The 57671-nt window shown below is 53.7% G+C and carries 46 protein-coding genes and 2 pseudogenes (2 of these 48 cut by a window edge); 25 read left to right on the top strand and 23 right to left on the bottom strand.

Annotated features, from left to right (window positions below):
* Both OGY71_RS18455 and OGY71_RS18450 read left to right on the top strand, forming a co-directional pair.
* On the top strand, positions 1–960 hold the 3' portion of the coding sequence (locus tag OGY71_RS18455) for a phosphoadenosine phosphosulfate reductase (protein WP_063940720.1). It extends 264 nt beyond the left edge of the window; the window shows 960 of its 1224 coding nt (coding positions 265–1224); its start codon lies off the left edge, out of view; it ends in the stop codon at positions 958–960.
* On the top strand, positions 945–1562 hold the full coding sequence (locus OGY71_RS18450; RefSeq protein WP_003831207.1) for an IbrB-like domain-containing protein: 618 nt from the start codon (positions 945–947) through the stop codon (positions 1560–1562). The genes OGY71_RS18455 and OGY71_RS18450 overlap by 16 nt, the downstream gene beginning before the upstream one ends.
* Here the strand turns inward: OGY71_RS18450 and OGY71_RS18445 are convergent, their stop codons facing one another.
* On the bottom strand, positions 1563–2723 hold the full coding sequence (locus OGY71_RS18445) for a pyridoxal phosphate-dependent aminotransferase (protein WP_126955866.1): 1161 nt from the start codon (positions 2721–2723) through the stop codon (positions 1563–1565).
* 132 nt (positions 2724–2855) lie between these two features.
* Here OGY71_RS18445 and OGY71_RS18440 point away from each other — a divergent pair, with 132 nt between their 5' ends.
* Positions 2856–3944: an oxidoreductase gene (locus OGY71_RS18440; RefSeq protein ID WP_003831202.1), complete on the top strand. Its 1089-nt coding sequence runs from the start codon at positions 2856–2858 to the stop codon at positions 3942–3944.
* 110 nt (positions 3945–4054) lie between these two features.
* Here OGY71_RS18440 and OGY71_RS18435 read toward each other — a convergent pair whose 3' ends face one another.
* Entirely contained in the window at positions 4055–4252 is a 198-nt protein-coding gene (locus tag OGY71_RS18435) for a YbdD/YjiX family protein (protein ID WP_003022064.1), read from the bottom strand.
* Positions 4253–4315: 63 nt separating this feature from the next.
* Positions 4316–6421, bottom strand: a complete 2106-nt coding sequence (cstA, locus tag OGY71_RS18430) for a pyruvate/proton symporter CstA (protein WP_008784063.1) — start codon at positions 6419–6421, stop codon at positions 4316–4318.
* A gap of 497 nt (positions 6422–6918) precedes the next feature.
* Here cstA and OGY71_RS18425 point away from each other — a divergent pair, with 497 nt between their 5' ends.
* A complete protein-coding gene (locus OGY71_RS18425; RefSeq protein ID WP_286613532.1) occupies positions 6919–11442 on the top strand; it encodes an autotransporter outer membrane beta-barrel domain-containing protein in 4524 nt (1507 codons plus the stop codon).
* Positions 11443–11480: 38 nt separating this feature from the next.
* Here the strand turns inward: OGY71_RS18425 and entH are convergent, their stop codons facing one another.
* Genes entH through entC form a run of 5 tightly spaced genes read right to left on the bottom strand, consistent with a single transcriptional unit; the run spans position 11481 to position 16340 of the window.
* Complete coding sequence (gene entH, locus OGY71_RS18420; protein WP_003022055.1) at positions 11481–11894, bottom strand: proofreading thioesterase EntH; 414 nt, start codon at positions 11892–11894, stop codon at positions 11481–11483.
* Positions 11895–11896: 2 nt separating this feature from the next.
* Positions 11897–12652 (bottom strand): 2,3-dihydro-2,3-dihydroxybenzoate dehydrogenase EntA, encoded by a 756-nt coding sequence (gene entA / locus OGY71_RS18415; protein WP_063940724.1) that lies wholly within the window; start codon positions 12650–12652, stop codon positions 11897–11899.
* Positions 12652–13509: an isochorismatase gene (locus OGY71_RS18410; protein ID WP_003831197.1), complete on the bottom strand. Its 858-nt coding sequence runs from the start codon at positions 13507–13509 to the stop codon at positions 12652–12654. Before OGY71_RS18410 ends, entA begins: the two co-directional genes overlap by 1 nt.
* Before the next feature lie 13 nt (positions 13510–13522).
* Entirely contained in the window at positions 13523–15133 is a 1611-nt protein-coding gene (gene entE, locus OGY71_RS18405; protein WP_003831196.1) for a (2,3-dihydroxybenzoyl)adenylate synthase EntE, read from the bottom strand.
* Between the two features lie 31 nt (positions 15134–15164).
* Positions 15165–16340: an isochorismate synthase EntC gene (entC, locus tag OGY71_RS18400; protein WP_286613531.1), complete on the bottom strand. Its 1176-nt coding sequence runs from the start codon at positions 16338–16340 to the stop codon at positions 15165–15167.
* A gap of 187 nt (positions 16341–16527) precedes the next feature.
* Between entC and fepB the strand changes: the two genes are divergently transcribed.
* The gene (fepB, locus tag OGY71_RS18395; protein ID WP_003831194.1) at positions 16528–17484 is read left to right on the top strand and encodes a Fe2+-enterobactin ABC transporter substrate-binding protein; all 957 of its coding nucleotides are present in this window, start codon (positions 16528–16530) and stop codon (positions 17482–17484) included.
* 60 nt (positions 17485–17544) lie between these two features.
* Here fepB and entS read toward each other — a convergent pair whose 3' ends face one another.
* Positions 17545–18780, bottom strand: coding sequence for an enterobactin transporter EntS (entS, locus tag OGY71_RS18390; protein ID WP_003831193.1), 1236 nt, complete (start codon positions 18778–18780; stop codon positions 17545–17547).
* A gap of 109 nt (positions 18781–18889) precedes the next feature.
* Here entS and fepD point away from each other — a divergent pair, with 109 nt between their 5' ends.
* Genes fepD through fepC form a run of 3 tightly spaced genes read left to right on the top strand, consistent with a single transcriptional unit; the run spans position 18890 to position 21680 of the window.
* Entirely contained in the window at positions 18890–19897 is a 1008-nt protein-coding gene (gene fepD / locus OGY71_RS18385) for a Fe(3+)-siderophore ABC transporter permease (RefSeq protein ID WP_003831192.1), read from the top strand.
* Positions 19894–20886 carry an iron-enterobactin ABC transporter permease gene (gene fepG, locus OGY71_RS18380; protein ID WP_166465318.1) on the top strand — a complete coding sequence of 331 codons (993 nt, stop codon included), beginning with the start codon at positions 19894–19896 and terminating at the stop codon, positions 20884–20886. The genes fepD and fepG overlap by 4 nt, the downstream gene beginning before the upstream one ends.
* Positions 20883–21680, top strand: coding sequence for an iron-enterobactin ABC transporter ATP-binding protein (gene fepC, locus OGY71_RS18375; protein WP_003831189.1), 798 nt, complete (start codon positions 20883–20885; stop codon positions 21678–21680). Before fepG ends, fepC begins: the two co-directional genes overlap by 4 nt.
* A 46-nt stretch (positions 21681–21726) precedes the next feature.
* On the opposite strand, the gene wzz(fepE) is transcribed toward fepC, so the two are convergent.
* The 4 genes from wzz(fepE) to fes all read right to left on the bottom strand — a co-directional run bounded on the left by wzz(fepE) (position 21727) and on the right by fes (position 28443).
* On the bottom strand, positions 21727–22860 hold the full coding sequence (gene wzz(fepE) / locus OGY71_RS18370) for an LPS O-antigen length regulator Wzz(fepE) (RefSeq protein WP_191221728.1): 1134 nt from the start codon (positions 22858–22860) through the stop codon (positions 21727–21729).
* A 229-nt stretch (positions 22861–23089) separates the two neighbouring features.
* On the bottom strand, positions 23090–26980 hold the full coding sequence (gene entF, locus OGY71_RS18365; protein ID WP_286613530.1) for an enterobactin non-ribosomal peptide synthetase EntF: 3891 nt from the start codon (positions 26978–26980) through the stop codon (positions 23090–23092).
* Positions 26977–27195, bottom strand: coding sequence for an MbtH family protein (locus tag OGY71_RS18360; RefSeq protein WP_267441100.1), 219 nt, complete (start codon positions 27193–27195; stop codon positions 26977–26979). The genes entF and OGY71_RS18360 overlap by 4 nt, the downstream gene beginning before the upstream one ends.
* Before the next feature lie 30 nt (positions 27196–27225).
* Positions 27226–28443, bottom strand: coding sequence for an enterochelin esterase (fes, locus tag OGY71_RS18355; RefSeq protein ID WP_267441099.1), 1218 nt, complete (start codon positions 28441–28443; stop codon positions 27226–27228).
* Positions 28444–28696: 253 nt separating this feature from the next.
* Here fes and OGY71_RS18350 point away from each other — a divergent pair, with 253 nt between their 5' ends.
* The 6 genes from OGY71_RS18350 to OGY71_RS18325 all read left to right on the top strand — a co-directional run bounded on the left by OGY71_RS18350 (position 28697) and on the right by OGY71_RS18325 (position 35999).
* Complete coding sequence (locus OGY71_RS18350; protein WP_057066473.1) at positions 28697–30991, top strand: TonB-dependent siderophore receptor; 2295 nt, start codon at positions 28697–28699, stop codon at positions 30989–30991.
* Positions 30992–31041: 50 nt separating this feature from the next.
* Positions 31042–31704 (top strand): enterobactin synthase subunit EntD, encoded by a 663-nt coding sequence (gene entD, locus OGY71_RS18345; RefSeq protein WP_286613529.1) that lies wholly within the window; start codon positions 31042–31044, stop codon positions 31702–31704.
* Between the two features lie 117 nt (positions 31705–31821).
* The gene (locus tag OGY71_RS18340) at positions 31822–32763 is read left to right on the top strand and encodes a D-ribose ABC transporter substrate-binding protein (protein WP_032942648.1); all 942 of its coding nucleotides are present in this window, start codon (positions 31822–31824) and stop codon (positions 32761–32763) included.
* Between the two features lie 11 nt (positions 32764–32774).
* The gene (locus OGY71_RS18335) at positions 32775–33383 is read left to right on the top strand and encodes a DUF2291 family protein (protein WP_286613528.1); all 609 of its coding nucleotides are present in this window, start codon (positions 32775–32777) and stop codon (positions 33381–33383) included.
* Positions 33383–34909 carry a sugar ABC transporter ATP-binding protein gene (locus OGY71_RS18330; RefSeq protein ID WP_175310246.1) on the top strand — a complete coding sequence of 509 codons (1527 nt, stop codon included), beginning with the start codon at positions 33383–33385 and terminating at the stop codon, positions 34907–34909. The genes OGY71_RS18335 and OGY71_RS18330 overlap by 1 nt, the downstream gene beginning before the upstream one ends.
* A gap of 1 nt (position 34910) precedes the next feature.
* The gene (locus OGY71_RS18325) at positions 34911–35999 is read left to right on the top strand and encodes an ABC transporter permease (RefSeq protein WP_048214725.1); all 1089 of its coding nucleotides are present in this window, start codon (positions 34911–34913) and stop codon (positions 35997–35999) included.
* Between the two features lie 97 nt (positions 36000–36096).
* On the opposite strand, the gene OGY71_RS18320 is transcribed toward OGY71_RS18325, so the two are convergent.
* The gene (locus OGY71_RS18320) at positions 36097–37443 is read right to left on the bottom strand and encodes a glycoside-pentoside-hexuronide (GPH):cation symporter (RefSeq protein ID WP_063940731.1); all 1347 of its coding nucleotides are present in this window, start codon (positions 37441–37443) and stop codon (positions 36097–36099) included.
* A 404-nt stretch (positions 37444–37847) separates the two neighbouring features.
* Here OGY71_RS18320 and OGY71_RS18315 point away from each other — a divergent pair, with 404 nt between their 5' ends.
* Entirely contained in the window at positions 37848–39320 is a 1473-nt protein-coding gene (locus OGY71_RS18315; protein ID WP_286613527.1) for an apiosidase-like domain-containing protein, read from the top strand.
* 49 nt (positions 39321–39369) lie between these two features.
* Here OGY71_RS18315 and OGY71_RS18310 read toward each other — a convergent pair whose 3' ends face one another.
* Positions 39370–40320, bottom strand: coding sequence for a sugar-binding transcriptional regulator (locus OGY71_RS18310; protein WP_048214728.1), 951 nt, complete (start codon positions 40318–40320; stop codon positions 39370–39372).
* Between the two features lie 316 nt (positions 40321–40636).
* Between OGY71_RS18310 and OGY71_RS18305 the strand changes: the two genes are divergently transcribed.
* From OGY71_RS18305 to OGY71_RS18290, 4 genes are read left to right on the top strand one after another with little or no spacing between them, the layout of a single operon-like run.
* Entirely contained in the window at positions 40637–41467 is an 831-nt protein-coding gene (locus tag OGY71_RS18305; protein WP_032942640.1) for a transketolase, read from the top strand.
* The gene (locus tag OGY71_RS18300) at positions 41460–42416 is read left to right on the top strand and encodes a transketolase family protein (RefSeq protein WP_063940733.1); all 957 of its coding nucleotides are present in this window, start codon (positions 41460–41462) and stop codon (positions 42414–42416) included. Before OGY71_RS18305 ends, OGY71_RS18300 begins: the two co-directional genes overlap by 8 nt.
* A 26-nt stretch (positions 42417–42442) precedes the next feature.
* Entirely contained in the window at positions 42443–43861 is a 1419-nt protein-coding gene (locus OGY71_RS18295) for an L-fucose/L-arabinose isomerase family protein (RefSeq protein WP_063940734.1), read from the top strand.
* Positions 43862–43893: 32 nt separating this feature from the next.
* Positions 43894–45402: an FGGY family carbohydrate kinase gene (locus OGY71_RS18290; RefSeq protein ID WP_063940735.1), complete on the top strand. Its 1509-nt coding sequence runs from the start codon at positions 43894–43896 to the stop codon at positions 45400–45402.
* Between the two features lie 51 nt (positions 45403–45453).
* On the opposite strand, the pseudogene OGY71_RS18285 reads toward OGY71_RS18290, so the two are convergent.
* A pseudogene (locus OGY71_RS18285) lies at positions 45454–46167 on the bottom strand (alpha/beta hydrolase); the annotation flags it as partial.
* A gap of 294 nt (positions 46168–46461) precedes the next feature.
* Positions 46462–47151 (bottom strand): annotated as a pseudogene (locus OGY71_RS18280) (GNAT family N-acetyltransferase); the annotation flags it as partial.
* A 142-nt stretch (positions 47152–47293) separates the two neighbouring features.
* Here OGY71_RS18280 and OGY71_RS18275 point away from each other — a divergent pair.
* Together OGY71_RS18275 and OGY71_RS18270 are read left to right on the top strand one after the other, a co-directional pair.
* On the top strand, positions 47294–48412 hold the full coding sequence (locus tag OGY71_RS18275; protein ID WP_286613526.1) for a YbdK family carboxylate-amine ligase: 1119 nt from the start codon (positions 47294–47296) through the stop codon (positions 48410–48412).
* A gap of 67 nt (positions 48413–48479) precedes the next feature.
* Positions 48480–48728, top strand: coding sequence for a DUF1158 domain-containing protein (locus OGY71_RS18270; RefSeq protein WP_008784044.1), 249 nt, complete (start codon positions 48480–48482; stop codon positions 48726–48728).
* Positions 48729–48750: 22 nt separating this feature from the next.
* Here OGY71_RS18270 and OGY71_RS18265 read toward each other — a convergent pair whose 3' ends face one another.
* The gene (locus OGY71_RS18265) at positions 48751–49092 is read right to left on the bottom strand and encodes a RamA family antibiotic efflux transcriptional regulator (protein WP_003021996.1); all 342 of its coding nucleotides are present in this window, start codon (positions 49090–49092) and stop codon (positions 48751–48753) included.
* A gap of 17 nt (positions 49093–49109) precedes the next feature.
* Positions 49110–50222, bottom strand: a complete 1113-nt coding sequence (locus OGY71_RS18260) for an MBL fold metallo-hydrolase (RefSeq protein ID WP_003831165.1) — start codon at positions 50220–50222, stop codon at positions 49110–49112.
* Between the two features lie 189 nt (positions 50223–50411).
* Between OGY71_RS18260 and OGY71_RS18255 the strand changes: the two genes are divergently transcribed.
* From OGY71_RS18255 to OGY71_RS18240, 4 genes are all read left to right on the top strand, one after another.
* Positions 50412–50993, top strand: coding sequence for a TetR/AcrR family transcriptional regulator (locus OGY71_RS18255; RefSeq protein ID WP_003831164.1), 582 nt, complete (start codon positions 50412–50414; stop codon positions 50991–50993).
* Positions 50993–51361: an MmcQ/YjbR family DNA-binding protein gene (locus OGY71_RS18250; protein ID WP_003831163.1), complete on the top strand. Its 369-nt coding sequence runs from the start codon at positions 50993–50995 to the stop codon at positions 51359–51361. Before OGY71_RS18255 ends, OGY71_RS18250 begins: the two co-directional genes overlap by 1 nt.
* Positions 51362–51480: 119 nt before the next feature.
* Complete coding sequence (gene nfsB / locus OGY71_RS18245; protein ID WP_003831162.1) at positions 51481–52134, top strand: oxygen-insensitive NAD(P)H nitroreductase; 654 nt, start codon at positions 51481–51483, stop codon at positions 52132–52134.
* 65 nt (positions 52135–52199) lie between these two features.
* Positions 52200–53444 carry a mechanosensitive ion channel family protein gene (locus OGY71_RS18240; protein ID WP_003831160.1) on the top strand — a complete coding sequence of 415 codons (1245 nt, stop codon included), beginning with the start codon at positions 52200–52202 and terminating at the stop codon, positions 53442–53444.
* A gap of 3 nt (positions 53445–53447) precedes the next feature.
* On the opposite strand, the gene OGY71_RS18235 is transcribed toward OGY71_RS18240, so the two are convergent.
* The 4 genes from OGY71_RS18235 to OGY71_RS18220 all read right to left on the bottom strand — a co-directional run.
* On the bottom strand, positions 53448–54428 hold the full coding sequence (locus OGY71_RS18235; RefSeq protein WP_003831159.1) for a LacI family DNA-binding transcriptional regulator: 981 nt from the start codon (positions 54426–54428) through the stop codon (positions 53448–53450).
* 77 nt (positions 54429–54505) lie between these two features.
* Positions 54506–55657, bottom strand: a complete 1152-nt coding sequence (locus OGY71_RS18230; RefSeq protein ID WP_149335025.1) for a Gfo/Idh/MocA family protein — start codon at positions 55655–55657, stop codon at positions 54506–54508.
* Positions 55654–56682, bottom strand: a complete 1029-nt coding sequence (locus OGY71_RS18225; RefSeq protein ID WP_063940739.1) for a sugar phosphate isomerase/epimerase family protein — start codon at positions 56680–56682, stop codon at positions 55654–55656. The genes OGY71_RS18230 and OGY71_RS18225 overlap by 4 nt, the downstream gene beginning before the upstream one ends.
* A 15-nt stretch (positions 56683–56697) precedes the next feature.
* Positions 56698–57671, bottom strand: the 3' portion of a protein-coding gene (locus tag OGY71_RS18220; protein ID WP_003831156.1) for an MFS transporter. Its footprint extends 268 nt past the window's final position; 974 of the gene's 1242 nt are visible here — the last part of the coding sequence; the start codon falls outside the window, past its right edge; its stop codon occupies positions 56698–56700.

Below are 57671 nucleotides of genomic sequence, written 5' to 3'. Positions count from 1 at the left end.
GAATTTTATTGGGTTGCATTGCCGCTGACGACGCAAAATTCACTGTCACAATTTCAGCCTGAATGGCAATGCTGGGAACCAGGCACTCAATGGGTGCGCCAACCGCCCGCAGATGCCATAACCGATCCCGAATATTTCTCTTTCTACCAACCCGGTATGACTTTCGAGCAATTTGTTCGTGAGTTCGCTGACTGGTTTTCGCAGAAACGACCGGCAGCCATGATGGTCGGGATCCGCGCCGACGAGTCATATAATCGCTTCGTCGCCATTGCGAACTCGAAAAAACAGCGTTTTGCCGATGATAAACCCTGGACCACCAGCGCCCCCGGCGGGCATACCTGGTATATTTATCCCATTTATGACTGGAAAACTGCCGACATCTGGACGTGGTTTGCGAAATCAAGACTCCCTTGTAACCCCCTGTACAACCTGATGTATCAGGCGGGGGTTCCCACTCGATACATGCGTATCTGCGAACCGTTTGGGCCAGAACAACGCCAGGGCCTGTGGCTTTACCATGTTATTGAGCCTGAACGCTGGGCAATGATGTGCTCCCGCGTCAGCGGGGTAAAAAGTGGCGGGATATATGCTGGTCAGGACAACCATTTCTACGGTCACCGCAAAATATTAAAACCCGAACATTTAAGCTGGCAGGAATACGCCATGCTGTTATTGAAGAGTATGCCGGAAACAACCGCTGAACATTACCGCAATAAAATCGCCGTCTATTTACAGTGGTATAAGAAAAAAGGCATGGAGAATATCCCACAAACCCAGGAAAGAGATATTGGTTCAGTGGATATTCCGTCGTGGCGGCGTATCTGCAAGGTCCTGCTGAATAACGACTATTGGTGCCGGGCTCTCTCATTTAGTCCAACGAAACCCAAAAACTATCAACGTTACAATGAGCGCATGAAAACAAAACGCCAGGAATGGGGACTCTTATGCAACAACGATTAACTCAGGAACTCCTCGGCTTTCTTTCTTGTTTATCAGAACCAGAGAGAATTGAAGCCATAAATGAATTCAGAAAGGCAATACACAGCGTCAGTCCCTTCCGCGAGGAGCCCGTAGATTGCGTACTTTGGGTTAAAAATGATCATATTTCACCCAATGACTACAACCCCAATAACGTTGCGCCACCGGAGAAAAAGCTGCTGCTGAAGTCCCTCGAGGCTGACGGGTTTACGCAGCCCATTGTAGTGGTTCACTCAACGGCTGAAGAATACGAAATTGTCGACGGTTTCCACCGCCACGAGTTAGGTAAAGCCAAAGCCTCACTAAGGCCCAGGCTGAAAGGATATCTGCCGGTTGCCTGTTTAGAACGCGAACGCCATGAGCGAATGGCGGCAACCATTCGCCACAACCGCGCTCGCGGGCGTCATCAAATCCACGCCATGTCCGAGATTGTCCGCGAGCTATCGCAACTGGGATGGAGTGAAGAAAGAATTGGCAAGGATCTTGGTATGGACAGCGACGAGGTGTTACGCCTGAAGCAAATCAACGGCCTGCAAGCGTTGTTTGCCGACCGTCGATTCTCCAAAGCCTGGACCGTGAAATAGCTACAGCGAAACCAGACGCTCGGCTGCCGCTAACAGCGTCGATTCTTGCTTGGCAAAACAGAGGCGAATCAGTTTATGCGGGAAAGGATCGGCGCAGAACACCGACAGCGGGATTGCCGCAACGCCCACTTCAGTGGTCAGCCACTGGCAAAACTCCACGTCGTTAAGCGAGGAAACGGCGCTGTAATCGACCAGTAAAAAGTACGTGCCTTCACACGGCAGAATTTCCAGTCGGCTGTCACGCAACGCGTTCACCAACACGTCGCGTTTTTTCTGATAAAACGCGGGCAGTTCGCGATAGTGTGCCGGATCGTCTCGTAGCATATCCGCCAGTGCGAGCTGAGCCGGCGTGTTAACGGAAAACGTCAGATACTGGTGCACTTTTCGTAGCTCAGCGCTAATGGCGGCTGGCGCAACGCAGTATCCGACCTTCCAGCCGGTCATGTGGTAGGTCTTACCAAACGATGAAACAGCAATAGCGCGTTCCCGCAGCTCTGAATGTGCCAGCACGCTGGCATGCCCCTGTTTGGCGAAACAGATATGCTCATAAACTTCGTCGCTGATGACAAAGATCTCGCGTTCTTTAATCGCCTGCCATAGCGCGTCGAAATCGGCGTGATGCCACACAGTGGCAGAAGGGTTATGCGGCGTGTTCAGGATAACCAATCGGGTACGGTCGCTGAGTAAGGCACCAAACGCCTGCCAGTCGACGCGAAAAGACGGTGGTTGCAGGGCGATACGTTTAACCACACCGCCGGATAATTCAACCGCAGGCGCATAGCTGTCGTAGCTCGGGTCAAAACAAATCACCTCATCACCAGGGCGCACCAGCGCAGTGATCGCGGCATACAATGCTTCTGTGGCTCCCGCCGTGATGGTCACTTCACTATTCGCGTCAGGTTTATAGCCGTACAGGTCTGCCGTTTTATCCGCGATAGCTTCGCGCAGCGGCTGCACGCCCGTCATCGGCGCATACTGGTTTGCGCCATGCGCGACGTGATACGCCAGACGCTCTTGCAAAAAGAGTGGACCGTCAAAATCAGGAAACCCCTGCGAGAGGTTAATGGCCTGATGCTGCTGCGCCAGCGCACTCATTTGCGTGAAGATAGTAGTGCCCAGATTAGGCAGTTTGCTTTGCGGAATCAGCGGGTTATTACTCATTATTGTTATCCCAGCGTGTGATGTTGTGGTTGAAGCCACTATAGCACGATGCTAGTATTTGGCAATCAAGACGTTCAGACGTCTATATAAAAATAACCTGCCTGGACAGGACAGCCAAAAGGACAACACAACATGAGTAATACCGAAATTCGCGTCGTCACCGGCCCGGCCAACTATTTTTCCCATCCCGGCAGCCTGTTAAGACTCAACGATTTTTTCTCTGCCGACCAACTTTCACGCGCCGTGTGGGTTTATGGTGAACGCGCCATCGATGCAGCCCGCCCTTACCTGCCAGAGGCTTTTCATCTTGCCGAGGCTAAACGCCTGCTGTTTACGGGACATTGCAGCGAAACCGATGTTGCTCAACTGGCAAAAGAGTCGGGAGAGGATCGCAGTGTGGTGATTGGCGTGGGAGGCGGTACATTGCTCGACACCGCTAAAGCGTTGGCCCGTCGTCTGGATCTGCCGTTTGTCGGTATTCCTACTATCGCGGCGACCTGCGCTGCCTGGACGCCACTCTCCGTCTGGTATAACGATGCGGGCCAGGCTCTACATTTCGAAATTTTCGCTGACGCGAATTTCCTCGTGCTGGTCGAACCCGAGATTGTTCTCAATGCGCCAGAAGAATACTTACTGGCGGGGATCGGCGACACGCTGGCAAAGTGGTATGAAGCCGTCGTGCTCGCACCTCAGCCGGAAACACTGCCATTGACAGTACGTCTGGGTATTCAAGCCGCGCAAACCATCCGCGATGTCCTGCTGGAAAGCAGCGAGCAGGCGCTGGCAGACAAACAACAAGGCACGCTAAGCCGCACGTTTTGCGATGTGGTGGATGCGATTATTGCCGGAGGCGGCATGGTTGGTGGTCTGGGCGAGCGCTACACCCGCGTGGCGGCGGCGCATTCTGTTCACAATGGCCTGACCGTCCTTCCACAAACTGAGAAGTTTTTACACGGCACCAAAGTGGCGTACGGCATCCTGGTGCAGAGCGCGCTGCTGGGACAAGATGATGTGCTGGCGCAGTTAATTACCGCTTATCAGCGATTCAACCTGCCAACCCGATTAGCTCAACTGGAAGTGGACATCAATAACCGCGCCGAAATCGACAAAGTGATTGCGCACACTCTGCGCCCGGTGGAGTCCATTCACGCCCTGCCGGTAACGTTAACGCCGGAGACACTGCGCGCAGCATTCGAAAAGGTAGAGTCGTTTACGGTGTGATTATGGTGCGGGTTGCCTGATGACGGCTTCGCCTTACCAGGCCTACGACGACAAATTACGCCAATACGATGTTGTAGGCCGGATAAGCGTCAGCGCCATCCGGCAAAAAATCAACAGCACTTCGCGCCACCTTTCCCGCCATATCGTGCATCCTGGCGCTCACGGAAAAATTCTTCGTAGGTCATTGGCGTCTGGTCCGGATGCGTGACGCGCATATGTTCAACATAGTTGTCGTAATCCGGCACACCTATCATTAATCGGGCGGTTTGACCTAAATACTTCCCGGCTTTGGCGAGTGTTTCAAACATAGTTTTTCCCTGTCGTACAAACGCCCTCCCCGTTCAGGAGAGGGCTGGTTGGTTAAGAGAATATTAGTGCGCACCTTTCGCCTGCGCCACGATCTCTTCGACATTCTCAGGCATCGGCTCGTACGGTGTCTCTTTCGAAGTTGGTTTGTCCTCTTTCAATGCTGCCAGCGCAGTTTTGATGGAGAACAGACCCAACACCACAACGACGACCATGAAGAAGATGGTGAGACCCGCATCCAGGCGGTTGTTAAACACCAGTTGCGTCAACTGCGACTGGGTGTACTGCGCCGGAATGTTACCGCTGTCGATCATCGCCTGGAACTTGTTGGCGATAGCCAGGAAGCCGATTTTCGCATCCGGGCTAAACGCTTTCTGCCAGCCAGCGGTCAGGGTACAAATCAGCAGCCAGGCCGTTGGCACTAGCGCCACCCATGCGTAGCGCTGGCGTTTCATCTTGAACAGCACCACAGCACAGAGCATCAACGCCATACCGGCCAGCATCTGGTTAGCGATACCAAACAGCGGCCACAGGGTATTGATACCGCCCAGAGGATCCACCACGCCCTGGTGTAAGAAGTAACCCCAGGCCAGCACACACAGCGCTGTAGCCAGCAGGTTTGCAGGCAGCGAATCGGTACGTTTCAGGCTCGGTGATACCACGCCCAGCAAGTCCTGCAGCATAAAGCGCGCGGCGCGTGTACCGGCATCTACCGCCGTCAGAATAAACAACGCTTCAAACAGAATGGCGAAGTGATACCAGAACGCCACATCCATCATGCCGCCCAGCGCGCCGTGCAGAATGTACGCCATCCCGACGGCCAGCGTAGGCGCACCACCTGCGCGAGAGATGATGGATTGCTCACCCACTTCATTGGCGATTTGATGCAGGGTGTCTGGCGTAATGGCAAAGCCCCAACTGCTGACTACCTGTGCCGCAGAAGCCACTACGTCCACCGTCCCCGCAGGAGCCAGCACCGCCATCGGGCTGTTCATCGCAAAGTACACGCCCGGATCGATGATGCACGCGGAAACCAGCGCCATAATGGCGACAAAGGATTCCATCAGCATTCCGCCGTAGCCGATAAAGCAGGCCTGCCCTTCATTCGCCAGCATCTTCGGCGTGGTACCGGAGGAGATCAGCGCATGGAAGCCAGATACCGCACCACAGGCAATGGTAATAAACAGGAACGGGAACAAGTTACCGGTCCAGACCGGGCCAGTACCGTCAACAAACTTGGTCAGCGCAGGCATGGTCAGCGTCGGACGCATGATCAAAATCCCTACCGCCAGACCAACAATGGTGCCGATTTTCAGAAAGGTAGAGAGGTAATCACGCGGGGCCAGCAGCAGCCACACCGGCAGGACGGCGGCAACAAAACCGTAGCCCACCAGCATCCACGTCAGCTGTACGCCGGTAAAGTCAAAGTACGGTGCCCAGGTCGGGCTTTCAGCCACCCAGCCGCCGGAAATAATGGCAAACACCAGGAACACCAGACCGATGACCGACACTTCGCCAATGCGGCCCGGGCGCAGATAGCGCAGATAAATCCCCATGAAGATCGCCAGCGGGATGGTGAACGCCACGGTGTAGGTTCCCCACGGACTGTGGGTCAGCGCTTTCACGACGATCATCGCCAGTACCGCGAGAATAATCACCATGATCATAAAACAGGCCACCAGCGCAATAACGCCCGCCGTTGGGCCCATCTCTTCTTTCACCAGTTCGCCAAGGGAACGACCATCGCGACGGGTAGAAACAAACAGCACCATGAAGTCCTGCACCGCACCCGCCAGTACCACCCCGGCGAGCAGCCAGATCATCCCCGGCAGATAGCCCATTTGCGCCGCCAGCACCGGTCCAACTAACGGACCCGCTCCGGCAATTGCCGCAAAATGGTGACCAAACAGCACTTTTTTATCGGTGGGAACATAATCCAGACCGTCGTTATGGCGCACGGCTGGCGTCATACGCGTCGGGTCAAGCGCCAGTACATTTTTCGCGATGTACAGGCCGTAGAAACGATAAGCGATAAGGTAGACACAGACCGACGCCACGACTATCCACAACGCGTTGATCTGTTCACCACGATTTAATGCGATATAGCCGAGGGCAAATGCTCCCATAACGGAGAGCACTGTCCAGACGAGGTACTTCCCTGATTTGTTCATAGTTGTTATCCGTTGTCCGATCCAGAGAGATGTTACATTTTGTTTCTATAACATCTTTTCTGAATTTAACAACCTGACAACCATGCAAACCCGAACTTTCACTGAGTATTTACATTGTATTGTTAACTTGATCACTTTCAACGCAGCGACAACTGAAACAATTGCGCGCTACGTGCCAACCTCTCTATGTTTTGTTCAGATCCCCCCCGGCATGATGCCGATCTTGTCGCTTAATATTCTTTATTATTAATAATGGAATTTACTAAAAATATACCTCTGACTTTCTCAGCTAATACGGTTATTAAACTTAGGACTTCAGATTATCCTGACTTTTTATGCAGTTAGTGCTTTATTTTATTTTAATCACAAAGTTCAAAGTAAAGAATATATCCACACCTCCAGTTTTAATGACAAAATCCCCACATAAAAACGAAATTAATTCAGCAAAAATTTATCAGCGCCAGATTGTTCAGGATGGCCATATACGGAAATAAATTATGAATAAATGCTATCGCATCGTCTGGAATGTCGCCAAAAATATGTTTGTAGTGACTTCCGAACTCTCACAGGGCGATCATCGGGTTCGCGCAACCGTTGCGGGCCTGGTGTTATCGGCTATTGGACTAACAGCAAACTGCGTACATGCCAGTGATTACGGCCCGCTTAGCGGTGAAACCATCAACTTAAATGATGGCGATACAGTGACGTCTGTCGATGGCACCACCGGTATCGAAAGCCTGTCCTCAGGTGGGCAAGGCGTACAGATTAATGGTAAAGCCACCATTCACGTTACCGGTGATAGCGGTTCTATTGGCGTGAAGCTTGATAACAGCGCCAGTAATAATTTAGGTAACGGTACACAGATTAACGTTACGGATACAGGAACTGCAAAATCAGCATCAACCGCGGGTCTATATATTAACAACACCAGTCCAGATACAAATATAAACGCAGAGAATATATCAATTAACACCATCAGTAAAAAAGATGCTTACGGAATTAACGTTCATACAAAAAATGCCACTCTGAACTTCGGCAGCAATAGTAACATCATTACCGATTCCCAGAATGGTAATGCGACTGGTGTCTATTTTTATGATGACAATAATACGTTAACCATGGATGGTGGATTAGTTAACGTCATCAGCGGCGCCACAGGTAAAGCTATTGGTATCGACACATACTGGACAAGCGGTACAACGCTCAATTTGGGTGATGACACCCGCATTGAATTAGTAAGCGGAACAGCTGGTGGAAGTGCGCTCTATCTCGGGGAAAACACCTTACTCAACGCGAACGGGCTAAACGTTGATTTCACCGCCTCAGAGGCAGGAACAGGTACCATTATTTATGGTATTCAGACGGGACAAAACAGCCAGATTAACCTGGGCGAGAATAGCGCAATTTCACTCTCATCCTCTGGAGGTACGGTATATGGGCTCCTTTCTGGTGCACAAAGTCATTTTACGGCAGATAGCCTTGATATCACCCTTACCACAACCTCTACCGAGCGCGCAAAAGGGACGGGCGCGGACATCAGCGGCAATGTGGATTTTGGCAATGATTCCACCATTACCGTGCACGGTTTCTCCGAAGGGTACGGGATGGTTGTTGAGGATTATTCGGCAACCACCAAAGATGATGCCATCGGAACAGTGAAGGCCAACAATCTCACCATTGACGTCACAGGCCAGAAGACGGAAGGGCTTCGAATAGAAGGTGGTGTGGTTGATTTAGGATCAGACAGCTCCATCAGCGCAAACGGGACTGCATCAACAATTTACCTGACCGGCCGAGGATACGGTGAATTCAATGCCAATAATCTGACCGTCACGACCGCGCAGTCCACTGCCCTTACACTAATCAGCAGCATGCATGCCACCGTCGCCAATATTGGCGAAGGCAGCACCATTGATGGAAGAAATACTACAAGCCACACGACCAACGGTATTGTGGCCAACACGCCCCACAACGCCCCGACAACCATAAATGTCAACGGTTCCGCAGAGCAGCGTAACACTATCTACGCGGTGAACGGCTACGGAGCTTCAGCCCAGTATAGCGGCGCGACCATCAATCTATCCAATACCGATATCATCATGAGCGGTAGTAATCCCTACGGCCTTTGGGCTATTGGCAGCGGAGATTTCACTCACGCCGGCATAATCAATGCTGAAAATCTGACGATTGATATGAGCGGCGCTAACGGCAGTGGTTACGGTGTGGTAGTGCAACAAGGCGGAATTGTGAATCTGACGGGCGATACCACCATCATCGCCAACGGCGGCGTTGCCATCTGGAATCCGAAAGTCACCTCGGGCGGGTATGTTCTACCTGGCGGGACGGTAAATGGCTCAGGGAAAATGACAATTACCGGCGACATCATTAACAGCGGTTGGGGATATATCAACCTCAGCATGGACGCGGGTTCTTATTTCGCCGGGGCAACCTCGGTTAATGAAAGCTTCAACGATCAGGGTATTGATTCCATCCTCAATCTTAACCTTGCGGACCAGAGCCAGTGGCGGGTAACAGATGACTCCACCCTCACGACACTGACCAACGCCGGAACCCTTGAGCTGGCGGCAGACCACACAGCCGGAACTTACAGCACCTTGCATGCTGACGAGGTCACGCTGAAAGAAAGCAGTATTCTCAGCGTCGATTTAAGCGCCGCGGCGCTGGCCAGTCGGTCCGCTAACCCGCTAATTACCGGCGGACAGGTTAATCCTGGCGGCGATCTACATGTTAGCAATTCGGGTAATACGCTGGATCTCAACGCGCTGACCTCAGACAATCAACTGGCAGACATCGACAAGGTTACGCTAATTGATGCCGACTCCGCAATCGTGAGCGATTTCGCTTCGATCTCAACCGATCCGGATACCCTGCCCGACTATATCGCGATTTCTGGTCTGGTTAACGCCCTTGATAATACCCAATATGAATTGGGCGTGGGGCTCAGTTGGTACGCCGGAGACTCCGCCGCGGCTTCTACGCCTGCACACGGTACGTTCACCCTGGACGCGGGCCAGACATTTACCGTCAATAGGTTACTGGAAGATACCTCATCCAACGCTACCACAGGATGGGACGGTAAAAGTTTGACCAAAAAAGGAGATGGTACGCTCACCCTTACCGCAAAGAATACCTGGAGCGGAACCACAGACATTCAGCAGGGAACGCTGTGGTTAACTGAATCGGGCGTTATCGGCGCTGAAGGCAGCAAGCAGAGCGTCAATGTCAAAGCCGGAGCCACCCTCGGCGGCAACGGGGTAATCAACGGCGCGGTGAACAACATCGGCCTGCTAAGTTTTGGTGATAGCACAACGCCAGACAGCCAGTTTATCGTTAATGGTAACGTAACCAATCAAGGTGTAATCCGCAGCAGTAGCACGACTCCCGGGAATGCATTAATCATCAACGGCGACTACACGGGTAACGGCGGTCAGCTCTCACTTAACGCCAGTTTAGGCGATGATAATTCACCAACCGACCAGCTCATTGTCTCGGGTAATGTTAACGGCAGCACCACGCTCTACATCAATAATGTGGATGGCGTGGGTGCATATACCGATCAAGGTATCGAGATTGTTGACGTCGGTGGGGTGTCATCAGATAACGCGTTTTATCTTGGCAATCAGATTCAAATCGGGCTGTATGAGTATCGTCTGTATGAAGATAACGAAAGCTGGTATTTGCGTTCCAAAGCAGAAACGCCTGACAACCCGGATGATGACGTTACACCAGTCGATCCTGACGACGGCGGCAGCGACGTGACGCCAGTCGATCCTGACGACGGCGGCAGCGACGTGACGCCAGTCGACTCTGACGATGACGGCAGCGACGTGACGCCAGTCGACCCTGACGATGGCGGCAGCGATGTGACGCCAGTCGACCCTGACGATGGCGGCAGCGATGTGACGCCAGTCGACCCAGACGACGGCGGCAGCGACGTGACGCCAGTCGATCCTGACGACGGCGGCAGCGACGTAACGCCAGTTGATCCTGACGACGGCGGCAGCGACGTGACGCCAGTTGATCCTGATGACGGCAGTAGCGACGTTACCCCATCAAATCCACAATATCGCGCCGATATAGGCGCTTATCTGGGCAACCAGTGGCTGGCGCGTAGCCTGCAGATGCAAACGCTGTTCGATCGTGAAGGGAGCCAGTACCGCTCGGCCGAAGGAAGCGTCTGGGCGCGAATGAAAGGCGGAAAAACGGACACATCTGCGGTAAACGGCAATATCGGCATGGACAGCGATTACACCCAGTTTCAGCTTGGCAGCGACATTGCGACCTGGCGCGATGATCAGCAAAGCATCACGTTTGGCCTGATGGTCAGTTACCTTGACGGCAGTACCGACAGCACCGGAAATCGCGGCGCGGATGGCAGTCAGTTTACAGCCACAGGCGATATCGACGGTTACAATCTTGGCGCGTATGCCACCTGGTTCTCTGATGCCCGGCAACATCGCGGCTGGTATGTTGATACGTGGTATCAGTATGGTTTCTACAATAACAGCGTCGAGAATGGCAATGTCGGTTCAACGCATTACGACTCCCTGGCTCACGCGATTTCGCTGGAAAGCGGTTATCGCTACGACATTAATATGAGCAGCGCTAACACAGTAAGCCTCACGCCTCAGGCGCAGGTTATCTGGCAACGCTACCAGGCAGATAGCGTTGAGACAAACGGTACACACATAGATGGGCAAAACGGTGATAGTTGGACCACACGTCTTGGTCTGCGGATTGATAGCCAGCTTTCGTTCGATGATGCTACCGTCCGACCATTCGCTGAGATTAACTGGCTGCACACCTCTGACAATCTGGCCGTATCATTTGATAACGCAACGGTAAAACAGGATCTACCAGCGGATCGCAGCGAACTAAAAGTAGGGATTCAGGCTAATCTCAATAGTCAATGGAGTATCAGCGCCCAGGCCGCAGGTCAGATAGGGAACAATGATTATCAGGACCTCAATGGTAGTCTTAATCTGCGCTATAGCTGGTAAGTGAGTAACGAAGCGCGCCTGAACGGCGCGCTTAACTTTCACCCCATCACCGCAGTGCCTAAGCGGCAGGTGCAACAGCGTCGCCCCTGCTCATCAAAGATAACAATTTCCCAGCTTTGATTTTGACGCCCAAGGTGCAGCGGCTGACAAACGCCGCGCACTTTCCCCTGCGATACCGCCCGATGATGCGTGGCGTTGAGTTCCGTCCCCACCACGCACTGCCCGTCGCGGGTCATCAGATAACCTGCCATCGAACCCAGCGTTTCCGCCAGGGCCGCGGATGCGCCGCCGTGCAGCAGGCCAAATGGCTGATGCGTGCGGCTATCCACCGGCATTTCGGCTTCCAGCACATCATCCCCCAGACGGGTGTAGACCATGCCTAAATGCGCCACCATCGTGTTCTGACTGGTGGCATTGAGTTCATCCAGCGTTAAATGACGCTTCCAGATCATCGTCATGCCCCCAGCGTGGAACCGCCGTCCACCACGATATCCTGTAACGTAATGTGGCTGGCCAGATCGGAGGCGAGGAATAAAATAGTGTTGGTGATCTCTTGCGGCCGGGCGATTTTCCCCAGCGGAATCCCGAGCTTAAACTGCTCGCCAAATCCACGAATACGCTGTTGCTCCGCGTCATCGCTAACCCACAGCGTGCGCTGCATATCGGTGTCGGTCGAGCCTGGCGACACCACATTACAGCGCACACCGCTACCCGCCAATTCAAGTCCGACGGTCAGCGCCAGACTTTTCAACGCGGCCTTTGACGCACCGTAAGCACTCATGCCGATACGCGGCGTGTGCGCCGCATCCGACGCGACGGTCACGATCGCCCCGCCCTGCTGGCGACGAAACTGCGCCATCGTCTGCTGAAACAGATTGAACGCCCCACCAACGTTAACCGCAAACGTCTGCTGCCACTCCTCAACGCTCAACGCATCGGTGGCCCCCATACGCAAAATACCTGCGGCATTGACCAACACATCCAAACGCTCGCGCGCTTTGAGGACGCGCTGGCACACTTCAGCTACCTGTCCGGCATTCGCCACATCCAGCACTTCGGTCGCAAACGGGTAGTTATCCTGAGGAAATTCGCGATCGAATCCTGTCACCTCAGCGCCAGCATTCGCAAACGCCAGCGCCGTGGTGTAGCCAATCCCTTTACCCGCGCCGGTTACCCAGACGGTTTTCCCGGCAAAATCAAATCCAGCCATTACTTCACCTCGCGGGAGAGCAGCGCCCACCATGCGTCAATGGTCGGTTTTTTCGCCAGCATCACGAAATCAATGTCACCATGAACCTTACGCCAGCGCGCCGCCAGCGCCATCATGCGCACGGAATCCAGCCCGTAGTCGATCAGGTTTTCGTCATCCATCGGCTCTTCAGACTCATCCAGCAACGGCAGAATAACGCTGCGCAACGCATCTTTACTGGTCGGGACCGGTGTCGGCAATAATTCCTGGGTCATTACCACACGCCCGGAACGTCCCGCCACGTATTTCAGCGACATCAGGTGTTCGTCACGGCTAAAGTCCGCCAGCGCATCGGCAACCATAAACGGCTTGATGTCACGCATGAAGGCGTCCGTTGCGGTGGTCATACAGCCGATATGCGCATACACCCCGGTAATGATCAGTTGATTACGCCCGGTTTCCTTGAGCATCTGTTCCAGCGGGGAACGATGAAATGCGCTATAACGCCATTTCACCAGAATGGTATCCGCTTCATCCGGCGCCAGCGCCTCAACGATCTTTTGTTGTTCCGGGGAACGCGTCAGGCCCGGTCCCCACATATCATTGAGCAGAGCGCGGTCTTCATCACTCTGTTCTTTCGGCTGAGCGGTGTAATACACCGGAATGTTATGCTCTTTGCAGTACTGGCGCAGCGCGGCGATGTTCGCGACGACCTGCTCCATCATCGGGCAGTTATCGCCCCAAAAGCCGATAAAATAATCCTGCATGTCGTGGATCAGCAGCGCGGCGCGTTCAGGGTCAAATGCCCAGTCGACTTTGTTCACCGGAACATCGAGCGCCGTTGGTAGCGCATAAGCCTGCAGTTTAGGAATTGCCATTTCTATTTCTCCTTCAGGCCAGTGAACGTGATGCCAGCCACTGACGTAATTGTTTTTTATCTACCTTCCCCACTGGAGTCAGCGGTAATGACTCAACGCACTCAACACGATCGGGTAATTTGAATTCCGCTATGCCCTGTTCGCGTAGAAAACGGCGCACCTGCACCGCGCGCAGCGGCTCTTTCACCACCAGCCAGGCACAGCTTTTCTCGCCCATCAGTTCGTCATCCATACTGACCAGCGCGGCATGGATCACCATTGGATGGCGCAGTAGCAGGTTTTCAATCTCTTCAGCGGCGATCTTCTCCCCGCCGCGATTGATCTGATCCTTTTCACGCCCCTGAACGGTGATGTAACCATCCGGATCGATAGCGATCAGATCGCCGGAACAGTAAAAGCCGTTGGCGTCAAAGGCGCTGGCATTATGCTCAGGACTTTTGAAATAACCGCGGAAGGTGTACGGACCACGCGTCATCAGGCGTCCGGTCTCTCCCTGGGCTAAGGGGTTGCCGTCAGCGTCTGCTACCCAGACTTCATCATCGGGACACATCGGGCGACCCTGGGTATTGATGATGCGCTCAGGACTGTCGTCCAGACGGGTGTAGTTCACCAGCCCTTCCGCCATGCCGAAGACCTGCTGCAACTGGCAGCCAATCTCGGCTGGAATACGTGCCGCAAGCGTGGCGGAAAGTCTCGCGCCACCGACCTGAAGCAGTTTCAGCGAAGCCAGTTGCGCATTGCTGCCCCACTCCGCAATCGCCTGCAACCACAGGCTCACCGCAGGTGGCACCAGCGCCGTGACGTTAACCTGATGCTGTTCAATCAGCGGGAAACACAGAGTGGCACTCGGGTCAGCCGCCAGCACTACAGTGCCACCGGCCAGGAATACGCCCAGCGCGCCTGGCGAACTCATGGCGTAGTTATGCGCCGCCGGGATTGCGCATAAATAACGCGTTTCCCCGGTGAAGCGGCAAATCTCATTGCTGCGACGCACGCTGTAGTAGTAATCGTTATGAGTGCGAGGAATCAGCTTTGGCGTCCCGGTCGTCCCCCCAGAAAGCTGGAAGTACGCCACCTCATCAGCAGGCGATGGCGTAGCAGTAAAATCTGTCGCAGGCTGGTTTATCGCCGTTTGCAGATTATGTTCACCTTCATCGTTGCGCAGTTGCACCACGCGCACTGAATTGTGTTCGGCCACAAAAGCGTTAAGAAAATCGTCGCCGCTAAACAGCGTATGCTGGCGATCGGCAATCAGCAGTGCCGGCTCAATCTGTTTGGCATAGGCGTTAAGTTCGTTACGCTGATGGCTGAACAGCGCCAGCACCGGAGCTACGCCCAGCTTGAGCAGCGCAAAGAAGGTGATATACAGCTCAGCCACATTGCCCAGTTGTACTAGCGCGGTTTCGCCGGGTTTGATCCCCTGGCGACGCAAACTGCAGGCAAGATTGTCAGCAGCCTGATTCAGTTGGCGATAGCTCAGATGGCGTTCACCATCAATTACCGCCGTATGCTCGCTGTCGGCGTGACGGGTCAGAATGTCGGTCAGCGGCAAATCCTGCCAGTAACCTTTTTCACGATAGCGGCGGGCAAACTCTTCCGGCCAGCGGGTGAAAGGAATACTCATTATTGCTCCTTAAAACCAGTCCACAAGGCTCTTAGTGCAGTCCAAAAACATTCAACATCGTGGAGAGCTTAGCCCCCGTTTCGCGCCATTCCGCAACCGGGGAAGAGGCTGGAACAATTCCTGCTCCGGCAAAGAAACGTACCTGATTGCGCAGCAGCTTCGCACAGCGGATCGTCACTACCCACTCACCGTTACCTTCGGCATCACACCAGCCAACAATGCCACCGAACAATTCGCGATCGAACGGCTCCAGCTCGGCGATAAGCTTGCGCGCAACCTGATGTGGGAAGCCGCTCAGCGCAGGCGTCGGATGCAGTAGGCACGCCAGCGTCAGGGCGTTTTCCTGCGGGTTAGCTTTACCTTCAAACGGCGTGCCGAGGTGCCAGAGCGTCGGCGTGGTAACCAGCTGCGGAGAAGAAGGCAGTTGCAGTTCACGGCTGCGATCGCGCAATACCGTTTTCATCGCTTGCGTCACCAGTTCGTGCTCGTGGCGGTCCTTCTCAGACGCCAGCAGGCGGATCCCTGCTTCGCGATCCAGCACATCATCAGGCTGACGACGTGCAGAGCCCGCCAGCGGCAGAGAACTGAAACGATCGCCTTCTTTGCGCAGTAACAGTTCCGGGCTGGCACCAATCAATACGCCGCCGTCTTCAATCGGTACATGGAAGTTGTAGCTCGCCGGGTTTTGCGCCACCAGACGCTCCAGCAGCGCACTGCTGTCAATGTTGGCATCGGCGGTGATATCGATCAGGCGTGACAACACCACTTTGTCGACTTCCGGAGTGGACGTCAGCGCAGCCGCCCGGGCGACCATATCTTCAAAAAAGTCCTGTTCCGGGATCGATTTACGTTCAACGACGTTCAGCGACTGATGCGCGGTAAAGTAACGTGATGATTGCTGCTTCGCCGTACGAGAGAAGCTCTGCCATGATTGGGGAATAAACAGCGATGATGGCTGGCGGGTATCAAAGGGAATCGCCCCGACCATGACAGGGTTCGCGATGCCTTGCGATTTGGCATCAGCAAACAGTGCGTTCATTTTTTGTTGGAAAGGGCTGTCTGGCGAATCGCCATCAATTGCCGGTTCCGCATAGCGGGCGAAGCATCCTGACGTCGTAAAACTACGGTACGGCGACATAAAGAAAAAACTGTCGGGAGCGAGCGTCGGCATAGTCTGCGTTTTTTCCTCGGCCAGTGACGTATCCATATCATCCTCCAAAAATGATAAAGGCTCTAATAATGATTATCATTTATATTTTCGGTCGCTAACCTAAAAGTAAAGCGGCGGTATGTCAACTCTTGTGGTAGCACAATGTGCGACTTTGGCTTGCATCCTTGCTCGCTAACAATGAAAATGAGAAGCATTACTTATACTGATAACAGGAAGCCGATTCGTGAGTCTCCCCTCTTTTTGCCGCACCGTGCTCTTACTGGCAGGTTTATCTCTTTCAGGAATTTCTTCAGGTCACGCCGCCGACTGGCCGCGTCAGGTTACTGACAGCCGCGGCACGCATACGCTTGAGCATAAGCCGCAGCGAATTGTATCCACCAGCGTGACCCTCACCGGCTCGCTGCTGGCGATTGATGCCCCGGTCATTGCCAGCGGTGCCACTACTCCGAACAATCGCATCGGCGATGCGCAGGGCTTTTTACGCCAGTGGAGCGAAGTGGCAAAAGAACGCAAACTGAGCCGCCTGTATATCGGCGAACCGAGCGCCGAAGCCGTCGCAGCTCAAATGCCGGATCTGATTCTCGTAAGCGCCACTGGGGGAGATTCTGCCCTCGCGCTATACGATCAGCTGTCCACCATTGCGCCAACGCTCATCATTAATTACGACGATAAAAGCTGGCAGTCGCTGCTGACCCAGTTAGGTGAAATTACCGGTCAGGAGCAACAGGCAGTTGCGCGAATTGCCGAGTTTGATAAGCAACTTCAGGCGGTTAAGCAACATATTACCCTGCCACCACAGCCGGTCAGCGCGCTGGTATATACCGCAGCGGCGCACAGCGCCAACCTGTGGACGCCTGAGTCAGCGCAAGGCAAGCTGATGGAGCAGTTAGGGTTCACGCTGGCAACGCTGCCTGCCAACTTGCACACCAGCCAGAGTCAGGGCAAACGCCACGATATCATCCAGCTTGGCGGTGAGAACCTGGCGGCAGGCCTGAACGGCGAAGCGCTGTTCCTGTTTGCTGGCGACAGCAAAGATGCCGACGCTATTTACGCCAATCCGCTTCTGGCGCATCTGCCAGCCGTGCAGAATAAACGCGTTTACGCCCTGGGTACGGAAACCTTCCGTCTCGACTACTACAGCGCCACGCTGCTGCTGCAACGTCTGTCAGCTCTCTTTTAATGGTCAGCGCCGGATGCGGCTCACGCCTTATCCGGCCTACAACCTTAGAGCACAACACGATCAGACATTCACGGGGACCTGCCGGAATCGGCGTACTTCTCCCAACAACAGCAGCAGTAGCAGACCGACAATCACCAGCCCGAATCCACTCACGCTTGCCGAAGCAACCGGCGTCATCATCGCGCCCAGACCACCTAACAACGCCGCGCCAATCGCATCGCCGGTGACGTTTTGCGCCGTCCACAAACCGTTAATTCGTCCGAGCATCGCTTCCGGCGTCTGCGTTTGTAACAGGGTGTACTGCAACAAAGAGCTGACCGCGCTCAACCAGCCAAACAGCGCCAGACAAACCACACCAAGCTGCCAGACGGGCATCAAACCAAACAAGCCGATAGCCAGAAATGAAGCCACGGTCGATGCCAGCATAATCAGTCCCGGGCGAACGCTGTGCGCCAGTTGTCCGCTAGTCAATGCGCCCACGGCTGCCCCTAGCGGAATAGCCGCATACAACAGGCCAATTTGCGCACTCGACATGTGCCAGTTAATCGCCAACGCCGGATACAGCACACGCACGGCGCTCGCCATGGTTAACAGACCACCGAGCAGCGCAATGCCGCCAATCAGCGGGCTGGCAAGCAGAAAGCGGAATGCCGCCAGCAGCGATTTCAGCGGATGCTCGCGCGGCTGCGGCGGAGGCGGCAACGCAGGAAGGCTCAGCAACGGTAGTAAGGTAATGAAGGTTCCCGCCGCCGCCAGTCCGTAGTTCCAGGCCACGCCGCCAGTCGCGAGCAGCACCCCGCCAAGCATCGGTGAAATTACCGATCCCAGACGCACCGTCAGCATGGTAATCGCCCCAGCCTGCATCAAATTCTCGCGCCCAACCAGCGCTGGCGTCGCAGCCAGCAATGCGGTCACGCCCAGAGAGGCAAAGAAACCGTCCCATAAGCCAAGCAGATAAATCGCCAGCAACGACGGTTCGGGCAGCAGCGCATTCAGACACAGGCCAATAAAGCCAATACCACAGGTTCCACGCGCCAGCAGGATCACTTTTTTACGCTCATAGCGGTCGGCCAGCACTCCGCCCACCATCAGGCCAATAAACATTGCGCTACCGGTCAACGTCACCGACAACCCCACCTGCCAGGTCGACTGGGTCATCATCTGGATCTGTACCGGAACCGCCACGCCGAGTAGCCCCAGAGAGACAATGGAAATAAAACGGGCGAGGAAGACAGCGCGAAATGCTGGGTGGGTCTTTAACAGGCTGAGATTGAGCAGCCAGGATTGTCGATTCATTACAGAGCCTTACCAGGTACTTTTTCAATATCCATTCGATGGCTGCACATGCTAACATATCCAAATAAGATCGATAACGATAATTACTATCATTATCAGGGAAGTTGATATGTCATGCTCTGTTTCCGCGACACGTGCCTTCGCCGTGCCCGGACTATTGTTATTACTTGTTCTCACCACGGTATTAAGTCTGGTTATTGGCGCCAAGTCGCTACCTGCCTCCGTGGTGCTGGATGCGCTCACCGGCAGTTGTCAAAGTGCTGATTGCACCATCGTGCTGGACGCGCGCCTGCCGCGCACGCTGGCGGGGCTGCTCGCCGGTGGCGCGCTGGGCCTGGCTGGCGCACTTATGCAAACGCTCACGCGTAACCCTCTCGCCGATCCCGGCATTCTGGGTGTCAACTCCGGCGCCAGCTTCGCTATTGTGCTGGGGGCCGCGCTGTTCGGCTTTTCCTCTGCGCAAGAGCAGCTGCTGATGGCCTTTTGCGGTGCGCTGGCTGCGTCGCTGATCGTAGCTTTTACCGGCAGTCAGGGCGGCGGGCAGTTAAGCCCGGTGCGTCTGACGCTGGCGGGCGTTGCGCTGGGCGCGGTGCTGGAAGGATTATCCACCGGCATCGCCCTGCTCAACCCGGACGTTTACGATCAGCTGCGTTTCTGGCAGGCCGGTTCACTGGATATCCGCAGCCTGCAAACGCTGAAGGTTGTGCTGGTACCGGTACTGATTGCCGCGGCTGTCGCACTGTTCCTCAGTCGCGCCCTGAATAGCTTGAGCCTCGGCAGCGACACCGCTACCGCGCTTGGCAGTAAAGTCGCTCGCACGCAGTTTATTGGCCTGCTGGTTATTACCGTACTGTGCGGCAGTGCGACCGCGATTGTCGGTCCTATCGCCTTTATCGGCCTGATGATGCCGCACATGGCACGCTGGCTGGTGGGGGCGGATCACCGCTGGTCACTGCCCGTAACCCTACTGGCAACGCCTTCTCTGTTACTGATTGCCGATATAATCGGTCGCCTGATTGTCCCCGGCGAGCTGCGCGTGTCGGTAGTCAGTGCGTTTATCGGTGCACCGGTGCTTATCTTTCTGGTACGCCGTAAATCGCGCGGAGGTGGAGCATGATGCACCTCTCCCGCCGCCTGATAATCAGCAGCCTGCTGCTGGTTGCAGGTTGTCTCGTCATGGGTTTGTGGAGCCTGCGTAGCGGCGTTGTTACGCTGGAAACCCAGCAAATTATTGCCGCCCTGCTCGGCGATGCGCCGCGCAGTATTACGCTGGTGGTGACCGAATGGCGTTTGCCACGCGTGCTCATGGCGCTATTGATTGGCGCAGCGCTCGGCGTGAGCGGCGCAATATTCCAGTCGCTGATGCGCAACCCGCTGGGCAGCCCGGATGTGATGGGTTTCAACACCGGGGCCTGGAGCGGTGTGCTGGTGGCAATGGTGCTGTTCGGACAGCATCTCACCGCTATCGCGCTGGCAGCCATGCTGGGTGGGATCCTGACTTCTCTGGTGGTCTGGGCGCTCGCCTGGCGCAATGGTATCGACACCTTCCGGCTGATTATTATCGGTATCGGCATTCGCGCCATGCTGGTGGCGTTCAACACCTGGCTGCTGCTGAAAGCATCATTAGAAACCGCGCTGACGGCTGGGCTGTGGAACGCCGGATCGCTCAATGGCCTGACCTGGGCCAAAACCTGGCCGTCTGCCCCGCTGATTATCATCATGCTGGTATGCGCCGCGCTGCTGGTACGCCGGATGCGCTTACTGGAAATGGGTGATGACAGCGCCTGTGCGCTTGGCGTCAGCGTTGAGCGTTCACGTCTAATGATGATGCTGGTTGCGGTGGTACTAACCGCTGCCGCCACCGCGCTGGCCGGTCCTATCTCGTTTATTGCTCTTGTCGCGCCGCATATCGCGCGACGTATAAGCGGTACATCGCGCTGGGGATTAACCCTGTCGGCGCTGTGCGGCGCGTTGCTGTTGCTGATGGCGGATTTATGCGCCCAACAGCTGTTTATGCCTTATCAGCTTCCGGTGGGCGTTGTTACCGTAAGCCTCGGCGGTATTTATCTTATCGTCTTGTTAATTCAGGAGTCCCGCAAAAAATGATCGAATCAGTAGCCCGTTTGCGTGGCGACCAGTTAACGCTGGGTTATGGCAAATTTACCGTGGCGGAAAACCTCAATGTGTCGATTCCCAACGGCCATTTCACCGCGATTATCGGGCCAAACGGCTGCGGGAAATCAACATTACTGCGCACGCTGAGTCGTCTGATGACGCCCGCGCACGGCAAGGTCTGGCTCGACGGCGAGCATATTCAGCACTATGCCAGCAAAGAAGTCGCCCGTAGAATAGGTTTGCTGGCGCAAAACGCCACCACGCCGGGGGATATTACGGTACAGGAGCTGGTTGCCCGCGGACGCTACCCGCACCAGCCGCTGTTTACCCGCTGGCGGCAAGAGGATGAAATTGCGGTCTCAAACGCCATGCAGGCGACGGGTATCACCCACCTGGCATCACAAAGTGTGGATACCCTTTCCGGCGGACAACGTCAGCGTGCATGGATTGCGATGGTGCTGGCGCAGGAAACGTCGATTATGCTGCTCGATGAACCCACCACCTGGCTGGATATCAGCCATCAGATCGATCTGCTGGAACTGCTGAGTGAGCTAAATCGGGAAAAAGGCTACACGCTGGCCGCCGTTTTGCACGACCTGAATCAGGCCTGTCGCTATGCAACACATCTGATCGCGCTGCGTGACGGAAAAATTATTGCCGAGGGTGCACCGAAGGAGATCGTCACCGCGCAGCTTATTGAAAAAATCTATGGACTGCGCTGTATGATTATCGACGATCCGGTTGCCGGAACACCGTTGGTGGTGCCGCTTGGACGCAACAAATAACACGCGTTACAGTATGGCGGCCAGCTTGCCGCCATACGACAATTCATCACACCAGTTGCTGATCAATAAACGTCATTTTTTGCTTACGCGACATCATGGCATGGTTCAACAGAACACCACCACACGCCACCATTCCCCCCAGTAATGCGGCCAGAATAACGATCATTGATTTAGCCGGACCATCTTTTTTCACCGGCAGCGAAGGTGAAAGTTGATATTTAAACGGTGTGAATTTTACGTCGCTCACATTCATCGCTAACAGCTGCTCAACGTGATATTGGCGATTACGTAATTCCCCATTAATTTCAGCAACATCCGTTACTGATTTTTCTATTTCTAATTTACGTTCGATGCCGTCAGCACCCAGTGAAATAGAGAAATCGGGGTCATCCTTCACGGCCTGGCCATTACTGTAGACCGGCTTTTTAATCCCGGCAGCATTGGCAATCTCCAGCGAGTAGTTCAGTCGCTGGATATTTGCTTCCAGCTGGTTTTTGAGCCTGACGCGATCCATCTCCAGTCTCTCTTTTTCATAACTGGTTTTGATGGACAATTTATTGCGAATATCTTCCAACGTTTCTTTCACCACAAGGGCAGAAATATACTGGATATATCCCTTCAGCACTGACTGGGCTTCTTCGGCCTGAGGTGCGGTAAAACTCAGCGTCCATGAGGTATACAGCGAAGTTTCGTTCTTCTTACCCAGGTTAGTATCAACCGCTTTCATTTTCTCACTGAGCCTGACAATTGCCTGATGCAACTCCATTTCGTCGATATCAGCACCTTTCAATTGATCCATTACGTAAGGCGAAGAGCGCAGATATTCTTCTAACAATGAAGGCGACTGGAATTTTTTGATAAACAGGTTAAACACATCACCACTGCTAACGCTAATATCCATATCCAGCACGCGCAATTTGGTCAGCGTATTCTCGAGTCCCTGCCATTGAACCGCTTCCGCTGGCGTCACGATGGCCTGACTGGTCCATTTTTGTGGCAGCAGAAAAGAGACCAGAATACCCACACAGGCAAAGGCGAAAACGGTCGCTATAATTTTCGTTCTTGCGTGCCATAAGGTTTCGATTAGATTCACTAAATCGATTTCATTTGCGTTTGCCGTTGGCTGAGGATACCCAGTAAATTCCGAAACGTTATCTTGCTTTATATTTAATGATGACATGTTGCGTGACCTGAAAACTTTCCTAAAAGAAAAACATTCCTGTGGGAGAAGTCTACCAGTTAGTCAGAATTATCCGAAACATTCTTTGTGCTTGTCGCCCTACCAAAAATTATATTCGGAATTTATTCACCCCTTTCATCACCTTGCACCGCACAAATAATAACAATTCCATAACATATTTTTTACATTATGGAATTATTCGATCACCGCGATAGCAATATTCGTCTTGTTACACAGATTTATTAATCAGTGTATTTATTACAGGTCCTATCGCCTCAAACGCGGTGGGGGAAATAATATCAACATGCGCGCAATCCTGGCGGTATACATCCAGGCTGGATATCCACGGCGACCAACTGCGCTCAGGACTCACACCCGGTACTAACGTGCGCTCAGCGACGAAAAGCGTGGCGTGACCTGCAAACGGCACGCTGTGCGCCGTGGTAAGCAGGCGAACCGCATCGGCGTAGTTGCCTTCGATTGCGTTAAATAAAGCCTCTGACGCATTCCCCTGCTGCGCCGCCAGAAACGCTTCGCGTTCACGCTCGATCTCCGCCAGTACCGCTGGATCCAACCCATTAGCCTCTTTTTCTTGCCAGTTTTGCGTTTCCGGCGGCCAGGTATCCAACAGCCCGAGGAATGCAACCGTCTCTCCTCTGGCATGTAAGCGCGCGGCGATCCCCTGTGCCAGCGTGCCGCCCAGCGAATAACCTAATAAATAGTAAGGTCCGTGAGGCTGTTGACTGAGCAACGTTGCCAGATGATGTTCGCATACCGCGTCGAGGTTTTCCGCCGTCTGCATAGGCCCATCCGGTCGTGGCGACTGAATACCTATAATCGACCACTGCGGGCTGAGATATCGCGACAGCACGCTAAACTGCCAGGCAAAACCCGACGCCGGATGGAAACAGAACAGCGTTGGGCCGTGACTTTCACGCAGCGGCAGCAGTGCCTCAAATCCCAGACGCTGCGACTGTTCATCATCAGTGCCCTCCAACAGAGCGCTCAGTTGTTCAACGGTAGAGGCCACCATAATCTGCCCCGGCGTCACCTGACGCTCAAAAACCCGGCTCAACTGTGCTGCCAACTTCATCGCCAGCAACGAATGTCCGCCAAGCGCAAAGAAATCTGCCGCCACGTCATTCACCTCGCAATTCAGCAAAGCCGCAAAAGACTGCGCGATGGTGGTTTCAGTCCCTGCTCGCGGTGCGCGCCCGGAAATACGCGACGTCAACTGTGGCATCGGCAGCGCTTTACGATCCAGTTTACCGTTCGCGCTAAGCGGCAGCTCCGCCAGTTGCAACAATACTGTCGGCACCATATGCGCAGGCAGTTTTTCACGCAGCTTTTCCCGCAACGCGGACGTATCCAGCGGTAAACCCGATTGTGACACCAGATACCCCACCAGTTGACGCGCATCGCCGCCTGTCGCCGCCGCCTGGTTGAATACGCAGGCGTGGGCAACGGCATGCTCGACATCTGGCAATTGCTGCATCACCCGGTCAATCTCGCCGAGCTCAATGCGTTGTCCGCGAATTTTAAGCTGGTCATCGCTGCGCCCGAGGTATTCCACAGCGCCATTTTCCAGCCAGCGAGCCACATCCCCGGTACGGTACATGCGTTCGCCAGCGTTAAACGGATCGGCGATAAAACGGCTTGCGGTCAAATCCGGACGGCCCAGATAACCTTGCGCCAGTTGGATCCCCGTCAGATATAAGTCACCAGCCACGCCGAAAGGCACCGGGCGCATCATGGCATCCAGAATACGTAAACCGGTATTCCATACCGGATAGCCAATCGGCACGCTGTTGCCGGTTACATCAGCAAGGTCTTCCCCCCAGGCCGGATACCAGCTCACATCGACCGCAGCTTCCGTTGGTCCGTACAAATTGTGCAGTGGCGCATGAGTTAACTGTTCCCACTCACGGCATAAATCTGCAGGCAAGGCTTCGCCGCTGCAAAATACCCGTTTCAGCGAGGCACAACTCTCCCGCGCGGTTTCCGGCGTCAGTGAAGCGACAAAAGCGGCCAACATAGAGGGAACAAAGTGCGTGGTCGTCACCCCATATTGGGCAAAGAACTGCTGCATCGCCAGCGGGTCGCGGTGCGCCTCAGGCTCGGCCATTACCAGCTTTGCCCCGGCAATAAACGGCCAGAAAAACTCCCATACCGAGACGTCAAAACTGCACGGTGTTTTTTGCGCCACCACATCATCCGCGGTCAGCGGATAGTGATTTTGCATCCACAGCAGACGGTTAACGATGGCGGTTTGCCCAACCATCACCCCTTTTGGTCTACCGGTAGAACCGGAAGTAAAAATGATATAGGCAGTATGAATGGGCTGAGATAGTGCCAGCGGAGCAGCATCTTCTGCTGGCAGGGGTGAGTCATAGCACAGACTTTCCAGCCCAGGAATATCGCTAAAGCGCGCCAGTTGCTCATTGGTCGCGATCAACAATTTTGGCTTCGCGTCTTCGAGCATCATCCGCAGGCGATCGTCCGGGTATCCGGTATCCAACGGCAGCCAGGCAGCTCCGGCTTCCACAATACCGTGCAGCGCCAGCGTCAGGAACACGGAACGCGGCAATGCCACGGCAACACTGTCACCAGGCTTGACGCCGCGTTCGCGCAGAAGGCTCGCCAGCGCCACGACCTGCTGGCGCATTTCGCGATAGCTAAACTGATAACGGGCATCGGCCAGCGCCGGGGCATCCGGCGTTTTATCGGCCTGCTGTGCCACCAGCGCACTCAGCGTAGTGGACGGGATCTCGACGATCGTGTCGTTAATCTTCGCCAGCCGCTCATGTTCTGTTGGCAACAGCATCCCGGCGTCGCCGCAGCATAGCGCCGGATTGTCGGCAAACTGCTCGATAAGCCCGATTAAACGCGAGGCATGCTGCGCCAGCATTTCTGCATCGTAGCGCTGTTTATTGGCCAGAATTTCAATACTCAGCCCACCGTTTTCATCCGGGAATAACGCCAGCTCAAGATCGTTCACCGGCCCTGTCGCCAGCGTGTGGGTTTGTGCCTGAACGCCGGGAATATTCAGCTGATAGTCGAATATTTTCACGTTCAGCACCGGGCCAAACAGCGGCTCGGCACCGGCTGCACGCCCGCTGTCGCGAACGATTTGTTCGGCATCATAACGTTGATGCCGACGCATTTTCTTCAACTGTCCGGCCAGTCGTTGTGCAAGTGCAGGCAAGCTTTCTGCCGCATCCAGCCTCACACCAAATGGCAGTACGTTTAAAACCGGTCCAGTGGAGGTCAACGCCGCCGACCCCATACGCCGCATAAAGATAAACCCGGCGGCATAATCCATTCGGCTGCATAAACGTCCCAGCCACAATGCCACCAGCGCGAGGGCCAGATCCGCACGCTGAACGTCAGGCATACGTGCCGCAAGCCGACGAAACGCCCCTTCAGGCGCGGTTAACTTCATACGAATAATATCCGCGCTGGCCGATCGTCCCGGCAACGGATTGTTCGATAGCGAGGCAGGAGGCGGGAGTTGCTTTCGCTGCTCGCGCCAGAAAGCGCCGTCGCGTTGCCAGGCATCGCTTTGACGGTACTGTTGATACTCTTCCACCACCTCGGCGAACGGCGTAAAAGGCGAGTCTGGCGTAGGCTCGCTGTGTAGCCATGCGCGATAAATTGCGGCTATCTGGCGGGTAATGGCCGGAAAACTGAAGCCATCGACCAGCAAATGATGGTAACGCTGATACCAATACCAACGCTTTTCTCCCACCTGTATAAGCAGGTGAAAAACCAGCGGCTTATTGCCATCAGCACGTATGTCCTGCTGCAGGTCTGCCTGCATCAACGCACGCGCCGCCTCATGTGGATTGGCTTTTTCGCGCAGGTCGATAATTTCAGGTTGCGCAAAGGCGAGCGCAGAATCCACCCATTGCCAGATCTCACCGTTATCTTCGCTAAACCGCATCCGCAGAGTATCGGCCTGCTCCAGGCCAGCCACAACTGCTTTCGCCAGCAACGACGCGTCCAGTTCGCCAGTTAATTCTACGTAGTGCGCCACGCTCCACGCCGAGGGCAATGTGGAGAGTTTTTCCGCCATCCAGATCCCCGGCTGAGCCGCCACTAACGGTAAACGCTGAGTCATGGAGCCTCCTGCACATCGACGTAGTTCGTTGGCGTCAGCGTGGTCCAGTTTGCTTCCAGCCATTGCTGGCAGGCTTCCTGGGATTGAGGTTCGCAAGCAATTTGCCAGCCAGCAGGAAGCGAGCACTGCTGCGGCCAAAGGCTAAACTGACGTTGGGGATTTTGCAGAATGTAAAACTGGCCCTGCGGATTATCGAAGGGGTTACTGAATTCCATACTCAACTCCTGTCGTGGAACATCGTCCGGTTAAATCGTGTCGGTAAGCGGTTGCCAGAGCGTCATTAGCCCTTGCATCAGACCGCCGCGCCAGCAAAGCGCATCGTGTCCGCCATCAACCTGACGCCAGAAAATAGACTGTGGTGCAGAAGGTAACTGGGCATATAACGCCTGATTAGCGCGATAAATAATGGGCTCGCGGATCCCCGCTTCCAGGACAATACGCAGCCCCTGAGCGCTGACGGTCCCGGTCTTCAGTTGCTCGACGATCGCCCCGTCCTGATGACCACCACGATGCGGCCACCAGTAAGAGCCCGACTGGCTAAGCACACAGCCAAAGCGCGCGGGCCAGTTCAGCCCGGCATACAGCGATGACAACCCGCCAAAACTTTGCCCAGCCACCACGGTGCGCTGCGGATCGTCACTAAACGCGGTCGTTGTCTTCACCAGTGGTAATAGCTCCTCCTGCACCGCCAACCAAAAATCCGCATTACACGGTAGCTCATGGCTGCGGTGAGCCGTATCAATGGCATCAATCAGAATATAAACGGCAGAAGGAAGGTGTCCGCGATGCGTGAGTGAAGTCAACGCAGGCCAGACCGGCATACTCTGTGCCCAAAACTGCCCATCCAGCAGGATAGCCAACGGACGCGTTTCGGGTTGAGCATCACCGGTGGTAAACACCCATACGCGACGCGTATTGCCGAGCCTGGCGCTATGCCATTGCAGGCAAACTGTGGGTGAATCTGGGTTTTCAGGTCGATCCCATCCTGGCTGTACGGGTGCCTCCGGCATTTCCAGCGCAGACACCGCGTGGCCACGACCGCCCCGCCAGCTCTGCGGATTAAGGGGATCGGCAATGGCCTGCGGCAGCAATTGCCGCCAGCCTTCACGCAGGATGCTTCGGTCAGGCGCAGCGTCCGCCGCCAGCGAGGAGAAGATATCGTTTCGTGCTGTTGGGATAAAACAGTAGCTGCCACGCCAGTTGGCGCTGAGGGAAACACTCCAGCACCAAACATTTGTTCCATCAATGCGTCGCATCGACTGAGGGATGGCATTTTGATGGTGGTCGGTGACGCCGGTGATATAAACCCAAACGCGATGAATGGCTGACTCTTTTTCCGTTCCCCGTGGGTCACGCCACCAGAAGGTTACCCGATAATTTCCGTTGTCTTCACGCTCCCACTCCGGGCCTTTTTTCGACTGCCACCACGCCTCGCTTCCCATCTTTAACGTCGTCACAGCCATAACCCCATGTTTATTGTGAAATTTTATGATCTAGCGTGAAATATATTGATAATATTATTGATAACTATTTGCATTTGCAATAGCGTATTGTCGCGCTGTGGGAAGCGCGTACAGTTTTTCACCACTTATAAACCGACCTGGCGCTGCGTACTTTTTCTGGAATGGATAGTTTACGCAGATGCGGGCGACATCAGGCCAAATGCCGCACCACGGCACATTGGTACTCGTGGCTAAAAGAACAGCAGGACATACAATGAACAACAAGATTCATTCACTGGCCTTATTGGTCAATTTAGGGATTTACGGGGTAGCCCTGCCAGCAATGGCAGAAGATCAAACCGATAGCGTCGCTGTCTCTCATGAAGACACCATCGTCGTTACCGCCGCCCAGCAGAACCTGCAGGCGCCGGGTGTTTCAACCATTACCGCTGATGAAATTCGTAAGAACCCTCCCGCTCGCGATGTGTCGGAAATCATCCGTACCATGCCTGGCGTTAACCTGACCGGCAACTCAACCAGCGGTCAGCGCGGCAACAACCGCCAGATCGATATTCGCGGCATGGGGCCAGAAAACACCCTAATTTTGATCGACGGTAAACCGGTTACCAGCCGTAACTCCGTACGCCAGGGCTGGCGCGGCGAGCGTGATACCCGCGGCGATACCGCCTGGGTTGCTCCGGAAATGATTGAACGTATTGAAGTGCTGCGCGGTCCTGCCGCAGCACGCTATGGCAATGGCGCAGCTGGCGGTGTGGTGAATATCATCACCAAGAAAGGCGGCGATGAGTGGCATGGTTCCTGGAATACCTATTTCAACGCCCCGGAACACAAAGAGGAAGGTTCAACCAAGCGTACCAACTTTAGTCTAAATGGCCCGCTGGGCGGGGATTTCAGCTTCCGCCTGAACGGTAACCTCGACAAAACCCAGGCCGATGCCTGGGACATTAACGACGGTCACCAGTCAACACGTACGGGCGATTACGCAGATACAATGCCTGCGGGTCGTGAAGGGGTAAAAAACAAAGATATCAACGGCCTGCTGCGTTGGGATTTTGCCCCAATGCAATCGCTGGAGTTTGAAGCTGGTTACAGCCGTCAGGGCAACCTGTATGCGGGTGACACTCAAAACACCAACAACGATAACAAAACTAACGGGCTGGTAAAAAAATACTACGGTAAAGAAACCAACCGTATGTACCGCCAGAACTATGCGCTGACGTGGAACGGCGGCTGGGACAACGGCATTACCACCAGCAACTGGGCGCAATACGAACACACCCGTAACTCCCGTTTGGGTGAAGGTCTGGCAGGTGGCCTTGAAGGGTTATTTAACAGTAATCAATTTACCGACACTGACCTGGCGGATGTCACCCTGCACAGCGAAATTAGCATTCCATTCGACCTGTTAGTTAACCAGAACCTGACGCTCGGTACCGAATGGAACCAGCAGCGTATGAAAGACATGAGTTCCAATACCCAGACCTTTATGGGCGGGAACATACCTGGTGCCAGCAGCACCGATCGTAGCCCATATTCACAGGCTGAAATTTTCTCCCTGTTTGCTGAAAATAACATGGAGCTGACCGACAGCACCATGTTGACGCCGGGTCTGCGCTTCGACCACCACAGCGTCGTTGGCGACAACTGGAGCCCGTCCCTGAACCTGTCCCAAGGTCTGGGCGACGACTTTACGCTGAAAATGGGTATCGCACGGGCCTATAAAGCACCTAGCCTGTACCAGACTAACCCGAACTATATTCTGTACAGCAAAGGCCAGGGCTGCTATGCCACCGGATCTGCGACGGGCATTGGTTGCTACATGATGGGCAACGATGACCTGAAGGCCGAAACCAGTATCAACAAAGAGATTGGTCTGGAGTTCAAACGTGACGGTTGGCTGGCCGGCGTCACCTGGTTCCGCAACGATTACCGTAACAAGATCGAAGCGGGGACTGTACCGCTAAGCAGAACGTCAATTACCCAGAAAAACCCGACTACGGGTAAAGAAACAACAACCTACACCGATATCTATCAGTGGGAAAACGTACCTAAAGCGGTGGTGGAAGGCCTGGAAGGGACGTTGAACGTACCGGTTAGCGAAACCGTTACCTGGACCAACAACATCACTTACATGCTGCAAAGTAAGAATAAAGAGACCGGCGAACGCTTGTCGATTATTCCTGAATACACGCTGAACTCAACGCTGAGCTGGCAGGCGCGTGAGGATTTGTCACTGCAATCCACCTTTACCTGGTACGGCAAACAGCAGCCGAAGAAATATGATTACCAGGGTAAGCCAGTGACCGGCAGTTCAGCCCAGGAAGTGAGTCCGTACAGCATCGTCGGCCTGAGCGCGACCTGGGATGTGACGAAAAACGTCAGCCTGACCGGCGGCGTGGATAACGTCTTCGACAAACGTCTGTGGCGTGAAGGTAATGCCCAGACCACCAGCGACAACAAGACTGGCTATTATATGGCGGGCGCTGGCGCGTACACCTATAACGAACCGGGTCGGACGTGGTATATGAGCGTTAACACCCACTTCTGATAGCGTTGTTCCCTCTCCTCGCGACGGGGAGAGGGAAACGATACACAACCATGCGTACAACACACACATCGCTTCCCTTCGCCGACCACGCGCTGCATTTTGTCGAGTTTGATCCCGCCAGCTGCCATGACCACGATCTGCTCTGGCTTCCCCACCGCGCCCAGCTTCTGTCCAGCGGACGCAAGCGTAAAGCTGAACACTTAGCAGGGCGGATCGCCGCAGTACACGCTTTGCGCGAATTTGGCCTTAAAACGGTACCCGGCATCGGTACACAACGCCAACCGGTATGGCCGCAGGGGCTGTTTGGCAGTATCAGCCATAGCGCATCAACTGCGCTGGCGGTGGTATCGACACATTCCGTTGGGCTGGATATAGAAGCTATTTTTACGCGGCAAACCGCAGTTGAGCTGGCTGACGGTATTATCGATAACCACGAACGACCGATTTTGCATCATTCTGAACTGCCCTTTCCACTCGCCTTAACTCTGGCATTCAGCGCCAAGGAGAGCCTGTATAAGGCGTTTTCCACTCAGGCATCCGGGTTACCAGGTTTCACCAGCGCAAAAATTACCGCACTCACGAATCAGCAATTAACATTGCAAATCATGCCATCATTTTCGCCTAACCTCGCCAATCAGGAAATTAACGTGCATTGGTTTCAACGCGATAAAAACATCATTACCCTGTGTGTACCCACGCTGTCAGGATCGTGATCCTTTTCTCCTTTTAAGAAATTAGCTGCGCAAATCGTAGACAGTTTGATTATCTCGACTTATCGTTAACTTGAATAATAAATCATATTTGAATAAATATTCAAAGTGGAGAAAAAGATGAACAAGACCCTGATTAAATCCGTATTACTGGCCTCGATCCTTACCGCATCGGGTTCGCTGTATGCTGCCGACAACGGACTGATTGCGATTATCACCCCTTCACACGACAACCCGTTTTTTAAAGCCGAAGCCGACGGCGCGGTCGCCAAAGCGAAAGAGCTGGGATATACCACGCTGGTCGCCTCTCATGATGATGATGTCAATAAACAAAACCAACTGATTGAGACCGCTATTGCCCGAAAAGCGAAAGCCATCATTCTCGATAACGCGGGCGCCGATGCCACCGTTGGTCCACTTGAAAAAGCCAAAGCGGCGGGCGTGCCTGCATTCCTCATCGATCGTGAAATTAACAAGACCGGCATCGCAGTCGCGCAAATCGTGTCGAACAACTACCAGGGCGCGCAGCTCGGCGCAGAGAAATTCGCTAAACTACTGGATGGAAAAGGCAAGTACGTTGAGCTGCTGGGACGCCAGTCCGACACCAACGCGCATGTGCGCTCACAGGGGTACCACGATGTGCTCGACGACTATCCGGATATGAAAATGGTCGCCCAGCAAACGGCGAACTGGAGCCAAACTGAAGCGTTTACCCGTATGGAAGCTATTTTACAAACCAACCCTGATATCGTCGGCGTCATTTCCGGCAACGACACCATGGCGCTGGGCGCAGAGGCTGCCCTGAAGGCTGCTGGGAAAAACAATGTCATCGTGGTGGGTTTTGACGGCAGCGACTACACCCGAGATTCCATCATCAACAAGAGCAACATTAAAGCGACCGTCCTTCAGCCCGGCTGGCAGCAGGCTCAAATGGCGGTTGAGCAGGCTGATTACTACCTGAAAAATGGCAAAGCGCAGAAAGAAGAAAAACAGCTCATGGATTGCGTGCTGATTGATGAAACCAATGCCAGCAAGCTGAGTAAATTCAACCTGAGCCACTAAGCGGAGGCACTATGTCGTTAACACAATGGGGTGCTGCACTGGTTGGGTGCGCCACCCTGTTGCTGACGGCCTGCACGGTAGTTGACCTCGACGAAAACGGCAACCCCATCATCCCGGCCGACACACAGGCCAAAGCCAGTTTCGACAATCAAACACCCGAGCAGATCGCGCAACAAACCTGGCAATCCCGCGTCCTGGATGCGGCAAAGCAACACGCTCTGGATGCGTCAGCGCTGAGCGCACGCCTGAAGACGCCCTCACCCACCGCCGAGAGCGTATTTGTGCGCCTGACCAGTCAGATTGAGAACGTCGACACCACCAATGCGCGCGAGAAAAGCATTGTGATGAGGGTCAATGACGCCCCTGTCACCATCCAAATAGGCCCGGTGATGCGCGGCAATGCCATTCGCGATGCGAGTGGGTTTAAGTTTGAAGACTTCACTAACCAGGTTCAGTTTGCCCAGCTTTCCCGGGCGTACAACCGCGAAGCGGTAAAACACTTGCCCGCAATGGACGAAAGCTGGCAAGGGAAGCGTGCCACGGTACTGTTCGCCGTAACGCTGAATGCTGGAAAAGCGGAAAACGCGGCAGCGTTAGCGCTGGAACAGGAGGCACACTGATGAATAATTCCTCAGCAGATGACATCATCCTGCGCACACATGCCATCTCAATGCTGTTTCCCGGCACGATTGCGCTGGACAGCGTGGATTATCAGGTGTGGCGCGGTAAGGTCAACGTGATTATTGGCGAAAACGGTGCGGGGAAATCCACGCTGATGAAGATCCTCGCCGGTGTTCAGCAGCCCAGCAGCGGCGAGATGACGCTCAATGGCAACCCTGTTCGCTTCGCCAATACCCGGGACGCCGCGGCGCACGGGATTGGTATGGTGCATCAGGAACTTAACCTGTTTGAGAATCTCACCGTCGCGGAAAATATTTTCCTTGGCCGGGAGATCCAAAAAGGCATGACCCCCATTGATGAGGCCGAACAGGAGAAGCGTACTGCGGAGCTGCTAACCCGGCTCGATCAGCCCATTTCACCCCGCGATCTGGTCGGCAATCTCAAGGTCGGACAGCAACAGCTGGTTGAAATCGCCAAAGCGTTGGCGGAGGACGCTGACATTCTAATCCTCGACGAACCCACCTCGGCGCTGAGTAAAACCGAAGTCGAGATCCTGTTTCGCGTGATTCGCGAACTGACTCGCCAGGGCGTTTCGATAATCTACATCTCTCATCGACTCGAAGAATTGATGGCGATTGGCGATGTGATCACCATTTTACGCGATGGCAAATTCCAGGCCGAAGCCAGGGTTAGCGATATCGATGTGCCGTGGATTGTGCGTGAAATGCTGGGCAGCGACCCGGTGAGTAATTTTCTTGAGCCAGGTCGCACGTTCGGCGCGCCGGTTCTCGAAGCGGAACATATTACCTGCGTCAATGCCGCTGGCAATGCGGTGGTCAACGACGTCACCTTTAACGTCCACGCGGGCGAAATTGTCGGTATCTATGGACTGATGGGGGCCGGACGAACCGAATTATTCGAGTGCTTGCTGGGTACTGAGCGCAACTACCTCGGTAAACTGTGGCTCGACAGCAAGCCAGTTCCACAGCGCTTAACCACCGCCGACCGCATTCGTATGGGAATGAGTCTGGTACCGGAAGATCGCAAGCGCACAGGCATTTTCCCCATTTCTTCGGTTGCCAGCAATCTGACTATTGCCAGCCTGTGGCGTCGCCTGCAGCGCGGTTTTGCCATCGCCCGCAAAGATGAGGAGGCCGTCGTCGCCAGCACAATTGGTAATCTGTCGATCAAAGTGTCCTCACCGGATGTTGAAATCCAGGCTCTGAGCGGGGGTAACCAACAGAAAGTGGTGATTGGCCGCTCCCTACTTACCAATCCCAAAATTCTGTTCCTTGATGAGCCCACTCGCGGCATTGACATTGGCGCGAAAGCCGATGTGTTTCGCATGATGGTACAGCTTTCACAACAGGGTATTGCCGTTGTCTTCTCCACCTCAGATTTAAAAGAAATTATGGCGGTATCTGACCGCATTCTGGTGATGTCTGGCGGCAAGCTCACGGCCGATATTACTCGCGATCGTGCCGAAGAATCGGCGCTGGTCACCGCAAGTGCTCAGGGGTTCTGATATGAAAACACTACAATCTGCCGTCGTCGCACCGCGAGCCGGTGTCACCTTCTCGCGGGAAAATATCCTGCTGCTGATCCTGAAATTACGTACCTTTATTGCGCTGTTTCTGATCGTCGGATTTTTTGCCTTCACCGTCCCCGGTTTCCTCTCAGGCGGCAGCATGGTCATTATGATCAAGCACATCGCCATTAACGCGTTTCTGGCGCTGGGAATCACCTTCGTCATTATTACTGCCGGCATTGATCTCTCAATTGGCGCTACGCTTGGGCTGTGCGGCATGATTGCCGGATGGCTGATCACCAAAGGCATTGTATTACCCATGTTTGGCATCGCTATCTTCCCCAGCGTCTGGGTGATTGTACCTGTCGTACTGCTGATTGGCGGATTGATTGGCGCAGCAAATGGCTGGATTATTACGCGCTATAACGTCGCACCTTTTATTTGTACGCTGGGCACCATGTACGTATTGCGCGGCGCGGCGATGCTGACCTCTGACGGACAAACATTCCCCGGGCTTTCCGGCAATCCACAGTTGGGTAACACCGGTTTTGATGAAATTGGCGCGGGAACTCTGTTTGGTATTCCGTGGGCCATCTGGATGATGATTGTGCTGGCGCTGGTTATTGCTTACGTTGCCCGCCGTCTGCCCTTTGGCCGCCACGTGTACGCCATCGGGGATAACGAACGTGCTGCTGAACTGTCCGGCGTAAAAGTGAGGCAGGTAAAAATCTGGGTGTACACCCTGTCCGGACTATGCGCTGCAATTGCCGGAATAGTTGTTTCAGCACAACTTTCCGCCAGTCATCCGGCCAACGGTACTGCATTTGAGATGAACGCCATTGCCGCCGTTGTACTTGGTGGTACGTCGCTGGCCGGTGGTCGAGGCACCATCTTAGGCACGTTGATTGGCGCTTTCGTTATCGGTTTCCTGGCCGATGGTCTGGTGATGATGGGCGTCAGCGAATTCTGGCAAATGGTGATTAAGGGCATCGTGATTATTGTCGCGGTCATTATTGACCAGATGCAAAACCGGATGCAGCAAAAAGCCGCAGTGGTTGCGCAAAAGGCGGCGATGGAAAGTCAGTAGCCCTGAAATTACGCCTGATGGCGCTGCGCTTATCAGGCCTAGGTCGTGTATGACATATGGGCCTGATAATGCGCCGCCATCCGGCAGTGGGGAAATTTTATTTCATGACGGCTTCAGCCTGCCCTGCTGAAACCTTATCATCCAGTTTAAACATCATCAGCAATCCCAAACTAATGGCATGGAAAATGGCAGGAATCCCGGCAATTAAGAACATAATCGCCGTCATCGTTTCCGATGACACCGCCTCACCCGCTTTGTAACCGCTAAGGGAGAGCACTAGCCCAACCATCCCACCCGCCAGCGCCAGACCAACCTTCATCGAAAAGAGCGTACCGGCAGCGACAGCCCCAGACATTCTGACGCCGGATTTGTCTTCACAATAGTCGGCACAATCAGAAGGCAGCGCCCAGGCAGTAATCGAGCCAAGTTCAGCCATCAATACCGACAGCACCAGTAGAACACATGCCAGTGAGATTTGTTCAGGGTTAACGAAATAGAGACATAATGCCGCCACGCCACCGCCCAGTTGCGCCACCTTCAGCGTACCTAATTTCGAGAGCTTGTTGCGCTTAATCAGTTGAATAGCAATCATCGGCGCAATGATCCCCGCAATCGCTGTGGCCGAAAGCAGACCAGAAACAAAGCCATCCCCACGATTCAGGAAATACTTCACAAAATAAATAGTCACACTGCCTTTAATTACAAAAGCAATGGAGCTGGTAATTTTGAACAGATAGAAAACAACCACCGGTTTCGCTTTCAGCATAATTCCCAGTTGTTTGGTAAACGGGACTTTATCGGTCTCCACGCTAACCTGATATCGCTCCTTTGTTCCCCAGAAACAGAGCAGCATAAACGCCGTGGCCAGCACGGCAATAAAGCTCATCGCCATCATGTAGGCGCGTGCTTCATCGGTTTTTCCATACCAGGCGACGAAAATCGGCACTACCATTGAGCAGATAAGAAAGGCCATTTTAGCCAGTGGGAAACGCCAGGAGTTGGCGCTTAAACGATCCATGGGATCGGCGGTGAGTGTCGTCAACAACGCCACATACGGCACCACCGTGGAGGCATACATCAGGATCAGAAATAGATAGGTAATCACTGCATAGACTAGCTTTCCAGTGGGTGAAAAGTCCGGCGCCAGAAAGACTAAAAAACAGGAAATACCGTAAGGGATCGCCAACCAGAGCAAAAAAGGACGATACGAGCCGTGCTTTGTCCGCGTGCGATCGGAGATATTACCGATAAATGGATCATAGAAGGCATCAACCAGACGGGCAACAATAAACAATATCCCCATCGCCGCTGCCGAAATCCCTAAAACATCGGTATAAAAATAGGGCAAAAACATCATCGTCATCCCAAGAAAAATGTTCGCTGACGAATCACCTAACCCATAACAGATCTTCTCTTTGATACTCAATTTATGCTGTTGCTTCATGAGAAACCCTCTTTATGAATATATATTCATTATCGAATTACTATTCACGCAAAGGTTAAGCCCACGAATTTAGCGCTGGCAAGTGGTTAGTCGTGACATTGTTACCAGTATCACAATTAACCTCATTCTTTTGCTCCTAACCGCACCGTCATCTAGTGGCGAAATGTCATCTTATTAATAAACAAGACGTTTATGCTGGCAGGCCGTTTCTCCCGTCATTCAAATAACGCTTACTCCTTTCAGTCTCACAGTAAAAATCTCACAGTAATCAGCAGAAATGGCGGCGTTTTTGTGATCGATTGCTCATTTTTTCGCCTTGACAGTGGAATGTTAACGGTAAGCTCCCTTACTCTCATCTTGAATATAAAATCATGATGGAATATATATTCCAAAGAAGAGGTACTATGAGCGAACAAAGTATTGCCCTGTGGGGGCGGTTTGAGTATCAGGTCACGGACGTTGACGATCCTCGCCATTTTACCGACACCGAGCTATCAGCCACCTTTACCTGCGGCGAAGAATCCCGCACGGTTTGGGGCTTTTACAACGGTAACGGTCAGTTCATACTGCGCTTTATGCCGGATATCCCCGGCGTCTGGCACTATCGCATCAGCTCAAATATTCCTTCGCAGTCCGCTGTCGAAGGAACGTTTACCTGCGTCCCTGAAACACAGTTAACCGGCCCGGTACAGCGTGATGGCGACGGGCACTTCCGCTATGCCAATGGCAACGCGTTTTATCCTTTTGGTACCACGGCCTACGTCTGGAACTATCAACCGGACGATATACAGCAACAAACGCTGGCATCGCTGGCGGCGAGTCCGTTCAATAAAATTCGCATGTGCGTATTTCCTAAACACTATCGCTACAATCTGCAGGAACCGATGCGCTTCCCCTTTCCGGGTACCCTCGACCAGGGATTTGATTTTACCCGCTTCGATACCACCTTTTTTACCCAGTTGGAGAGTCAAATACAAAAGCTGGATGAACTGAATATTGAGGTGGATTTGATCCTCTTTCATCCGTACGACCGCTGGGGATTTTCCGCCATGTCGCAGGAGACCGATCGCCGCTATCTCCGCTACGTGGTGGCACGCCTCGCATCGTTTAAAAATATTTGGTGGTCGCTGGCCAATGAGTTCGACCTGCTGAAAGAAAAACCGATGTCATTCTGGGATGCCGCCATAGCGCAAATCAAATGCGAGGATCCCTCTTCGCACATGATCTCCATTCATAACTGGCACAACCCGCCGATCCACTACCGCTCAAATGCGCACTGGTACGATCATCACAATCCCGCGCTCACCCACGCCAGCATCCAACACCACGATATGCACTTTGTCCCGGAATGGCGGCAGACATTTGCCAAACCCATTGTCATTGACGAATGCTGCTATGAAGGCAATGTCGATCTCGGCTGGGGCAATATCACCGGAGAAAAAATGACTGCATTGTTCTGGCATGGCGTAATACTCGGCGGCTATGTCACTCACGGCGAAACATACCTGAATGAAGATGAGATTATTTGGTGGTCACATGGCGGCACGCTCAAAGGAGCAAGCATCCCGCGCATCGCTTTTTTGCGCAACATCCTTGAGGAAGGACAAGCCAAACGCCTGGCGCCGCTCCCGTGGGGCAGCCACTGGGATACGTCGATGGGGATAAGCTGCGAGGGCAACTGGGGACTGTTCTATTTTGGCGATCATTGCCCTGCCTACAAGATGATGACTATGTTGCCGGAGAATACGGCGTGGAAGGTCGATATCATTGATACCTGGGCCATGACGATCACGCCGGTTGCGGGGGTTATTCAACACGGTGACAAGCTGGATCTACCGGCTAAGCCATGGATTGCTCTACGCTTAACAAAACTCTGATGACTACAGCCAGCCCCAGGGGCTGGCGATGACTTGACTCGCCGCGGCGTCACCCTTTAACCAGATTGCGCGCTGTCGGGTAGTCGGTGATCAGTACGTCTATATAATTCCCCTGCAGCGCGCCACGGATCGCATTCTGTTTTTCTACCCCGCCCGCCAGCGCTATCACATGGTTGCAGTCGCGGATCTGCGCCAGCTCCATACCGATAACCGGGTCTTCCTCATGGCTGAGTACCGGATTGCCTGCCGCGTCGTAATAATGCAGACAGATATCACCGACCGCGCCGCGTTCGGCCAGCAGTCGCAGCATCTCTTCGTTGTAATAGTTTCCTGAATTTTTCAGCAATTGAGAAGGTTCCAGCTCCCCGATGCCGACAATCGCCACATCCACTTCAGCAAATTTTTCGACGACCGCCGCCACGTCCGGGCTGTTAACCAACCGAGAACGTTCTTCCACCGAATGCTCAATACTTTGCGAAGGTAACAGCCAGGCCGGGCAGCCGAGGTGTGCCGCCAGCTGTTGCGTCAGAATCGTGGCCTGCACGTTACCGTTTGGCCCCACGCCGCCCAATAGTTGGATCACACCTGCCGCCCGGATATTTTGCGGGTGCATTTCATCAACCATACAGCGAATGGTGCTACTCCAGGAGGAAATACCGACCAGGTCTTCGGCACGCAGACGAGTTTCAACGTAATGTGCCGCCGCACTGCCAATGGCATGCTTAATTTGCGTACTGCTGGGGTTGTCGCCAACATCCACAACAATCGCCTGGCGAAGACCAAACCGCTCTTCAATGGCTTTTTCCAGCTCGACAAAGATATTGGTCGGCTGTACGACGGTGATTTTCACCAGCCCTTCTTTCTGACAACGCGTCAAGGCACGGGAGACAAAGGACTGCGACAAATGCAGCAGCGTGGCGATTTCAGACTGTTTTTTATTTTCGGCGTAGTAAAGTGTGGCTATCTTAACCAGCAACCGCTGTTCATCCTGCTTTGACATAGCATTCCCCCTGGTAAACTGCCTGTTATTTTTATTCATACCTGAATAGATAACAAGTCATCTGCGACTTTCCGGTTATCGCGTTAGTGTGATCCTTTTCTCTTTTCGCCAAAAATTGCTGCTACAAGGCGTAGACAAATACTCAGACAAGGCATATCTTTAATCATGAATAATAAATCAGTAGTGAATATTTATTCTAACCGATAACGACCAACTGTTTTAGCTGCATATTACGCAGTGGATAGCGAGACAGTTGCACTACTGCACCCACATGGAATATTTATTCACTAGAGATTAAACATTCAAGAGGTGTCTTATGAATCCGTTTTCGCTCTCAATACCAGAGCTAGTCAAGAAAGCACGTGCGGTACGTCGTCGCATTATCGTGTTGAATGCAGAAAGCCCGGCGGGGGGACATACCGGCGCTGACCTGTCGCAGGTCGAACTGCTGACAGCACTCTATTTTCGCATCCTGAATTGCTCACCAGAGCTTATAGCAAGCGATGAGCGCGACATCTACATCCAGTCGAAAGGTCATGCGGTGGGCGGTTACTACTGCGTGTTGGCTGAGGCTGGTTTTATTCCCGTGGACTGGCTAGCGACCTATCAGCACGCCGATTCACACCTGCCGGGTCATCCGGTGAAACACAAAACGCCAGGGATCGAACTGAATACCGGAGCGCTCGGTCACGGTCTGCCGGTCGCCGTGGGCATTGCGCTGGCAGCTAAACGTAACAACAGCAAGCGCCGGGTGTTTGTCGTTACCGGTGATGGAGAACTGGCGGAAGGAAGCAACTGGGAAGCCGCACTGGTCGCCGCCCACTACAAGCTGGATAACCTGATTATCATCAACGACAAAAATAACCTCCAACTTGCCGGCGCAACCAAAGAGATCATGAACACCGATCCACTGGATGAGAAATGGCGCGCCTTCGGTATGCAGGTCACAGAGTGCCGCGGTAATGATATGAGTGATGTGGTGCGCACGCTGGAAGGGTTAACCCCGGAAGGTAAACCGCACGTCGTCATTGCCCACACCACCAAAGGGGCCGGGATCTCCTTTATTCAAGGCCGCCCGGAATGGCACCACCGCGTGCCAAAAGGGGAAGAAGTTGAACTGGCGCTGGAGGAACTGAAAGATGCGTAATAGTGAACACCTCGCCACCGTGATGGTGAATACCTTAATTGCCGCAGTCGAGCGCGGAATGGACGTTGTACCCGTCGTTGCTGACTCCACGTCTACGGCGAAAATTGCCCCGTTTATGAAGGAATTTCCCGGTCGTCTGGTCAACGTGGGTATCGCCGAACAGACGCTGGTTGGCGCCGCCGCCGGCCTGGCGCTGGGGGGCAAAATCGCCGTCACCTGTAATGCCGCTCCGTTCCTTATTTCGCGGGCCAATGAACAAATCAAAGTCGACATTTGCTACAACAACACCAACGTGAAGCTGATCGGCCTGAACGCGGGCGCCAGCTACGGCCCCCTCGCCAGCACACATCACAGTATTGATGACATTTCCGTTCTGCGCGGTTTTGGCAATATTGAAATTTACGCCCCATCCTGCCCAGTGGAATGCCGGCAGATTATCGACTATGCCTTAAGCCACGTCGGCCCGGTTTATGTTCGCCTCGACGGAAAAGCCTTACCGGAACTGCACGACGAAAATTACCAGTTCACTCCGGGTAATATCGATATTCTGCGGAAAGGAACAGATGTCGCGCTGGTTGCGATGGGCTCAACCGTCCATGAAATTGTCGAGGCTGCCACAGTGCTGGAACAGGCAGGTATTGATGCTAGCGTAATCAGTGTACCGTCAATTCGTCCCTGCAATACCCAACAACTGTTGGCGGCATTAGCCCACTGCAAAGCCGTGGTCAGTGTGGAAGAGCATAACATTAATGGCGGCGTGGGAAGCCTGGTGGCCGAGGTACTGGCAGAAGCTGGCTGCGCCATTCCGCTGCGCCGACTCGGCATTGGCGATGGTCAATATGCCATCGCGGCCGATCGCGCGGCAACGCGTGCCCGCCACGAAATTGACGCCGCTGGCGTCGTGAAAAACGCCGCCGCGCTGTTGCAGCGCCACACGATAAAACAATAACAACAGAACACTTACTGGAGAAAGCGATGTCACGAATTCCTCAACAGTTGACCATGGCGGTGATTATTGGCAATCGGGGATTTTTCCCAAGCTATCTGGTTGCTGAAGCCCGCGAACAAGCCAGCGTGCTCTTTGCGCGACTGGGCATTAAAACCATTATGCTCGACGATACGCAAACGGAACTCGGCGGGGTAGAAACCCGCCAGGATGCGAAAGTGTGCGCCGAACTTTTCCGCGCTCACCGCGACGACATTCACGGCGTGGTAGTGCTGTTGCCGAACTTTGGCGATGAAAAAGCAATAGCCGAAACGCTGCGCCTGTCAGGCCTGAATGTCCCGGTACTGGTTCAGGCGCAGGAAGATAACCTTGATAAAATGGGGCTTGCCACTCGCCGTGACAGCTTCTGTGGAAAAATTTCCCTGTGCAATAACCTGCGTCAGTACGGCATTCCATTTACGCTCACCACCCAGCATGTCTGCGATCTGGCCGGTGAGGTTTTTGCTCAGGATCTGAAACGTTTCGAACAGATTTGCCGTGTTGTCAGCAGCATGCGTGGCGTACGCGTCGGCGCTATCGGTGCTCGTCCGGCTGGATTCAATACCGTTCGCTACAGCGAAAAATTACTCGAAAGACTGGGTATCGCCGTTGAAACGCTGGATCTGTCTGAAGTCTTTACCCGCATCAAATGTCTGCGCGATGACGATATCCGGGTGGATGAAAAACGTCGTCTGCTGCTGGATAACGCCGATGCCAGCGCCATTCCCGCCGACAAACTCGTCACAATGGCAAAACTGTTTGTCGTCATCAGCGAATGGGTCATTGCTAACGATATAGATACCACTGCGATCCAGTGCTGGACTTCGCTGCAGGAAAATTTAGGCATCAACGTATGCTCAATCATGAGCGTGATGTCCGGGCAGTTAATGCCCAGCGCATGCGAAGTGGATGTGATGGGCGCGCTGTCAATGTACGCCCTCGCCAGCAGTAATTTAAGTCCGGCTTCCATTGCTGACTGGAATAACAATTTCGGCGACGATCGTGATAAATGTGTGCTTTTTCACTGCGGAAACTTTGCATCAGCCAGTCTGGAGAGCCCCAAAATGGGCACAGCGGACATCATCGGTACCACCGTTGGGAAAGAGAACACCTGCGGTGCAGTACATGGACGCATGAAAAGCGGCACACTGACCTATTTCCGCCTGAGCACCGACGATTTAACCGGTGAAATCAAAGCGTACGTCGGAGAAGGCCAATCGGTAGACGATCCGCTCGATACGGTTGGCTGTCGTGCAGTAATCCAGGTGCCGCAGCTGGAGAATTTACTGGCGTGGATCTGTCGTAACGGTTTTGAACATCACGTGGCAATGAACCATTCCGCCAGCGCCGAGGTGCTGCATGAAGCCTTCACCCGCTATCTCGGGGTGGATACGTTGTTCCATCGCTAATACTCAGGGAAACAGAGAGGCTGGAGAAAACGATGTCAGCAACGAAAGACATTATTATTGCGCTTGATGAAGGCACCACCAATGCCAAAGCCGTTGCGCTGGACGGTCGGGGAAATGTGGTCGCGAAGTTCTCCCGCGCGCTGGCGATCCACACGCCTCGCGAAGGTTGGGTTGAACAGTCCGGCGACGCGCTGCTGGAGGCCTCTCTGGCTGTAATGGCGCAAGCAGTTGCCGCCGTAGGTACACAGCGGGTGGCGGCGCTGGCGATCAGCAATCAGCGGGAGACGGCAATCGGCTGGTATCGCGCAAGCGGGCGTCCGCTCGGCCCCGCCATCACCTGGCAATGCTCGCGCACAGCTGACTTTTGCCGGACGTTGCGCGAGCAAGGTTATGAGGCGAAAATAAAATCCACCACCGGATTGCCCGTCGCCCCACTCTTTTCAGCCTCTAAAATGCGTTGGCTTCTGGAGTCCGTCCCCAACGGCATGGCGCTCGCGCAGCAAGGCGAAATTTGCCTCGGCACTATCGATAGCTGGTTACTGTGGAATCTTACCGGCGGTGCGGCGTTTCGTTGTGACGCCTCCAACGCTTCGCGCACGCAGTTGCTCAATCTGCACAGCGGCCAATGGGATAGCGAGATGCTGGCGCTGTTTGGTATCCCACTACAGGCGCTGCCAGAAGTTTGCCCTTCCAGCCATCATTTTGGCGTGACGAAAGGTCTGGCGACCATCCCCGATGGGATCCCCATTCTGGCGATGATTGGCGATTCTCATGCTGCGCTCTTTGCCCACGGGCTAGGTGCTGAAGGTTGTGTTAAAGCGACCTATGGCACCGGCTCATCGGTGATGGCACCGGTATCTTCAACGCAGTCTGCGGTGAATGCGCTGGCAACAACTATTGCCTGGCATGATGGCGATACCCGGGTCTATGGTCTGGAAGGCAATATTCCCCATACCGGCGATGCCGTGGCGTGGATGGCCGACAGTACCGGCTTAAGCGAACTGCCGGAGGAGCAACTGTTACATGAACTCAATACTCTGCCCGCCACGGTCGACTCGACGCTGGGCGTCTATTTTGTTCCGGCACTTACCGGGCTGGGCGCGCCCTGGTGGGATGAAAGCGCCCGGGGGTTAATTCATGGCCTCAGCCGCGGTGTGAAACGCGCGCATCTGGTGCGAGCCGCGCTGGAGTCTATTACCTATCAAATTGCCGATGTGGTGCAAGCGATGCACCAGCACAGCGGTTTTAGCCTCAGCGCGCTGATGGTTGATGGCGGGCCGACAAAAAATGATTGGCTGATGCAGTACCAGTCCGATCTGCTGGGTTGCCCGGTGATGCGCAGCGACATTCCCGAGCTTTCAGCCATTGGCGCCGGACTGCTGGCACGCAAGGCGCTGCTCGGTACAGAAACCGCTCAGCTACGCCATTTTTTGCCCGACCACATATCATTTCAGCCAAACGCAGAGCGTCACGGTCGATTGCAAAAACGCTGGCACGAGTGGCAAAGCGCCGTTGAGCGTACGCGCTGGCAAACACCTTAGCGAGTCAGCAATCATGATAAATTCGCCCGCAGTCACGACTGAGTGTGGGCGCTAATCACGTACAAACTCACCAATCGCCAGATAGGTGGCTTTTGCTTCCTGCGGGACTTTATCCTCCAGCATCAGATAAGCATGCGTCATCCCAGGAAAGTGAACATGCTGAACGGGTATCCCCTTAGCTTGCAGTCTGGCGACAAAAGCAAAATTCTCATCCCGCAACGGATCCAACCCACCACTGACGACCAGAGTGGGTGGAAAATCCTGGCTCAACGGCAGGTAAAGCGGAGACGTCTGTTTACGATCCTCTCCATTGCGGAAATATTGCTGAAAATACCAGCGTATTTTGCTTTCATCCAGTAGCTTTCCGGTACCGTTCTCCTGCACCGACGGCCAGTTCAGCGTGTAGTCCAGGCTCGGATAAATCAGCACCAGGCGATGAATAAATCCTGGCTGCTCGCGGGAAAAGTAGGCCGCCAACGTCGCACTAAATGCACCGCCACCGCTGTCGCCGATAAGCGTAAGCTGGCGGCTGTAAGGAATATGCTGACTTTCGAGCAGCGACCAGACGTTTTCTATTACGGCTTTTGCATCAGAAAGACCAGCCGGATACGGGTTTTCTGGCGCAAGTCGATAATCAACCGACACAACGATATTTCCTGTCGCCATCGCCAGATGACGGGTAACCGGATCATACACGTCCACCGAACCGCTCAGATGCCCACCGCCATGGATAAACACCACCACCTTCGGCTCTCCGGTCAGTGCCGGGCGATAAATCCGTACCGGGATGCGACGCTCTCCGGTATCCACTTCCGTATTGATAATCGCCGCCATCGGTTCTGAGGTGGACACATTTGCTTTTGTCAGTGCTGCTAACCCTGCTCTTGAGCTGAGCGTGTCGTAACAAAGGTTGGGATTGCGAGGTTGTGCGGCGAGAAAATCAGCCAGAAGCGCAGGCGGTGTTTGCGTCAGCGAGCCGTGTTCCTGTTGCCAGCGCTGTTGATAGCCTTGCTGTAGCATCTGCACAGTCTCAGCGTTGGCTGTCTCACAGGAAAAGCACTCTGCCATCGACTGGCGTTGCCGCCCGTGTTCATCAAAGTTCTCTGCGGCCAACCAGCGCTGTAACACGGCGTCACACTGGGGCCATTCGCGATCAATCATTGATAACCAGTCGCTGTCGCGATTACGCCCCTTGCGCACAATCTTCTGGCGAAAGCGACCTTCGAAGATAAACCCAAGGCGTTCCGCTGCCCGTCGAGAAGCGGTGTTCAGAGAATCGCATTTCCACTCCACGCGACGATAGCCCAACGCAAATGCCTGGCGCAGCAGCAGCCAGATGCTTTCGGTGCCAAGAACCGTATTTTTCATACGCGGTGACCAAGTCACATGACCAATTTCGACCGAACCGTGCTCTCGTTCAATCGCCATAAAACACACCAGTCCGACAGCTCGTCCTGAACGCTGTTCAATGACGGCATAGGGAACCAGAGATGCATCAGTAACTTTCCCCTGCACCCAGCAAGCTGCGGCCTCAACGCTTGTGGGGCGAGAGCTTGCAAGCCAGGTCCAGTCGCGATCGTCCAGCGCCTGCGCGTAGGCATCAAACAGATCGGCGGCATGGCTGTCGGCATCCAGGGGAACCAGTCGACAATATTGCCCTATCAGCGTTTCCCGTGGCAGTACGGCAGCGCCATTCCAGTCCGGCACGACATCGCCGACGGTCTGCCCATAAAGATTTATTTCCGGCACGATTCAACCCCAGTAGCGAAGTAAAAAATAGTTATAACACCGGCCATTACACCTTCAAAGCGTCGCAAGGGTGATTTTGACGACGAACAGAAAATCAGCAGTCCTTCTATACTGATTAAAAATCAACGCGGAAGAGAGCCTTATGCCACTACCCGATTTTCATGTTTCCGACCCTTTTACGTTAGGCATTGAACTGGAAATGCAGGTGGTCAATCCGCCAGGTTACGACCTGAGTCAGGACTCCTCCCGGCTGATTGATGCCGTCAAACCGCAGCTCTCCACCGGAGAAGTGAAGCACGATATCACCGAAAGTATGCTGGAGATGGCGACCGGAGTTTGCCGAAATATCGACCATGCTGATGCTGAATTGTCCGCTATGCAGCAGATAATTATGCGAGTTGCTGCAGAGCATCACCTCGCCATTTGTGGCGGTGGCACACATCCATTTCAAAAATGGCAACGTCAGGAAGTCTGCGATGACGAACGCTATCGGCGCAACCTGGAAAATTTTGGCTATCTTATCCAGCAAGCGACGGTATTCGGCCAACATGTGCATATCGGCTGCGCAAACGGCGATGAAGCCATTTACCTGCTACACGGCCTGTCGCGATTTGTCCCCCATTTTATTGCGCTCTCGGCCGCCTCACCTTATATGCAGACGTCCGACACGCGGTTTGCCTGCGCGCGCCTGAATATTTTCTCCGGATTTCCCGATAATGGCCCGATGCCATGGGTGAATAACTGGCAGGAATTCGAGGGGCTATTCCGTCGACTGGCTTACACCAGCATGATTGATAGCATTAAAGATTTACACTGGGATATCCGCCCCAGCCCGCACTTTGGCACGGTAGAGGTTCGGGTAATGGATACGCCGCTGACCCTTGATCACGCGGTCAATATGGCAGGACTTATTCAGGCTACCGCCCACTGGTTACTCACCAAACGCCCGTTCAAACACCATGAGCGTGATTACCTGTTGTATAAATTCAATCGTTTTCAGGCCTGTCGCTTTGGTATGGCGGGAATCGTCACCGACGTCAATACCGGCGACGGCTGCCGCCTGTCAGAAGACACATTGCGATTACTGGAGAATATCGCTACCTCTGCGGGTAAAGTGGGCGCAACCAGCGCGATTGAAGCTATACATCTGCAGGTTAAAAATGGTCATGATGAAGCACAAAACATGCGTGACTTTGTCGCCGAAGGCGGGTCACTGAGTGGCCTGGTGAAAAAGCATTGTGAGATTTGGGCGGGGTTGTAAGCGTGGGTATTTGCGTTGCCCGCTGAGATCCCGGACAATAGCTTTTTAACTCAAGTTTAACAATGTCATGAAACACCCGCTTGAATCACTGATGACTGTCGCAGGGATCCTGCTACTGGCTTTTTTGTCTTGCCTGCTGCTGCCCGCCCCCTCGCTTGGCCTGGTGCTGGCGCAAAAACTCGTCGCCATTTTTCATCTGATGGATCTCAATCAGTTTTATACTTTGCTGTTTTGCCTGTGGTTTTTACTGCTAGGCGTGATTGAATATTTGGTGCTGCGCTTCATCTGGCGGCGCTGGTTCTCGCTGGCGGATTAGGCCCGCGAGAACCCCTCTGCTGTTAATGCGTTCGGCTATGATTTTCTTTGCGATAAGCTCCCGGCGGCTGGCTGAACGTACGGGTGAAAATACGCGTAAAGGTCTGCTGCGAATCGAATCCGTATTTCAAACAGATGTCGTACACTTTCTGGTCGGTATCGCGTAGATCGCGCGCCGCCAGCAGCAGCTTGCGCTCGCGGATGTAACGCCCAAGACTTTCGCCTTTGTACTGCATAAAAAGACGCTGCAGGTGCCATTTGGAATATCCCGCATGGCGTGCAATATCATCAATGCGCAATGGCTGATTCAAATTATCATCAATCCATTCAACAATCGTATCAATTACCTGAGCAGAAATCGTCATCATGCTCTCCCCTGTATTCATTGAGTCACCTGTTGCCACCAGGCCGTAAACGGTTGGTCCGGTTCGGACAGTATTACCGGTTCACCCAGCATTGGCGTCAGCAGTCGGTAATCCTGATGACGGCTGGCAAGCGCCAGTCGTTTGTATGGATCATCCCAGGTATGTTTCGCCAGAACGAAACGGCCGGCATGCCCTGGCAACACAGCCTTCGCATGTAGATCTGCCGCAGCCTGCGCCGTCTCTTCCGGCATCATGTGAATAAACTTCCAGTCCTGGTCATACTGACCGTTCTCCATAATCGCCAAATCGACAGAGCCAAACTGCTCGCCGATGGCTTTAAAATGCGGTCCATAGCCGGAATCGCCGCTGTAATAAACGTTCTGCTCCGGCGTTTCGAACATGAAGCTCGCCCATAGCGTTTGGTTGCGTTTGATACCGCGTCCCGAGAAATGACGAGCAGGCAGCACATGAACGATCAGCGAATCCGTCACTCTGACGGACTGATTCCAGTCCCGTTCTTCGATTATCTCGCTGCGCATCCCCCAATAACGCAGATGCGATCCCACGCCAAGCGGCGTAATCACCCGCTTAATTTTCGGCATTAACGCCTTAAGGGTGGCAAGATCCAGATGGTCATAGTGATCGTGCGAGATAATGAGCAGGTCTATCTCCGGCATCGTCTGTGCGGTCCACGGATAATCACCGGCAAAGGCCTTGTTCAGGAACGAGAACGGTGCGGCATAATTGCTGAACACCGGATCAATCAGGATTCGTTGACCTGCCAGCTGTAAATACCACGAAGAATGGCCCAGCCAGACCAGGGTATCCTGCTGCGGCGAAAGCCCGGCGAGATCGGTCGCGACCATAGGTAACGGTTGTGCTGGTCGTGCATTTTCACGCTTAGCGACCAGAAACTCCCACCAGGCCGCCAGCATGCCTTTGTTGCCGGTATAGCCCGGTGTCGGCACCTGGTTATGAAACTGTCCATCACGATAGTGCGGTGACTGTTCAACCTGACTCAGTTGTGCCCCTTGCGGTGCCTGACCAAACCCGGCATTGAGTACAAACGGTAAACTTGCAGCTGCGGCAATAAGCATAATAACAACCACACAAACTGTGAGACGCTTCATATCCTGACCTTAAACGCGCCCCTTTCCGCTGGTTTGCGCGACTGACTCTTGATTATGAGTGAGTAAGCACTCATTATAGAAATCGAAAGTTCTCCGTCAAGATGATTTTCAATCTTTGACATTCGCCGTTGCGGCGCAGCAAACGCCGTGATTCAATCATGTTTTTTACAGAATTAAGGGTAAAGTGTAGTGGCTCGTCCGAAGAGTGAAGACAAAAAACTGGCATTACTGGAAGCTGCAACCACAGCATTTGCACAATCAGGTGTTGCGGCTTCGACCGCCGTGATAGCCCGTAATGCAGGGGTTGCGGAGGGAACGTTGTTTCGCTATTTCGCGACCAAAGATGATTTGATCAACGAGCTTTACCTCTTTTTGAAGCAAGACCTTTGTCAGTCGATGATGGCAAATCTCGATCGCTCAGTGACCGATGCCAAAACCATGACTCACTACATCTGGAACAGCTACATTAGCTGGGGCCTGAACCACACCTGCGGGCATCGCACGATTCGTCAGTTGGCGGTCAGCGAGAAAATAAGCAAGGAAACCGAACAACAGGCTGACGATATGTTCCCGGAACTGCGCGATCTTTGTCATCGTTCCGTACGACCCGAGTTTATGTCTGACGAATATCGCGCCTTTGGCGACGCGCTGTTTCTTTCTCTGGCAGAAACCACCATGGAGTTCGCCGCCCGCGACGCTGCCCGCGCAAATGACTATATTTCGATGGGATTTGAAGCCATGTGGCGCGCACTGACCCGCGAGGAACAATAATGGACGGCCAGACCCTACCTGCCTGTGCGAAACGCCTTGCGCTTGAACTGCCTTTTACCGAACACTGCTGGCCATTTGGCCCGGAATACGATGTCTTCAAGGTTAGCGGTAAAATTTTTATGCTGGTCACGGAGCTTCGCGGACGGCCGCTTATTAACCTGAAATCCGATCCGCAAAAATCACTGTTAAACCAGCAGATCTATCCCAGCATTAAGCCCGGCTATCACATGAATAAAAAGCACTGGATCTCGGTCTATCCTGGTGACGATATTACCGAGTCATTACTGGCAGAGCTGGTGAATGATTCCTGGCACCGCGTCGTCGACGGCTTGCCGAAGCGGGATCAAAAACGCCTGCGTCCAGGTTGATTTATCGCTAACCCCAATAAGTGTTTTTGCATTTTCCTGTCTTATCTTTTTCCTGCTAACCCTGTACCCTGCTGAAACAAAACGCACCCGCAGGGTATGGAAAATCACCAGGAGTAGTTATGGATATTGTTTCTGTCGCCTTAAAACGTTACTCCACTAAGGCATTCGATCCGAATAAAAAACTGACCGCTGAGCAGGCCGAAAAATTAAAAACGCTGCTGCAGTTTAGCCCGTCCAGCACCAACTCTCAGCCATGGCACTTTATTGTCGCCAGCACTGACGAAGGTAAGGCGCGTGTGGCTAAATCCGCAGCCGGCGGCTTTGTATTCAACGAACGTAAAATGCTGGATGCTTCCCACGTCGTGGTGTTCTGCGCCAAAACGGCGATGGACGATGCGTGGCTGGAACGCGTGGTGGATCAAGAAGAAAGCGATGGTCGTTTCGCCACGCCTGAAGCGAAAGCCGCAAACCACAAAGGCCGCACTTTCTTTGCCGACATGCATCGCAAAGAACTGAAAGATGACAACCACTGGATGGCAAAACAGGTGTACCTGAACGTCGGTAACTTCCTGCTGGGCGTTGCGGCGATGGGTCTGGATGCTGTGCCGATCGAAGGCTTTGATTCAGCAGTCATGGATGCAGAATTTGGCCTGAAAGAAAAAGGTTTCACCAGCGTAGTGGTGGTTCCTGTGGGTCATCACAGCGTAGAAGATTTCAACGCCGCGCTGCCGAAATCTCGTCTGCCGCTGGAAACGACGCTGACGGAAGTCTAATCCTCCGCATTTGCATAAGCTCCGCACAGCGGTCATCATAGACCGCTGTTTATTAAGGAGACATTATGCAGGAATTGATATCTCAGGTAGAAGAACTCGGCATTGAAATAAATCACACCACCTCGCTGGTGATGATTTTTGGCATTATTTTTATCACCGCCATTATTGTTCACGTTATTTTGCACTGGGTGGTACTACGCGCATTTGAAAAGCGCGCCAACGCCAGCTCCCGCCTGTGGCTACAAATCATCACGCAGAACAAGTTATTTCACCGGCTGGCATTCACCCTGCAGGGTATCATTGTCAATATACAGGCCGCACTCTGGCTACAGAAAGGCAGCGAAGCCGCAGAAATATTAGTAACCTGCGCACAGCTGTGGATCATGATGTACGCCCTGCTGTCACTGTTTTCTCTGCTGGACGTTATTCTCAATCTTTCGCAAAAACTCCCTGCTGCGTCGCAACTGCCGCTAAAAGGCATATTCCAGGGCATCAAGCTAATCAGCGCAATCCTCGTCGGAATATTGATGATTTCCCTGCTGATTGGCCAGTCACCGGCAATACTGATAAGCGGTTTGGGTGCAATGGCCGCCGTGTTAATGCTGGTGTTTAAAGACCCTATTCTCGGTCTGGTGGCCGGAATACAGCTCTCCGCCAACGATATGTTAAAGCTTGGCGACTGGCTGGAAATGCCGAAATACGGCGCAGACGGTGCTGTTATCGATATTGGCTTAACCACCGTCAAAGTGCGCAACTGGGATAACACCATCACCACGATCCCAACCTGGTCGCTGGTATCAGACTCTTTTAAAAACTGGAGCGGAATGTCGGCTTCGGGTGGTCGGCGAATTAAACGCAGCATCAGCATTGATGCCACCAGTATCCATTTTCTTGATGAGGATGAGCGTCAGCGGTTGCATAAAGCCCACCTGCTGAAACCGTATTTAACCACACGTCACCAGGAAATCAGCGAGTGGAATCAGCAATTAGATGCGCCTGAATCGGTATTGAATCACCGCCGGATGACGAACATTGGCACCTTTCGCGCTTATCTGAACGAGTATTTGCGTCATCATCCGCGTATTCGCAAAGATATGACATTAATGGTGCGCCAGCTTGCGCCAGACGATCATGGTTTACCGATTGAAATTTATGCCTTTACCAATACGGTGGTCTGGCTGGAATATGAAAGTATTCAGGCTGATATCTTCGACCATATATTTGCCGTAGTCGAAGAGTTTGGCTTGCGCATTCATCAGTCGCCTACCGGAAACGATATTCGTGCGCTGTCTGGCGCGTTTCAGCGATAAAGCTCAGGTACTGGCGCGTGAAATATAGCGCCAGTCCATCATCACCCTTTCCGTCTGCGCGTCAGGATTTTCTATTTTATTCAGCAACAATCCTACCGCTTTGCGGCCTATATCCCGTGAGGGCTGCTCAATGGTCGAAAGCTGTGGAGAAACCATTTCTGCCAGTTCCGTACCGTCGAAACCAACAACGGCGATATCCTGCGGGATCTGTAATCCGGCATCGAAAATAGCGCGCATCGCACCAGCGGCTAACGTGTCCGATACGGCAAACACCGCGTCGGGTTTCACCTCTGCGGCAAGTAGTGTTTTCATCGCCGCAATTCCTGCACTGGAACTTAATTCACTGGCATATTCCACAGCCTGATATTCAAGCGACAATGCATGCAGCGCCGCTTTATAGCCGCGTTCGCGCAAACGAGCATATTTATAACTCAGGTCATGATTGATTAAGGCAATTCGTCGGTAGCCCTTATCCACCAGGTGAGATATCACCGACTGTGCGGCGTCAACATCGTTAATCCCCACGCAGGAAACCGCGCCTTTGTCAGCATATTCCGCGCACTGAACCCAGGGCGCATCGCCAATCAGCGTAGTCAGTTCCGGTAATTTTGAGAATGCATCCATGGTGATAATGCCATCGACGATTTTCCCCGACAGGAGCTTCAACGCCGATTTTGAGCGGGCTGTATCCGAGCCGGAATTGCACAGCAAAATGCGATAGCCATTCTTCTCCGCCTCCTCTTCAATGCCTTTAACAACCTCTGCACAAAAAGGGTTGGCAATGTTGGAAACCATCACCAAAATCATCGAACTACGTGCCGTACGCAGCTGACGCGCCAGCAGGTTGGGCTGATAATTGCTTTCTTTAATAGCCTGTAGCACGCGCTCGCGATTTTTGGCTTTGACGGTATCACTGTGATTCAGCACACGCGATACCGTCGCCACCGACACACCGGCAAGCTGGGCGATTTTTTGAATAGACATAACGACGACACATCCTGCGGTTTACGCTTTGCGTTGAGGCTACCATAAAATCGCCGACTGGCGAACCGGATGCGTGTTTAGCGCTGTACTGATATCCAACGCTGCTGCTGATGGCTTTTTATAATTGCATCAATGATATACATCACATCCGCACCATCAGAAAAAGACGCAAATCGACGCTCTGCCGTCGCGGGCATTTTGCCTGCCAACACAGCCTGATAAAACTGCTGCATCATATTCTTGAACGCATCCGGCCAGCCCTCAATATGCCCGCCCGGAAAGTGCGCACTGGCAGCTACATCAGCATTCATCAATCCAGGGTCGTCCGTCAGGATCTGGTTCGCCTGCTGACGGTGCCCGACCCAAAGCTGTTGCGGCGTTTCCTGATCCCAGTGCAGTGAACAGTGGCTACCGTTAATTTCAAAGCTCAGGTGATTCTTGCGCCCTGCACTCACCTGCGAAACGCTAAAGCAGCCTTTGCTGCCATCATCAAAACGTACTAGCACCGATCCACGATCTTCCGTCGTAACCGCTTTATCCTCAAATTGCACATCAGCCGTTTGCTGGCCAAACGTAGCGTTACTGGCAATGCTGGCTTTACGTACCGGCCAGACGATAGCCAAATCGGCCATCACCTCGACAATACGTTTTCCAGTCACGAATTGCACCGTATCACACCAGTGCGAACCGATATCCGCTACCGCCCGCGAATCCCCACCCTGTGCGGCATCGACCCGCCAGTTGTAGTCAGTCTCCAGCAGCATCCAGTCCTGCAAATAGCTCCCCTGAACGGCAAACAGACGGCCCACGCTGCCGCTTCTGACCATACTGGCCGCCTGCTGCACCATTGCAAACTGGCGATAGACAAAGCTCACGCCGTGCACCACTCCCGCCCGTTGTGCCAGCGTTTCCAGTTCACGAGCCTCATCCGGCGTCATACACAGCGGCTTTTCTGAAAACACGTGCAGGCCCGCGCGTAAAATCTGCCGATTGATGTCGGCATGCAGATGATTCGGCGTACAGTTATGCACTACCCGCAGTCCGGGATGCGCCAGCAGCGCCTCAACGCTGCCGTACGCATGAGGAATATGAAGAGCATCTGCGCGTTCCTGGGCAACCGCCAGCGAGCTATCACAGAGCGCCACCACGTTCACACCGCCGAGTCGACGCAATGCCTCAATATGTGCAGGCCCAATAAATCCGCTGCCAATAATGCCAACCTGTATCATTTGCGTACCTCATCGCCAGCGGCGAAATCATCAAATGCGCGTGCAGAAACCGGAATAATATGGCGGCGTATAAAATCGCTCCCTTCACTCGCCCCGGTTTGCGCGTCTTTCAGGCAACACTCCCATTCCAGCACCGCCCAGCCAGGGAAATCATATTGTGTGAGCTTGCTGAAAATCGTTTTGAAATCAACCTGCCCGTCCCCCAGGGAACGGAAACGCCCGGCGCGATCGAGCCACGGCTGATAACCGCCATAGACACCGCTGCGGCTACTGGCGTGGTACTCAGCGTCCTTGACGTGGAAAGCTTTAATACGCGAGTGGTAGACATCGATAAACCCAAGGTAATCCATCTGCTGCAATAACAGATGGCTCGGGTCATAGAGAATGTTGCAGCGAGGATGATTATCAACCAGTGCCAGAAAACGCTCGAACGTCACGCCATCATGCAGATCTTCGCCGGGATGGATCTCGAAGCAAACATCCACCCCATGATGATCAAAGCGATCGAGAATCGGTCTCCAGCGACGCGCCAGCTCCAGAAAAGCCTCTTCAAAGCGCTGACGATTATGCGGTGGCCACGGGTAAAAGAAAGGCCATGCGAGCGAACCTGAAAACGTGGCATGTGCCGTCAGCCCCAGTCTTTGTGAAGCCGCAGCGGCCTGGTGTAAGGTTTCGATGGCCCACGCCTGTCTGGCCTGCGGATTAGCGCGTACAGACGGCGGAGCAAATCCGTCAAAAGCGTCATCATAAGCCGGATGGACGGCAACCAGTTGACCTTCAAGATGGGTAGATAATTCGCTAATCACTAACCCATGCCCGGCCAGCATTCCGCGAATATCATCACAATAGGCCTGACTTACAGCAGCTTGTTCGACATCAAACAGCGACTTGTGATTACACGGGATTTGTAATGCCTTATAGCCCAGCTCCGCCGCCCATTTTGCCACGCCCTCCAGGGTGTTAAATGGCGAGCGATCCCCGATAAATTGCGCCAGAAAAATGCCAGGTCCCTTGATGGTTTTCATAACCCCTCCTGAAAATTACGCCTGCTCTTTGTCGTCATACTTGAAAGAGAAAAGGAAAATCACGGCAATCACTGCGGCAGCGACTGCCGGGATCCACCAGAATGTAGTCCACGCCTGAGGCACGGTTTGCCCCGCCACCAGCCGGTTGTAAAGTGCGCCTGAAATTTGCGAGCCCAGCAGCATACCGATCCCATAGGTAAACATGACGATCATGCTTTGCGCCTGACCTTTTACTTTTTCCCCGGCGATACGATCGGTGTAAATAAAGCCGACCACGAAGAAGAAGTCGTAGCACACGCCGTGCAGCAGAATGCCGAGATACAGCAGGAATCGGCCCTCTTCGCTGATGCCGATGGCAAAGAAGGCATAACGCACGAACCAGGCGCACATCCCGATTAACAGCATGTATTTCACGCCCAAACGTCTGAACAGGAACGGGATCACCAGCATGAAGAATATTTCAGACATCTGACCAAACGACATCGCCGTACTGACGTCGCCGACGCCCGCATCAGCAAGAAACGACGCGGTATACGCGTAATAGGTTCCCAACGGTACAGAGATAAGCGTCGCGCAGAGCGAGAAGACAAAAAAGTGACGGACCTTGAGTAAGGCAAAAGCATCCGCACAAAACAGATCACGAACTTTAACCGGCAGTCCTTTCGCCGGTGCAGGCGTGTTGGGCAACGTCAGGCTGTAGAGCGCCAGAATCACAGAGATAATCGCCGCCAGCGTAAAGATGCCGGTGGTGTCCGAAATTCCGGTTACACCGATAAAGATCCCCGCGACAATCCAGCCAATGGTGCCAAACACCCGTACCACAGGGAAGGTTTTGTCCTTATCCGACAGGCTATGAAAAGCAATATTGTTGGTAAGCGCCAGCGTTGGCATGTAGCACAACGTGTAGCCAAACAGCAGACCAATCAACAGTGCACCGTTTTGCGCCATCAATGCCTGCGGAACAAACCACAGGATTGCCGCGCCAGCAA

Origin of the sequence: Citrobacter sp. Cpo109 (genome assembly GCF_030332565.1) — a bacterium.
In the GTDB taxonomy this organism is placed as follows: Bacteria; Pseudomonadota; Gammaproteobacteria; order Enterobacterales; family Enterobacteriaceae; genus Citrobacter; species Citrobacter portucalensis.
This window is presented reverse-complemented; position numbering and strand designations above follow the sequence as displayed.

Bases quoted from the DNA above. Each gene is read 5' to 3' on its own strand.
- OGY71_RS18330 (WP_175310246.1), top strand. From the start codon at position 33,383: ATGAATAATTCCTCAGCAGATGACATCATCCTGCGCACACATGCCATC.
- OGY71_RS18260 (WP_003831165.1), bottom strand. From the start codon at position 50,222: ATGAAGCGTCTCACAGTTTGTGTGGTTGTTATTATGCTTATTGCCGCA.
- OGY71_RS18445 (WP_126955866.1), bottom strand. From the start codon at position 2,723: ATGAGTAATAACCCGCTGATTCCGCAAAGCAAACTGCCTAATCTGGGC.
- OGY71_RS18300 (WP_063940733.1), top strand. From the start codon at position 41,460: ATGCGTAATAGTGAACACCTCGCCACCGTGATGGTGAATACCTTAATT.
- OGY71_RS18290 (WP_063940735.1), top strand. From the start codon at position 43,894: ATGTCAGCAACGAAAGACATTATTATTGCGCTTGATGAAGGCACCACC.
- OGY71_RS18305 (WP_032942640.1), top strand. From the start codon at position 40,637: ATGAATCCGTTTTCGCTCTCAATACCAGAGCTAGTCAAGAAAGCACGT.
- OGY71_RS18325 (WP_048214725.1), top strand. From the start codon at position 34,911: ATGAAAACACTACAATCTGCCGTCGTCGCACCGCGAGCCGGTGTCACC.
- entS (WP_003831193.1), bottom strand. From the start codon at position 18,780: ATGAATCGACAATCCTGGCTGCTCAATCTCAGCCTGTTAAAGACCCAC.
- OGY71_RS18265 (WP_003021996.1), bottom strand. From the start codon at position 49,092: ATGACGATTTCTGCTCAGGTAATTGATACGATTGTTGAATGGATTGAT.
- OGY71_RS18270 (WP_008784044.1), top strand. From the start codon at position 48,480: ATGAAACACCCGCTTGAATCACTGATGACTGTCGCAGGGATCCTGCTA.
- entH (WP_003022055.1), bottom strand. From the start codon at position 11,894: ATGATCTGGAAGCGTCATTTAACGCTGGATGAACTCAATGCCACCAGT.
- OGY71_RS18410 (WP_003831197.1), bottom strand. From the start codon at position 13,509: ATGGCAATTCCTAAACTGCAGGCTTATGCGCTACCAACGGCGCTCGAT.
- OGY71_RS18340 (WP_032942648.1), top strand. From the start codon at position 31,822: ATGAACAAGACCCTGATTAAATCCGTATTACTGGCCTCGATCCTTACC.
- OGY71_RS18230 (WP_149335025.1), bottom strand. From the start codon at position 55,657: ATGATACAGGTTGGCATTATTGGCAGCGGATTTATTGGGCCTGCACAT.
- nfsB (WP_003831162.1), top strand. From the start codon at position 51,481: ATGGATATTGTTTCTGTCGCCTTAAAACGTTACTCCACTAAGGCATTC.
- entC (WP_286613531.1), bottom strand. From the start codon at position 16,340: ATGGATACGTCACTGGCCGAGGAAAAAACGCAGACTATGCCGACGCTC.
- OGY71_RS18295 (WP_063940734.1), top strand. From the start codon at position 42,443: ATGTCACGAATTCCTCAACAGTTGACCATGGCGGTGATTATTGGCAAT.
- OGY71_RS18250 (WP_003831163.1), top strand. From the start codon at position 50,993: ATGGACGGCCAGACCCTACCTGCCTGTGCGAAACGCCTTGCGCTTGAA.
- OGY71_RS18335 (WP_286613528.1), top strand. From the start codon at position 32,775: ATGTCGTTAACACAATGGGGTGCTGCACTGGTTGGGTGCGCCACCCTG.
- OGY71_RS18225 (WP_063940739.1), bottom strand. From the start codon at position 56,682: ATGAAAACCATCAAGGGACCTGGCATTTTTCTGGCGCAATTTATCGGG.
- fepC (WP_003831189.1), top strand. From the start codon at position 20,883: ATGATCGAATCAGTAGCCCGTTTGCGTGGCGACCAGTTAACGCTGGGT.
- fepG (WP_166465318.1), top strand. From the start codon at position 19,894: ATGATGCACCTCTCCCGCCGCCTGATAATCAGCAGCCTGCTGCTGGTT.
- OGY71_RS18310 (WP_048214728.1), bottom strand. From the start codon at position 40,320: ATGTCAAAGCAGGATGAACAGCGGTTGCTGGTTAAGATAGCCACACTT.
- cstA (WP_008784063.1), bottom strand. From the start codon at position 6,421: ATGAACAAATCAGGGAAGTACCTCGTCTGGACAGTGCTCTCCGTTATG.
- OGY71_RS18440 (WP_003831202.1), top strand. From the start codon at position 2,856: ATGAGTAATACCGAAATTCGCGTCGTCACCGGCCCGGCCAACTATTTT.
- OGY71_RS18350 (WP_057066473.1), top strand. From the start codon at position 28,697: ATGAACAACAAGATTCATTCACTGGCCTTATTGGTCAATTTAGGGATT.
- OGY71_RS18315 (WP_286613527.1), top strand. From the start codon at position 37,848: ATGAGCGAACAAAGTATTGCCCTGTGGGGGCGGTTTGAGTATCAGGTC.
- OGY71_RS18425 (WP_286613532.1), top strand. From the start codon at position 6,919: ATGAATAAATGCTATCGCATCGTCTGGAATGTCGCCAAAAATATGTTT.
- OGY71_RS18235 (WP_003831159.1), bottom strand. From the start codon at position 54,428: ATGTCTATTCAAAAAATCGCCCAGCTTGCCGGTGTGTCGGTGGCGACG.
- OGY71_RS18275 (WP_286613526.1), top strand. From the start codon at position 47,294: ATGCCACTACCCGATTTTCATGTTTCCGACCCTTTTACGTTAGGCATT.
- OGY71_RS18240 (WP_003831160.1), top strand. From the start codon at position 52,200: ATGCAGGAATTGATATCTCAGGTAGAAGAACTCGGCATTGAAATAAAT.
- entD (WP_286613529.1), top strand. From the start codon at position 31,042: ATGCGTACAACACACACATCGCTTCCCTTCGCCGACCACGCGCTGCAT.
- OGY71_RS18450 (WP_003831207.1), top strand. From the start codon at position 945: ATGCAACAACGATTAACTCAGGAACTCCTCGGCTTTCTTTCTTGTTTA.
- entE (WP_003831196.1), bottom strand. From the start codon at position 15,133: ATGAGTATTCCTTTCACCCGCTGGCCGGAAGAGTTTGCCCGCCGCTAT.
- entF (WP_286613530.1), bottom strand. From the start codon at position 26,980: ATGACTCAGCGTTTACCGTTAGTGGCGGCTCAGCCGGGGATCTGGATG.
- OGY71_RS18360 (WP_267441100.1), bottom strand. From the start codon at position 27,195: ATGGAATTCAGTAACCCCTTCGATAATCCGCAGGGCCAGTTTTACATT.
- OGY71_RS18320 (WP_063940731.1), bottom strand. From the start codon at position 37,443: ATGAAGCAACAGCATAAATTGAGTATCAAAGAGAAGATCTGTTATGGG.
- fepD (WP_003831192.1), top strand. From the start codon at position 18,890: ATGTCATGCTCTGTTTCCGCGACACGTGCCTTCGCCGTGCCCGGACTA.
- entA (WP_063940724.1), bottom strand. From the start codon at position 12,652: ATGGCTGGATTTGATTTTGCCGGGAAAACCGTCTGGGTAACCGGCGCG.
- OGY71_RS18435 (WP_003022064.1), bottom strand. From the start codon at position 4,252: ATGTTTGAAACACTCGCCAAAGCCGGGAAGTATTTAGGTCAAACCGCC.
- fes (WP_267441099.1), bottom strand. From the start codon at position 28,443: ATGGCTGTGACGACGTTAAAGATGGGAAGCGAGGCGTGGTGGCAGTCG.